58 protein-coding genes (1 of these 58 running past the window's edge) are annotated in these 56665 nt (G+C 58.5%); 20 read left to right on the forward strand and 38 right to left on the reverse strand.

Annotation, left to right across the window (positions count from 1 at the left end):
• Positions 1-50 precede the first annotated feature (50 nt).
• Genes SLIT_RS04120 through SLIT_RS04135 form a run of 4 tightly spaced genes read right to left on the reverse strand, consistent with a single transcriptional unit; the run spans position 51 to position 5030 of the window.
• Entirely contained in the window at positions 51-1232 is a 1182-nt protein-coding gene (locus SLIT_RS04120) for a pyridoxal-phosphate-dependent aminotransferase family protein (RefSeq protein ID WP_013028961.1), read from the reverse strand.
• A gap of 4 nt (positions 1233-1236) precedes the next feature.
• A complete protein-coding gene (gene glcF, locus SLIT_RS04125) occupies positions 1237-2484 on the reverse strand; it encodes a glycolate oxidase subunit GlcF (protein ID WP_013028962.1) in 1248 nt (415 codons plus the stop codon).
• The gene (gene glcE, locus SLIT_RS04130) at positions 2485-3549 is read right to left on the reverse strand and encodes a glycolate oxidase subunit GlcE (protein ID WP_013028963.1); all 1065 of its coding nucleotides are present in this window, start codon (positions 3547-3549) and stop codon (positions 2485-2487) included.
• Positions 3549-5030, reverse strand: a complete 1482-nt coding sequence (locus SLIT_RS04135; RefSeq protein WP_013028964.1) for an FAD-linked oxidase C-terminal domain-containing protein — start codon at positions 5028-5030, stop codon at positions 3549-3551. The genes glcE and SLIT_RS04135 overlap by 1 nt, the downstream gene beginning before the upstream one ends.
• Positions 5031-5174: 144 nt before the next feature.
• Here SLIT_RS04135 and SLIT_RS04140 point away from each other — a divergent pair, with 144 nt between their 5' ends.
• Positions 5175-5876: a pirin family protein gene (locus SLIT_RS04140; RefSeq protein ID WP_013028965.1), complete on the forward strand. Its 702-nt coding sequence runs from the start codon at positions 5175-5177 to the stop codon at positions 5874-5876.
• A 178-nt stretch (positions 5877-6054) separates the two neighbouring features.
• Positions 6055-6687, forward strand: coding sequence for a hypothetical protein (locus SLIT_RS04145; protein WP_013028966.1), 633 nt, complete (start codon positions 6055-6057; stop codon positions 6685-6687).
• Between the two features lie 54 nt (positions 6688-6741).
• Here the strand turns inward: SLIT_RS04145 and SLIT_RS04150 are convergent, their stop codons facing one another.
• From SLIT_RS04150 to nifB, 8 genes are all read right to left on the reverse strand, one after another.
• Positions 6742-8022, reverse strand: coding sequence for a Y-family DNA polymerase (locus tag SLIT_RS04150; RefSeq protein WP_013028967.1), 1281 nt, complete (start codon positions 8020-8022; stop codon positions 6742-6744).
• Between the two features lie 2 nt (positions 8023-8024).
• Positions 8025-8504: a LexA family protein gene (locus tag SLIT_RS04155; protein ID WP_013028968.1), complete on the reverse strand. Its 480-nt coding sequence runs from the start codon at positions 8502-8504 to the stop codon at positions 8025-8027.
• 74 nt (positions 8505-8578) lie between these two features.
• A complete protein-coding gene (gene draG, locus SLIT_RS04160) occupies positions 8579-9457 on the reverse strand; it encodes an ADP-ribosyl-[dinitrogen reductase] hydrolase (protein ID WP_013028969.1) in 879 nt (292 codons plus the stop codon).
• Positions 9458-9464: 7 nt separating this feature from the next.
• Positions 9465-10022: a nitrogen fixation protein NifQ gene (locus SLIT_RS04165; RefSeq protein ID WP_013028970.1), complete on the reverse strand. Its 558-nt coding sequence runs from the start codon at positions 10020-10022 to the stop codon at positions 9465-9467.
• Between the two features lie 205 nt (positions 10023-10227).
• The gene (locus tag SLIT_RS04170) at positions 10228-10512 is read right to left on the reverse strand and encodes a 2Fe-2S iron-sulfur cluster-binding protein (RefSeq protein ID WP_013028971.1); all 285 of its coding nucleotides are present in this window, start codon (positions 10510-10512) and stop codon (positions 10228-10230) included.
• The gene (locus SLIT_RS04175) at positions 10505-11020 is read right to left on the reverse strand and encodes an ArsC/Spx/MgsR family protein (RefSeq protein ID WP_013028972.1); all 516 of its coding nucleotides are present in this window, start codon (positions 11018-11020) and stop codon (positions 10505-10507) included. The genes SLIT_RS04170 and SLIT_RS04175 overlap by 8 nt, the downstream gene beginning before the upstream one ends.
• 11 nt (positions 11021-11031) lie before the next feature.
• Positions 11032-11286: a 4Fe-4S dicluster domain-containing protein gene (locus SLIT_RS04180; RefSeq protein WP_013028973.1), complete on the reverse strand. Its 255-nt coding sequence runs from the start codon at positions 11284-11286 to the stop codon at positions 11032-11034.
• A 159-nt stretch (positions 11287-11445) separates the two neighbouring features.
• Positions 11446-12951 carry a nitrogenase cofactor biosynthesis protein NifB gene (nifB, locus tag SLIT_RS04185; protein WP_013028974.1) on the reverse strand — a complete coding sequence of 502 codons (1506 nt, stop codon included), beginning with the start codon at positions 12949-12951 and terminating at the stop codon, positions 11446-11448.
• A 360-nt stretch (positions 12952-13311) separates the two neighbouring features.
• On the opposite strand from nifB, the gene SLIT_RS04190 reads away from it, so the two are divergent.
• The 4 genes from SLIT_RS04190 to SLIT_RS04205 are packed head-to-tail and all read left to right on the forward strand — an operon-like array spanning position 13312 to position 16009.
• Positions 13312-14043: a dinitrogenase iron-molybdenum cofactor biosynthesis protein gene (locus SLIT_RS04190; RefSeq protein ID WP_013028975.1), complete on the forward strand. Its 732-nt coding sequence runs from the start codon at positions 13312-13314 to the stop codon at positions 14041-14043.
• A 3-nt stretch (positions 14044-14046) separates the two neighbouring features.
• Entirely contained in the window at positions 14047-14310 is a 264-nt protein-coding gene (locus SLIT_RS04195; RefSeq protein WP_013028976.1) for a hypothetical protein, read from the forward strand.
• Positions 14307-15665 carry a (Fe-S)-binding protein gene (locus tag SLIT_RS04200; protein WP_013028977.1) on the forward strand — a complete coding sequence of 453 codons (1359 nt, stop codon included), beginning with the start codon at positions 14307-14309 and terminating at the stop codon, positions 15663-15665. The genes SLIT_RS04195 and SLIT_RS04200 overlap by 4 nt, the downstream gene beginning before the upstream one ends.
• Entirely contained in the window at positions 15659-16009 is a 351-nt protein-coding gene (locus SLIT_RS04205; RefSeq protein WP_013028978.1) for a HepT-like ribonuclease domain-containing protein, read from the forward strand. The genes SLIT_RS04200 and SLIT_RS04205 overlap by 7 nt, the downstream gene beginning before the upstream one ends.
• Before the next feature lie 37 nt (positions 16010-16046).
• Here SLIT_RS04205 and SLIT_RS04210 read toward each other — a convergent pair whose 3' ends face one another.
• The 7 genes from SLIT_RS04210 to SLIT_RS04240 all read right to left on the reverse strand — a co-directional run bounded on the left by SLIT_RS04210 (position 16047) and on the right by SLIT_RS04240 (position 23284).
• Entirely contained in the window at positions 16047-17819 is a 1773-nt protein-coding gene (locus SLIT_RS04210; RefSeq protein ID WP_013028979.1) for a BatD family protein, read from the reverse strand.
• On the reverse strand, positions 17816-18721 hold the full coding sequence (locus SLIT_RS04215; protein WP_041420768.1) for a tetratricopeptide repeat protein: 906 nt from the start codon (positions 18719-18721) through the stop codon (positions 17816-17818). Before SLIT_RS04215 ends, SLIT_RS04210 begins: the two co-directional genes overlap by 4 nt.
• Positions 18718-19713 (reverse strand): vWA domain-containing protein, encoded by a 996-nt coding sequence (locus SLIT_RS04220; RefSeq protein ID WP_041420769.1) that lies wholly within the window; start codon positions 19711-19713, stop codon positions 18718-18720. Before SLIT_RS04220 ends, SLIT_RS04215 begins: the two co-directional genes overlap by 4 nt.
• Entirely contained in the window at positions 19704-20669 is a 966-nt protein-coding gene (locus tag SLIT_RS04225; RefSeq protein ID WP_013028980.1) for a VWA domain-containing protein, read from the reverse strand. Before SLIT_RS04225 ends, SLIT_RS04220 begins: the two co-directional genes overlap by 10 nt.
• A complete protein-coding gene (locus SLIT_RS04230) occupies positions 20666-21118 on the reverse strand; it encodes a DUF4381 domain-containing protein (RefSeq protein WP_013028981.1) in 453 nt (150 codons plus the stop codon). Before SLIT_RS04230 ends, SLIT_RS04225 begins: the two co-directional genes overlap by 4 nt.
• Before the next feature lie 277 nt (positions 21119-21395).
• The gene (locus SLIT_RS04235) at positions 21396-22295 is read right to left on the reverse strand and encodes a DUF58 domain-containing protein (RefSeq protein ID WP_013028982.1); all 900 of its coding nucleotides are present in this window, start codon (positions 22293-22295) and stop codon (positions 21396-21398) included.
• Positions 22292-23284, reverse strand: a complete 993-nt coding sequence (locus tag SLIT_RS04240; protein ID WP_013028983.1) for an AAA family ATPase — start codon at positions 23282-23284, stop codon at positions 22292-22294. Before SLIT_RS04240 ends, SLIT_RS04235 begins: the two co-directional genes overlap by 4 nt.
• A 305-nt stretch (positions 23285-23589) precedes the next feature.
• Between SLIT_RS04240 and SLIT_RS16040 the strand changes: the two genes are divergently transcribed.
• Positions 23590-24363 carry a hypothetical protein gene (locus SLIT_RS16040; RefSeq protein ID WP_013028984.1) on the forward strand — a complete coding sequence of 258 codons (774 nt, stop codon included), beginning with the start codon at positions 23590-23592 and terminating at the stop codon, positions 24361-24363.
• Positions 24364-24414: 51 nt separating this feature from the next.
• Positions 24415-24669, forward strand: a complete 255-nt coding sequence (locus tag SLIT_RS04255) for a hypothetical protein (protein ID WP_013028985.1) — start codon at positions 24415-24417, stop codon at positions 24667-24669.
• 209 nt (positions 24670-24878) lie between these two features.
• On the opposite strand, the gene SLIT_RS04260 is transcribed toward SLIT_RS04255, so the two are convergent.
• The 8 genes from SLIT_RS04260 to nifL all read right to left on the reverse strand — a co-directional run bounded on the left by SLIT_RS04260 (position 24879) and on the right by nifL (position 33446).
• Complete coding sequence (locus tag SLIT_RS04260; protein ID WP_013028986.1) at positions 24879-25748, reverse strand: DNA adenine methylase; 870 nt, start codon at positions 25746-25748, stop codon at positions 24879-24881.
• Positions 25749-25786: 38 nt separating this feature from the next.
• The gene (locus tag SLIT_RS04265; protein ID WP_013028987.1) at positions 25787-27535 is read right to left on the reverse strand and encodes an AAA family ATPase; all 1749 of its coding nucleotides are present in this window, start codon (positions 27533-27535) and stop codon (positions 25787-25789) included.
• A 492-nt stretch (positions 27536-28027) separates the two neighbouring features.
• Positions 28028-29047: a nucleotidyltransferase family protein gene (locus tag SLIT_RS04270; protein WP_013028988.1), complete on the reverse strand. Its 1020-nt coding sequence runs from the start codon at positions 29045-29047 to the stop codon at positions 28028-28030.
• Between the two features lie 246 nt (positions 29048-29293).
• Positions 29294-29524: a hypothetical protein gene (locus tag SLIT_RS04275; RefSeq protein WP_013028989.1), complete on the reverse strand. Its 231-nt coding sequence runs from the start codon at positions 29522-29524 to the stop codon at positions 29294-29296.
• Positions 29521-29859, reverse strand: a complete 339-nt coding sequence (locus tag SLIT_RS04280; protein WP_223293821.1) for a DUF6156 family protein — start codon at positions 29857-29859, stop codon at positions 29521-29523. Before SLIT_RS04280 ends, SLIT_RS04275 begins: the two co-directional genes overlap by 4 nt.
• A 100-nt stretch (positions 29860-29959) precedes the next feature.
• Positions 29960-30178 (reverse strand): Nif11-like leader peptide family natural product precursor, encoded by a 219-nt coding sequence (locus SLIT_RS04285; RefSeq protein ID WP_013028991.1) that lies wholly within the window; start codon positions 30176-30178, stop codon positions 29960-29962.
• A gap of 156 nt (positions 30179-30334) precedes the next feature.
• Positions 30335-31888, reverse strand: a complete 1554-nt coding sequence (gene nifA / locus SLIT_RS04290; RefSeq protein ID WP_013028992.1) for a nif-specific transcriptional activator NifA — start codon at positions 31886-31888, stop codon at positions 30335-30337.
• On the reverse strand, positions 31881-33446 hold the full coding sequence (gene nifL, locus SLIT_RS04295) for a nitrogen fixation negative regulator NifL (protein WP_013028993.1): 1566 nt from the start codon (positions 33444-33446) through the stop codon (positions 31881-31883). Before nifL ends, nifA begins: the two co-directional genes overlap by 8 nt.
• A 255-nt stretch (positions 33447-33701) precedes the next feature.
• Between nifL and rsxA the strand changes: the two genes are divergently transcribed.
• The 9 genes from rsxA to SLIT_RS04340 all read left to right on the forward strand — a co-directional run bounded on the left by rsxA (position 33702) and on the right by SLIT_RS04340 (position 42410).
• Positions 33702-34277 (forward strand): electron transport complex subunit RsxA, encoded by a 576-nt coding sequence (gene rsxA / locus SLIT_RS04300; protein WP_013028994.1) that lies wholly within the window; start codon positions 33702-33704, stop codon positions 34275-34277.
• A 114-nt stretch (positions 34278-34391) separates the two neighbouring features.
• Entirely contained in the window at positions 34392-34928 is a 537-nt protein-coding gene (locus SLIT_RS04305; RefSeq protein WP_013028995.1) for an RnfABCDGE type electron transport complex subunit B, read from the forward strand.
• 163 nt (positions 34929-35091) lie between these two features.
• Complete coding sequence (rsxC, locus tag SLIT_RS04310) at positions 35092-36570, forward strand: electron transport complex subunit RsxC (protein ID WP_013028996.1); 1479 nt, start codon at positions 35092-35094, stop codon at positions 36568-36570.
• Positions 36571-36748: 178 nt separating this feature from the next.
• A complete protein-coding gene (locus tag SLIT_RS04315) occupies positions 36749-37816 on the forward strand; it encodes an RnfABCDGE type electron transport complex subunit D (RefSeq protein WP_013028997.1) in 1068 nt (355 codons plus the stop codon).
• Position 37817: 1 nt separating this feature from the next.
• Complete coding sequence (gene rsxG, locus SLIT_RS04320) at positions 37818-38447, forward strand: electron transport complex subunit RsxG (RefSeq protein ID WP_013028998.1); 630 nt, start codon at positions 37818-37820, stop codon at positions 38445-38447.
• Positions 38448-38615: 168 nt separating this feature from the next.
• Complete coding sequence (locus tag SLIT_RS04325) at positions 38616-39296, forward strand: electron transport complex subunit E (protein WP_013028999.1); 681 nt, start codon at positions 38616-38618, stop codon at positions 39294-39296.
• 8 nt (positions 39297-39304) lie between these two features.
• Positions 39305-39586 (forward strand): RnfH family protein, encoded by a 282-nt coding sequence (locus tag SLIT_RS04330; protein WP_013029000.1) that lies wholly within the window; start codon positions 39305-39307, stop codon positions 39584-39586.
• A gap of 21 nt (positions 39587-39607) precedes the next feature.
• Positions 39608-40846, forward strand: a complete 1239-nt coding sequence (locus tag SLIT_RS04335; RefSeq protein ID WP_013029001.1) for a cation:proton antiporter — start codon at positions 39608-39610, stop codon at positions 40844-40846.
• A gap of 271 nt (positions 40847-41117) precedes the next feature.
• Positions 41118-42410 carry an NAD(P)-binding domain-containing protein gene (locus SLIT_RS04340; protein WP_013029002.1) on the forward strand — a complete coding sequence of 431 codons (1293 nt, stop codon included), beginning with the start codon at positions 41118-41120 and terminating at the stop codon, positions 42408-42410.
• A gap of 40 nt (positions 42411-42450) precedes the next feature.
• Here the strand turns inward: SLIT_RS04340 and SLIT_RS04345 are convergent, their stop codons facing one another.
• From SLIT_RS04345 to SLIT_RS15800, 4 genes are all read right to left on the reverse strand, one after another.
• A complete protein-coding gene (locus tag SLIT_RS04345; protein WP_013029003.1) occupies positions 42451-44685 on the reverse strand; it encodes a hypothetical protein in 2235 nt (744 codons plus the stop codon).
• A 127-nt stretch (positions 44686-44812) separates the two neighbouring features.
• The gene (locus SLIT_RS15530; RefSeq protein WP_013029004.1) at positions 44813-46387 is read right to left on the reverse strand and encodes a cytochrome c3 family protein; all 1575 of its coding nucleotides are present in this window, start codon (positions 46385-46387) and stop codon (positions 44813-44815) included.
• Between the two features lie 42 nt (positions 46388-46429).
• On the reverse strand, positions 46430-48031 hold the full coding sequence (locus tag SLIT_RS04350; protein WP_013029005.1) for a cytochrome c: 1602 nt from the start codon (positions 48029-48031) through the stop codon (positions 46430-46432).
• Positions 48021-48557, reverse strand: coding sequence for a hypothetical protein (locus SLIT_RS15800; RefSeq protein ID WP_150102936.1), 537 nt, complete (start codon positions 48555-48557; stop codon positions 48021-48023). The genes SLIT_RS04350 and SLIT_RS15800 overlap by 11 nt, the downstream gene beginning before the upstream one ends.
• Positions 48558-48620: 63 nt before the next feature.
• On the opposite strand from SLIT_RS15800, the gene SLIT_RS15805 reads away from it, so the two are divergent.
• Both SLIT_RS15805 and SLIT_RS04360 read left to right on the forward strand, forming a co-directional pair.
• Complete coding sequence (locus SLIT_RS15805; protein ID WP_150102937.1) at positions 48621-48905, forward strand: hypothetical protein; 285 nt, start codon at positions 48621-48623, stop codon at positions 48903-48905.
• A 450-nt stretch (positions 48906-49355) separates the two neighbouring features.
• A complete protein-coding gene (locus tag SLIT_RS04360; RefSeq protein WP_013029007.1) occupies positions 49356-49976 on the forward strand; it encodes a cation efflux transmembrane domain-containing protein in 621 nt (206 codons plus the stop codon).
• A gap of 627 nt (positions 49977-50603) precedes the next feature.
• Here SLIT_RS04360 and SLIT_RS15080 read toward each other — a convergent pair.
• The 7 genes from SLIT_RS15080 to SLIT_RS04390 all read right to left on the reverse strand — a co-directional run bounded on the left by SLIT_RS15080 (position 50604) and on the right by SLIT_RS04390 (position 56243).
• Positions 50604-51392 carry a hypothetical protein gene (locus SLIT_RS15080; protein ID WP_013029008.1) on the reverse strand — a complete coding sequence of 263 codons (789 nt, stop codon included), beginning with the start codon at positions 51390-51392 and terminating at the stop codon, positions 50604-50606.
• A 156-nt stretch (positions 51393-51548) separates the two neighbouring features.
• Positions 51549-52067 carry a bacteriohemerythrin gene (locus SLIT_RS04370; protein ID WP_013029009.1) on the reverse strand — a complete coding sequence of 173 codons (519 nt, stop codon included), beginning with the start codon at positions 52065-52067 and terminating at the stop codon, positions 51549-51551.
• A 275-nt stretch (positions 52068-52342) separates the two neighbouring features.
• Positions 52343-53074 (reverse strand): J domain-containing protein, encoded by a 732-nt coding sequence (locus SLIT_RS04375; protein WP_013029010.1) that lies wholly within the window; start codon positions 53072-53074, stop codon positions 52343-52345.
• Positions 53075-53667: 593 nt separating this feature from the next.
• Entirely contained in the window at positions 53668-53835 is a 168-nt protein-coding gene (locus tag SLIT_RS16045) for a hypothetical protein (protein ID WP_013029011.1), read from the reverse strand.
• A 227-nt stretch (positions 53836-54062) separates the two neighbouring features.
• The gene (locus SLIT_RS04380) at positions 54063-54458 is read right to left on the reverse strand and encodes a bacteriohemerythrin (RefSeq protein WP_013029012.1); all 396 of its coding nucleotides are present in this window, start codon (positions 54456-54458) and stop codon (positions 54063-54065) included.
• Positions 54455-55315 (reverse strand): SIR2 family protein, encoded by an 861-nt coding sequence (locus SLIT_RS04385; RefSeq protein WP_013029013.1) that lies wholly within the window; start codon positions 55313-55315, stop codon positions 54455-54457. Before SLIT_RS04385 ends, SLIT_RS04380 begins: the two co-directional genes overlap by 4 nt.
• Before the next feature lie 163 nt (positions 55316-55478).
• Positions 55479-56243, reverse strand: a complete 765-nt coding sequence (locus SLIT_RS04390; protein ID WP_013029014.1) for a 3',5'-cyclic-nucleotide phosphodiesterase — start codon at positions 56241-56243, stop codon at positions 55479-55481.
• A 185-nt stretch (positions 56244-56428) separates the two neighbouring features.
• Between SLIT_RS04390 and SLIT_RS15085 the strand changes: the two genes are divergently transcribed.
• Positions 56429-56665, forward strand: partial view of a PAS domain S-box protein gene (locus tag SLIT_RS15085; RefSeq protein WP_013029015.1) — the start only. Its footprint extends 2547 nt past the window's final position; the window shows 237 of its 2784 coding nt (coding positions 1-237); it begins with the start codon at positions 56429-56431; its stop codon lies beyond the right edge, outside the window.

A 56665-nucleotide genomic window follows, 5' to 3' on the forward strand; every position in this document is an offset into this window, starting at 1 on the left:
GATGCGACCGCCTTGTGCAGAAGCGGTCGCTCGCACCACGCATCAATGTATCAACCAGCCAGTTTCGCGTTTGCCGCATCCACCGCGACGCCGCGTCTGATCGGTGCCTTCATGCGGCCGAGCACGTCGTCCAGCGCGCTCAGACAGAGCAACACGTTGCGCGGATTGCTGGCGTGGCCCATCAGGCCGATGCGCCACACTTTGCCGGCCATCGCGCCAAGTCCGGCACCGATCTCCAGCTGGTAGTCGGATAACAGAAGGTTGCGCACTGCAGCCTCATCCACACCTTGCGGTACGGTGATCGCATTGAGTTGCGGCAGGCGGTCCGCTTCCGGCACTACAAAGTTGAGGCCCATCGCCTCCAGTCCGGCGCGCAGTGCGAGATGGTTCTTCTGGTGACGGGCCCAGGAATCTTGCAGGCCTTCTTCCTGCAGCATCACCAGCGCCTCATGCAAACCGTATAGCGCATTGATCGGCGCGGTATGGTGGTAGGCGCGTTTGGTTGAGCCGCCCCAGTAACCCATCACCAGGTTGAGATCCATGAACCAGCTTTGCACCCTGGTCTTGCGGTTCTTGATCTTCTCCAGTGCCTTGGCGCTGAAACTGACAGGCGAGAGGCCGGGGGTGCACGACAGGCATTTCTGCGTTCCCGAATAGATCGCATCGATCTCCCACTCATCCACCTTGAGCGGCGAACCAACCAGCGAGGTGACCGCGTCCACGATGACCAGGCAGCCATGCCGGTGCGCGACCTCGACCAGTGTCTTTGCGTCGGACAATGCGCCTGTGGATGTCTCCGCATGCACGAAGGCGACGACCTTGGTGTCCGGATTGGCTTTCAGCGCATCTTCCAGCTTCTGCGGGTCGACGGCGCGGCCCCATTCATCCTGCACCATCACCGCGATGCCGCCGCAGCGTTCGACGTTCTCCTTCATGCGTCCGCCGAACACGCCGTTCTGGCATACGATGACCTTGTCGCCCGGCTCGACCAGGTTGACGAAGCAGGTCTCCATGCCGGCCGAGCCCGGTGCAGAAACAGGCATGGTCAATTCGTTCTCGGTCTGGAACGCGTATTTCAGCAGCGCCTTCATCTCGTCCATCATGGACACGAACATCGGGTCGAGGTGGCCGATGGTTGGGCGCGACATGGCTTCCAGGACACGCGGACTGACATCGGAAGGACCGGGGCCCATCAGAACACGTTGCGGCGGGTGGAATGATTTTATGGACATGCTGTTACCTTTCCTGATTAAAAGTTGACGACGATTGATCCTGGTTCTGCTCCAACAACTCTATCCAGTGCCTGACCGGCACTTCGCTTGCGCCGGCCAGGTGCATCTGGCAACCGACATTGGCGGTGGCGATGACTTCGGGTTTGCCGCTGTGCAGCGCGGCCAGCTTGTTCTCCAGCAGTTGCCGGGAAAGCCCGGCCTGCAGCAGGGTATAGGTTCCTGCCGCCCCGCAGCACAGATGGGCATCCGCGACCGGTGTGAGTTCGTAGCCGCAGCGCCGCAATATCGTCTCTACCATTCCTGCCAGCTTCTGGCCGTGCTGCAAGGTGCAGGATGACTGATAGGCAACGCGTATGCCGTGGCCGATATGTTCGAGCGCACTCAGGTCTTCGTGATGCAGTATCTCGCTCAAGTCGCGGGTCAAGGCGCTGATGCGTGCGGCCTTGTGTGCGTACGCTGCATCGTCTTGCAGTGCGGCACCGTAATCCTTGACGGTCGTTCCGCAGCCGCTGGCAGTCATGACAATGGCCTCGGCACCGCTCTCGACATGCGGCCACCAGGCATCGATGTTGCGCCGCATCATCGCCCGTGCACCTTCCTTGTCGGACAGGTGCTGGTTCAGTGCTCCGCAGCAACCGGCGCCTTGCGCGCTGATCAGCGAGATGCCAAGCCGGTCGAGCACGCGTGCTGCGGCGGCATTGGTGTTCGGCGTGCTCAGCGGCTGGATGCAGCCTTGCAGTACCAGCATGCGCCGCGGGTGTGCGGTCGCCGGGGTGATGGTCGGGATCTGTCTGGCCGGGATCTTCTGCTGCAGCTGCGATGGCAACAGCGGCCGTAACATGCGCGCCAAAGTCAGCGCAACGGAGAGGCGGGCAGTATAGGGAATCACTGCAAGCATGGCCTTGCGCAGCAGTCGTTGTGCGGGCGAACGCGGTGCATGTTCTTCGGCCAGCTCGCGGCCGATGTCGATCAGGCGACCGTAGCGTACGCCGGACGGGCAAGTGGTCTCGCAGGAGCGGCAAGTCAGGCAGCGATCCAGATGCAAACGCGTCTCGCCGCTGGCCTGTCCGGTCTCCAGCATCTCCTTGATCAGATAGATGCGTCCGCGCGGGCCATCCAGTTCCGAGCCCAGCAACTGATAGGTCGGGCAAGTCGCATTGCAGAAACCGCAATGCACACAGCTGCGCAGGATGGCATCGGCTTCGGCGATGTCGGGATTGTCCAGCGAGTCGGGAGAGATGGAGGTCTGCATTCAGAGTCGTGCGTACAAACGGCCGCGATTGAAGATGTTGTCCGGATCGAAGCTGGCCTTGAGGCGCCGGTGTATGGCCAGCAATGGCGCGGGCAGCGGCTGGCATGTCTCGTCATGGCGAGCATCGTTGCGAAACACGCTGACATGTCCGCCAGCCAGTTCCACGCTGTGGCGGATCGCTGCACCATCCTCATCGCTGTACAGCCAGCGCTGTGCGCCGCCCCAGTCCAGCAGCCATGAGCCTTCGATGGGCAATTGCGGCGTGGCAGGTTTCACCATGATGCGATACAGGGTGCTGCTGTGGCGGAAGAATGGCAGCGCATGTTCGCGCAGTGCATGCCAGAAAGCATCCGCTTCCGGCATCACGTCGCCGGGTATCTTGTTGCGCGCCTCCTTGACTGCCTGCGCGCTGCCGGAAAGGCGCACGTAACAGTGGTCGCCGTGGTAGCAGGCGCCATCAACCGGCAGCGGTTTGCTCAGCAATCCGCTCATGCTCGCTATCGCTTCGGTCGGACTGCATTCGCGTGCCACGGTGATGCTGGCTGCCGGACGTGGCAGCACTTTCAGGCTGATCTCCAGCAGTATGCCCAACGTGCCGTGGGCTCCCGCCATCAGCCGCGAAACATCGTAGCCTGCGACGTTCTTCATCACCTGTCCGCCGAACCCGAGTATCTCGCCGCGGCCGTTCAGCAGTTTGCAGCCCAGCACGAAATCGCGCGCCGAACCGCTGTATGGCCTGCGCGGGCCGGACAGCGCGCAGGCGATGGTGCCGCCCAGGGTGGCGCCAGTGCCGAAATGTGGCGGCTCGAACGCCAGCATCTGCCCGGCTTCGGTCAGCGCAGTTTCGATCTCCTGCAACGTGGTGCCGCTGCGCGCCGTCAGCACCAGTTCGCGCGGATCGTATTCGACGATGCCGCGATGAGGGCTGACGTCGATCCGCAGCGCGTCGCTGTTTCTTCCAAGAAAGGATTTGCTGCCGCCGCCGGAAATGGTGAGCGGCGTTGCGTGGTGCGACGCATCCATCACCTGTTGCTGCAGCGCTGTGCTGATGTCCTGTCCGCTCATCAGAAGCGCTCCAGTTCGGGATGGGAGAGTTTTCCGTGATGGACATGCATGGCACCGAACTCGGCGCAGCGTTGCAGCGTCGGAACGGCTTTGCCGGGATTGAGCAGTCCGGATGGATCGAATGCGGCTTTGACGGCATGGAACTGCGCCAGCTCCGCGCTGCGGAACTGGATGCACATCTGGTCGATCTTCTCCATGCCGACACCATGTTCGCCGGTGATGGTGCCGCCGACTTCCACGCATAGCTGCAGGATGCCCTGGCCGAGCTCTTCGGCGCGATGCAGTTCGCCCTCCTTGTTGGCATCGAACAATATCAGCGGGTGCAGGTTGCCGTCGCCGGCGTGGAATACGTTGGCGACCGCCAATCCATATTCTTCCGACATCTCGCTGATGCGGCGCAGCACATGCGGTAACTGGCGGCGCGGAATGGTGCCGTCCATGCAGTAATAATCCGGCGAGATGCGTCCCACAGCGGGAAAGGCCGACTTGCGTCCCTTCCAGAACAATTGCCGTTCGGCCTCGTCCACCGCGGTGCGCACTTCGGTCGCGCCGCTATCGGTCAAGATCCTGCGCATCGTCATGATGTACTCGGATACTTCGGCATTGGTGCCGTCCAGTTCGCATAGCAGGATCGCTTCGGCATCGCGCGGATAACCGGCATGCACGAAATCCTCGGCCGCCTGGATGGCGAGCCTGTCCATCATTTCCAGTCCGGCCGGGATGATGCCTGCCGCGATGATCGCGCCGACCGCCTCGCCCGCTTTCACCACATCGTCGAATGCCGCGAGCACGACCTGGGCGCGTTCCGGTCTGGCCAGCAATTTGACGGTGACCTCGACGATGATGCCGAGCATGCCTTCGGAACCGGTCATCAGTGCCAGCAGGTCATATCCGGGTGCATCCAGCGTCTCCGCGCCTATGGTGAGCAGTTCGCCTTCCGCCGTGACCACTTTCAACATCAGGATGTTGTGTACCGTCAGCCCGTATTTAAGGCAATGCACGCCGCCGGAATTCTCCGCGACATTGCCGCCTATGGTGCAGGCGATCTGCGAGGAGGGGTCCGGCGCGTAATACAGTCCGTATGCGGCTGCCGCTTCGGATATTGCCAGGTTGCGCACACCCGGTTGCACGGTGGCCATCGCGTTATGCGGATCGATGTGCAGGATGTTCCTGAATTTCGCCAGGCTCAGCAGTACCCCATTCGCCAAAGGCAGTGCGCCGCCGGAAAGTCCGGTGCCCGCGCCGCGCGCCACTACCGGTATGTCTTGCGCATGGCACAGGCGCATGATGCCTTGCACCTGCGCTATGGTCTCCGGCAGCACCACGACCATCGGCAGTTGCCGATAGACCGACAGCCCGTCGCATTCGAACGGGCGTAGCTGCTCCCTCTGGTCCAGTACCGATTCGGGCGGCAAGAAGTCGCGCAACGCCTTGATCAGCCCAGCATTCCGGGCAACTGTTTTTTCGGGTTGATGCGGCAATCGAACTCCCGCGACAGATGTTTGTAATAATATTTATGTAAGCATAGTAAATTAGTCGGGTATAAAATTCCAGTGACTAATTGCATAGGCCGGAGCGGCCATTTGGCCAGCCCGATCAGACCATCATCAACAAGGAGTGCGGATATGCCTGCGCTGCGAAAATCTCAAGACCGTGGATACGTCGATCACGGCTGGCTCAAGAGCTACCACTCGTTCTCGTTTGCCGACTATTACGATGCGGCCTATATGGGCTGGGGCAATCTGCGCGTCATCAACGAAGACCGCATCGATCCGGGTACCGGTTTCGGCAAGCATGGTCACCGCGATATGGAGATCATCAGTTATGTGCTGTCGGGCGAACTGGCGCATGAGGACAGCATGGGCAACGTCCAGAGCATCCCGCCGGGCGACGTGCAGCGCATGAGCGCGGGCACAGGCGTGGTGCACAGCGAATTCAACCACGCCAAAGGCCAGGTCACCCACTTCCTGCAGATATGGATCATGCCGAACGTGACCGGCATCGCGCCGAGCTACGAGCAGAAGACCATTCCGGAACAAAACAAGCGCGGTACCCTGTGCCTCGTGGCTTCGCCCGATGGGGCGCAGGGCTCGGTCAGCATCCACGCCGATGCCAGGCTCTATGCGGGTCTTTTCGACGACGGCGAGCGGGCGCAACTGGCGCTGGATCCTGCACGCAAAGGCTATGTGCATCTGGTGCGTGGCACGCTGCAGGTCAATGGCCGGAGAATCGGGGCAGGGGATGCGGTTCTGCTGGAACATGAGAACCTGGTCGAGCTGACCAATGGCATCGATGCCGAAGTGCTGGTGTTCGACCTGCAAGCGTGAGTCCTGTCGGCTGCAGACAGGCCAGATGCGCAGCCGGCTGCGTCAACATGTCCCGATCCAGGACCATGGCCGGAAGGGCGCGCAGTTGACGGACATGGTGATAGACTTGGACTGCGACTGAATATTGACGGCGGCTGCAACGCATGTTGCAAACGCCAACTTGCCCAAGGAAACGATCATGGAAAGAGACAGAGAACACGAAGCCGAAGAAGACGATGGCTCCCCGTCGAAAGCCGACCTGCTGCGTGCCAAACTGAAGGTCGTCGCCCACTATGCGATGATCGGTTTTGCGCCCTTCGTGTCTGTCGTTGCCCTGGTTGTCGGCGTGATCGCGTTGACCAGTAACCAGTCCCAGGCGGACCGGGCAAAGCTCCAGGAATTGACTGCCAGGGTGGATGGTTTGAACGCAAGCCTGTCGGCCATCAGGAACGATCTGGAAACGCTCAAGCTGAATTCTGCGCGCGAAAAGAACCTGCATGCCGAAGAGCGCAAGAAGCTGGATGAGCAGGATGCGAAGATCATTCAGAGTGTCACGCACTTGCAGGTGAAGCTGAAGGTCTCTCCCACGTTGGAAACGCAGTTGCGTGAAGCAGCCAGCGCCCCTGTGGCCGCATCTTCCGTTGCCGGTGCAGTCTCTGCGCCAGTTGCTGCACCCGCATTGCCGGCCGCCGGAAAAGACCAGACAGCGACTGCCACGAAACCGGCCGCACCTGCATCCAATGCAAAATCCAAACCGGAAGCTGCCGGCAAGAAGGAATCTCCACAGGTAAAAGCCATGCGGGATGCGATCGAGAAGTTCAACAAGCAATGACCATCTGATACTTCTCCGCAGCAACGGCATCGGCTGTGGCGCCGGGCAAGCAACTCAACTGGACCGGCACACAGCCAGCTCGCTCCATTCCGTCGTGTATCGTTGCGACCTGTTCCCTTTACGCATCGCCCATGACTGATGCGTCCCTTCGCCCAGGAGCTTCAGCGTCCCGCTGCCCATCCTGCGGTTGACGCGATCCAGCGCCGTCATCAGTGCATGCGATCTTTGCCGTGTCGCCACGTCGTCGAACAGGGTGTTGGGCCGGTTGGCAGCGGGGATGATATGGGTGAGCGTGACGCCGACCTTCTGGTAAGCGTGACCGCTGCGATAGATCTGGCGCAGTCCGTGCAGCGCTGCGCGACAGAACGAGCGGGTGTCGTCGGTAGGTTCGACCAGCGGTGTCAGGATATTCTGCTGGTATTGCGGCTCGTCTTCCTTGTGCGGGTTGGTGCGGATATACACGTGGATGCCGCCGGCCATGGAATGCTGCTGGCGCAATTTTTCGGCGGCGCGGGTGGTGTAGGCGACCAGCGCCTGTTCCAGGTCGGGCAGGCTGGAGGTGAGTGTGCCGAACGAGCGGGAGCAGGTGATCTGCTGTTTTGCGGGTGCGACATCGTCCAGTTCCAGGCAGGCGCCGCCGTTCAGCTCTTCGACGATGCGCTCGAATACGACACTGAACCTGGCGCCGAGCCGTTTGGCCGGAGTGCGTTTCAGGTCGAGCACGGAGCGGATGCCGATCTCCTGCAGTCTGGGGGCAGTGTGCCTGCCGATGCCCCACACTTCACCCACTTCGATCGAGGCGAGCAGCGTATCCAGTTCGACCGCGTTCATGCCGTTGAAGTCACATACGCCGCTAAAGCGGGAATTCTTCTTGGCGACATGGTTGGCGAGTTTGGCCAGCGTCTTGCTGGGGGCTATGCCCACGCATACCGGAATGCCGACGCATCGCCTGATGGTCTCCCGCATCTGTTGGGCGTAGGCCGTGTGGTCGACTGGGATGCCGGTCAGATCGAGGAAAGACTCGTCTATCGAGTAGACCTCCTGGTTCGGGCTGAAGCGGGAAAGCAAAGACATCACGCGGTTGGAGAAGTCGGCATACAGGCTGTAGTTGGATGAGAAGGCGACGATGCCGTGCCGCCTGGCGAGGCCTTTCATCTGGTACCACGGCGCGGCCATCTTCAGCCCGAGATCTTTGGCTTCCTGCGAACGCGACACCACGCAACCGTCGTTGTTGGAGAGCACGACCACGGGCTTGCCTTCCAGACCGGGCTGGAACACGCGTTCGCAGGAGACGTAGAAGTTATTGCAATCGACCAGTGCGATGGCGCGCTGCATGGCTACACTTTATGCACGTTCCACTGCACCACGCCCCAGATGGAAAAGTCATGCTCGGCGGTGATGGCGATGTCCGGGTAATCCGGATGTGCGGCGCGCAGCACCTTGCCTTGCGCGGTGTAGAGCAATTGCTTGACCGTGAATTCGCCGTCGATCACGGCGACCACCACGCAGCCGTGGGTGGCCGGTACGGAGCGGTCCACGACCAGCAGGTCGCCGTCGAAGATGCCGAGGTCGCGCATGGAGTGTCCGGCCACGCGCATGAAGAAGGTGGATTCGCGGTGCTGGATCAGGTGTTCGTCCAGGCTGAGACGGCGCTCGACGTAATCGTCGGCGGGCGACGGGAAGCCTGCCGGCACCGCCTTGCGCAACAGGGCCCGCTGTCTTTCGAACATGCTCTTGTTGGGATGCGTCAGCGACAGCAGCGCGGAGTGGTTGGCGCGCCGCGCCGGGTTGGGGAAATTGCTATTCAAGTTGGCCATGGCATGATAGTTACAGAACGAACGTTCTTTGCATGGTAAAGAACGTTCGTTCTGTTGTCAACCGGAGGTATGGATCACTTGCCGCGCAGCAATGCCAGCGCCTGGGTCTCGCATGCGCGCCGGGTGTCCGCATCCAGCGTCTTCAGCCAGGCTTCGGGCATTTCTGCCGGGCCATACAGTGCGCCTGCCAGCATCCCGGCGATCGCTCCGGTGGTGTCGGCATCGCCGCCGCGGTTGACCACGTCGACCAGGCAGTCGCGGAAATTATCGGTATCGAAGAAACCCTGGAACACTGCCGGGATCGTGTCAGCGACATAGCCGCTGGGATTGCTGCCGGACTTTACCGCACGGAACCTGAATGCCGGGAATCGTGCCGCGAGCGGGTGGGCATGGTCGTGCAGCAGGTCGTTCTTGCTTGCGCCGCGCAAGGCATCCTGCAGCATGAACACCAGGCATTCGCAGGCGGCATCGGAGAGCGCGCAGTGGTGGGTGACATGCGCCTGGGCGCGACAGGCAGCGCGCACGGCGGCCTCTGCCTGGCCCAAGGTGGCGAGCGCCACGGGCAGCACGCGCATCGCGGCGCCGTTGCCTGCATCGTGGTCGGAATAGGGCGCCTCCGGATCGCCGGTCCTGCGGAACTGCAGCAGGTTGCGCCGCACGGTGTTGCCGATGTCCACCGGCTTGGCGCGCATCCAGTTGTCGAATGCCAGCGCCGCAGCGAACGCGTCCACTTTCCCCTGCGCAAGTATGGAATCGCCGAGTGCGAGCGACATGGTGGTGTCGTCGGTGACCTGTCCCGGTTTCAGGTGCAGCCAGCCGCCGCCGCGCAGCGTGTCGTGGACGCCGTATTGCGCCGCGATCTCGCGCGGCGTCATGAACTCCACCGTCGCACCCAGCGCATCGCCGATGGCGAGGCCAAGGTAGGCGGCGATGGCGCGATCGGTGGTGATCATGAGCGTGCTAGTCTTCGGGGCCGAAACAGTTCAGATAGTCGGTACAGTATTCGCAGCTCGGTGCGCGACAGGCGTTGATGCCTTCCTGTTCGCATAATTGCTTGTAGAGGAATTTCTTCCATTTCATGTCGTGCACGTTCTTCGCCGCGAGCGAGGGAAAGTTCTGCTTCATCAGGCGGCTGAGATAGTCGCGCGACCACAGGCCCAGGTCCTGCCACAGATGGTCGCTGGCCATGCATGCGGCAGTGACGATCTCGGCCATCCAGTGTTCCGACTGGTTCCTGTGGGCGCGGTGCTCGAGCAGCAGGCCGAGCACGTCGTCGCGTTCCAGCGCGCGCGGATCGGCGGTGCATTCGATGTTGCGGATCACCAGTTCGACGCCGGGAAAGTGGCACGCCAGCAGTTCGGAGAAATCCTTTTCGTTCAAACCCAGAGCGGGCGGCAGTGCGCCTCTGCCATCGATCTGGCTGGCGATCATCTGCGCGAACAGCTCATCGTTGGGCAAACCGGCGGCATGCGCCATCAGTTCGCCATGCAGGCCCGGGATTTGAAGATCGCCTTTCACGTTCGTCCTTTCTCCCGCTTGCGGGAGATAACCAGCGACTCGCCCGCTTGCGGGCTTATAACCAACCACTTGGCAACCGTCTTTTGGTTGCTTAGTGGGATGGCTAGTTGTTTCATCAGTCGAATGGCTAGTAGTCCCACCAGAGTTAGAGAGAGGGGCTTCTTGCTGCCTGTGCATGACGTTGGTTCGCATGATGCCTTCCGCCTTAGCCGCGCACCACGATGTTGCCGCCCAGCACCTGTGCCTGGCAGGCGAGGCGGTGGTCGCGACCGGCCATGTTTTCTTGCAGCACCTTGTCTTCCAGCACCGAGCGCTCGCTCATGTTCTCCATGCCGCTGACAATGCGCACGGTACACGTGCCGCACTCGCCTTCGCGGCAGCCGTAGGTGATGCCCGCTCCAATCTTCTCGGAAATCTCTATGAGGCGGGTACCGGCAGGCACCAATATGGTGATGCCGAGTTTTTCAAAGGTGACGCTGGCCTTAGGCATGATGAGATTCCTTGGGAGCAGGGCAAGGTTCTGAGCGATGGCAAGGATTGGAAATTGCGCGGAGCGCGGCGCTTGTTCCCTCGCCCTCCGGGAGAGGGTTTGGGTGAGGGAAGCGGGCTTGCCCGCTGGGGCAGGGTTCGTCTTTGGGTTGGCTATCGTTCAGCCCGATCCAGGCATCCACTGCTTTTGCATCGAAGCCGGCGCGGAATTCGCCGTCCACTTCCATCAGCGGGCGGCGGATCAGCAACGGTTCGGCGATCATCATCTCGAGCGCGGTATGTGCATCCACTGCGGCCGGATCCACTTCGCCGGATTTGACGCGCGGCGCGCTCGGGTTGAACCACTGCGCCACCGGCAGTGTGCCGAAGAACGGGCGCAGCCGCACCGCACTCCATTTTTCGGTGAGCAGGTTCTTTGCCAGCACGGTGTGGCCCGATGCGGCCAGCCACACCTTCTGCTTGGTGTTGTTGCCGCAACCGGGCTTCTCGTAGAAGACGACAGTGGCCATGATCGAATTTCTCAGGCGGCCAGTTTTTGCAGCGGGATGCCGGTGAGCGAACCCGGCGGATTCATCGCGTCGCCATCCTCGTTGAGGATCGCACCTTCGATCGGACAGATGGTGGCGCACTGCGGATCCTCGAAGTCGCCCGCACATTCGGTGCACTTGTTCGGGTCGATCAGAAAGTGCGGCTTCGCTTCGTAGATCGCCTTGCTCGGGCACAGCGGTTCGCATGCCCAGCAATTGACGCAGGATTCGATGATTTCGAGTGCCATGTTGTTTCCTTTCAACTAACCTGTCTTAGTCCCTCGCCCGCAAGCGGGAGAGGGGTTGGGGTGAGGGGAGGGATTCGAAGTGGAACGCCGTCAGTTGTTCGTAGCCCCTCATCCTCAATCCTTCTCCCGCCCGCGGGAGAAGGAAGCCAGAACAGCTTGTTAAGCCACCTTTTGTTGCTCGTCCGCCTTCGTTTCCAGCTTGCCCGCCACGCGCATCTCTTCGTATACCTTGAGGATCGCTTCCTCGATCGTTTCCATCGCGTGTTCGCCGTTCGGCTGGATGCCTGCGGCCTCCAGCGGCCCCCAGGGTTCGTAGCCGACCTTGCTGCACAGCACGACTTCACAACCGGCCAGTTCGCGGATGGTCACATCGAGTGCGCTTTCGCCGTCGCCGCAGGTGTCGCCGCCTTCACAGTACGGAATGGTCTTGCGGTGGCTGATGAAACGCACGCCCTCGGACGAAGCTTCGTAGATCAGGAACTCGCTGGCATGACCGAAGTGTTCGTTGATCACGCCGCCGCCCTTGGTGGCGACCGCCATCAGCACCGGACGTGTCACTTCTTTCTTCTGGATGCCCTGGATGCTGACCAGCTGCACCTTGGCTTCTTTCGCCAGACGTTTGCTTTCCAGTTCCTCGTTGATGGCCGCATGTACCTCGGCGCGCATCTTCATTGCCTCGGGATAATTGATGTCCATCTGCTCGATCTTGTCCATGGTGAACTCGGCACCGCGATCCTCGCCCAGCAGCCCCACCGCATCGGCACGGCACTGGCGGCAGTGGCGCATCATGTTCATGTCGCCCGCACACGCATCCTGCAAGGCCTGCAGCTCGTCGTGGGTCGGGCCGCGCTGACCGGTGAGACCGTAGTAGGTGCCGTGTTCGGCTTCGGAGATCAGCGGCATCACGTTGTGCAGGAACGCACCTTTGGATTTGACGATCTTCGAGACTTCTTCCAGATGCTTGTCGTTCACGCCGGGGATCATCACCGAGTTCACCTTCACCAGGATGCCCTTGGCGACCAGCATCTCCAGGCCCTTCTGTTGCTGCTCGATGAGGATGGCCGCACCTTCGCGTCCCTTGATACGCTTGTTCTTCCAGAAGATCCAAGGATAGATCTGCGCCCCCACGTCGGGATCGACGCAGTTGATGGTGATGGTCACGTGGTCGATGTTGTGCTTGGACAACTCCTCCACATGCTCCGGCAGCGACAGGCCGTTGGTGGACACGCACAGCTTGATGTCCGGCGCCTGCTCGGCCAACTGGCTGAACGTGGAGAACGTGCGCTCCGGGTTGGCCAAAGGATCGCCGGGGCCGGCGATGCCCAGCACCGTCATCTGCGGGATGGTCGCCGCGACGGCCAATACTTTCTTCACGGCCTGATCCGGATGGTGCAATTCGGACACCACGCCCGGACGGGACTCGTTGGCGCAGTCGTATTTGCGGTTGCAGTAATTGCACTGGATGTTGCATGCAGGGGCCACCGCCACATGCATGCGTGCGAAGTAGTGGTGCGCTTCCTCGGAATAACACGGGTGGTTGAACACCTTCTGGCGGATATGCTCCGGCAGATGGTTCATCTGGTCGTCGGTCGAGCCGCACGACCCGGCGGAACAGCCTCCTTTGGGAGCTTCGCTTGCTGCGTTGTTGATGACGGGTAGTTGCACGATGTGTCCTCCGGTAAGGTCTGGCTGAGTATGAGCAAACAGCGTGCCCGACAGATTTTGTCGCCTAACTCATTGTTTTATATATGGCGCGTTTGAATGCCATGCACCACTGTTGTAAATGGCACATGACACTCGCCCTGGCTTGTGGCGAAGGCTACAAAAACGCGGATCGGGATAGTCTAGGCAGGCAGGTTGGGCGAGTTTGACGTCAGCGATCGAGTCGCCATGTCCGAGTGCGCAAGTCGAGATTCCTTTGCGATCAGCATGTTGAATGTCGCAGCAGTTTTCTGTGTGCAAGTGTTGGCACTGTAATTGCACTCTGTGCATGCAACGCCATAGGCGCTTCATGGAGACGATGCGATGCAACAGCCAGAACTGATCACCCGGGAAGCCGCGCTGCGCGTGGCATTGGCGGCACGCACGCTGCCCAATACCACGCTGCCGCAATTGATCGATGTACTGCAGGAAAGACTGGGCGAGAGACTGGACGCGGATATCCTGCGCACCTTCACCGTCACCGACCTGAAGACAGGACTGGGCAGCCTGGACGGAGAAGAGGACGGCGAAGATATCGGCATCGGCCTGGAGGCGATGAAGCTGGCGGTGCGCATCCTGTGGGGCGATGCGGAGTCGGACGAGAAACTATCCGAGGTGCAGGCCTATAAAGACGGCGACATGCCCGGCTCCGTGCGGGTGGCGATCGCTTCCGATATCGGCATGACTCTGAGCGGACATTTCGGTTCATGCCTGCGCTTCCTGGTCTATCAGGTGTCGGCGACCGACAGCCGCCTGATCGGCATCCGTTCCGCGCTGGAGGCCGATTTCGCCGAAGACAAGAATGCCTTCCGCGCGCAGATCATCGGCGATTGCCATGTCGTCTATATCGTTTCCGTCGGCGGCCCTGCCGCCGCCAAGATCATTCGCGCCAACATCTACCCGATCAAGCGCCCGCAAGGCGGCAGCGCGGAAGAGGTGATCGCGGAGTTTCAGCAGGCGATGACGAATTCACCGCCGCCGTGGATGCTCAAGATACTGGGCGTCAGCGCCGAGCAGCGGCTGAAGAACTATACGGCTGCCGAAGTGCAGGAGTGACGCATGGCCAAGCTCAAGTCGAACCCTTACCAGACGACCAGCGACCTCATCGCCAACGCGATCGGCACCGCCAGGGTGTTCGGCGAGAACCGGCGCATCACCAACCTGGTCGCCAGCAGCATCGGGCGAATGATCATCGAAATGGATGGCAGCAATGAAGGAGACGAGTTGCTGGCTCATGCGCTGAGTTGCATCAGTGCGCAAGATGCCGAACATGTCCCGACGCTCCATTCGGCGCTGCATGCGCTGTCAGTCCTGGTCGAATGAAGCACCATCTCGACTGGTCTTCTTACGAGACAGCGGGGCAGGGCGATGCCTACGCCGGCATCCCCGCGACGGGCGGCGACTTCGCCAAGGCGGTCGCCGTGTGCATCAGCGACAAACTCTGCCAGCGCACGCCCAAGGGCGTGATGTGCCCCAGCTTCCGCGCCACCGACGATGCCGCGCATTCTCCGGGTGGCAGGGTGGTGGTGCTCAAGGCGGCGTTGAATGGAGAGTTCGGCGACGATGCCTTCGCCGATCCGCGGCTGGCTGCCGCGATGGAACTCTGCGTCGGCTGCAAGGGCTGCAAGCGCGAGTGCGCCAACCAGGTCGACATGGCCGCGATCAAGATCGAATACCAGGCGCAGGTCAATGCACTCAAGGGTGTGCCGCATCGCGATCGGCTGATAGCCGGTTTGCCGGGCTTACTGCGCTACCGTCGCGTCATGGGAGGCCTGATCCGCTGGCGCAATCGTGCATCGTGGTTGGCGAGAGCGGGCGAATTCATCTTTGGCATAGCTGCAAAACGAATACTGCCTGAACCGGCAGTCGCACCTTATGCGGCACCACGCAGCTGCGTAGAGAGCGCTGCTGGCGACAGGGATGTCATCCTGTTCATCGATACCTTCGCCATGCATTTCGAACCGGAGATCGCACGGGCTGCGCACCAGGTGCTCACTGCTGCGGGTTATCGCGTCATCACCTTGCGGGCCGCCGCAGACGACGAACCGGGCCGCGCCCTGTGTTGCGGTCGCACCTGGCTTTCGCTGGGGCAGGTCGATGCGGCAAGGCGCGAAGCTCGCCGCCTGCATGCCGCACTGCGCCCGGCGTTGGCCTCCGGCATCCCCATCGTCGGGCTGGAACCCTCGTGCATCCTGTCCTTGCGCGATGATCACCTGAAGCTCGGCCTGGGCGAAGAAGCGGTGGCGTTATCGAAGCAGGTCTACCTGTTCGAGGAATTCATCGCACGCGAGCATGACCGCAAACGCTTCGATCTCGAATTCAAACCGCTGCCGCGCGGCAAGACCCTGGTGCACGGGCACTGCCACCAGAAGGCTGTCGGCGCGATGAAGTCGCTGCGCAAGGTGTTGCGGCTGATCCCGGAGTTCGAGTTCGAATTCATCGAGGCGAGCTGTTGCGGCATGGCGGGCAGTTTCGGTCTGGAGGCCGAGCACGCCGACATCTCCATGCGCATGGCGGAGCTCGACCTGTTGCCCGCATTGCGAGCTGCGCCCGATGCGGCCATCCTCGCCAACGGTTTTTCCTGTCGCCACCAGATACGCGAAGGTGTGGCGCGCGATCCCATCCATGTCGCGCTGCTGTTGCGCGACGCGATCGACACCAGGGGGCAAACATGCTGACCGGAGCCATGCTCGGACTGATGCAGAAGCTTGCGCTGGACATCATGATCCTGACCGACGAGATCGGCGAAGAGGAGTTCTTCGCCAGTCGCATGACGCGCGCACAGACGCTGCAACTTTTGCGCAGCCTGGTGCAGACCGCCGCCAACCTGCCTGCCGGAACGCGCGAACGCATGCCGCAGATCGACTGGGCGGCATGGGCGGCCTTGCAGATCGCCCTCGCCAGGCCGTCGCAGCATCCGCTGCAGATCTGGGTGGCGATCAAGGAACTTACCCCGCTGACCGTGCAACAACTGAACGGCTACAAGAAAGTCCAGCCGCAGTTGTTCTCGATGGTGCCGTGAATCTGCGTCGGCAGATTGCGCTCTGGTGACTGTCGCATCACGGATACAACCCGGCCAGCTCCATTCCCGCCGCTACGGTTTGTTCTTCCTTGCTGTGCAAAGTTTTCAAATTTAGCAGCGCGTCTCCCTGCCATATGCCATTCGCGTAACAGGCGCGGTCGAGTTGCTTCAGCAATGGCTTGAGTGCGGCATCGTCGAGGCGGTCAGCCAATGCCTTGAGTCCTCTGGGCGGATCTTGCGGCCAGCTCGCGTGCGCCCATGCCAGCAAGTGGCGGCGTGCAGCCTGCGCATCGTTGTCCCGGCATGCCTGTCGGAACGCCTTGCGCGCCTCGCCCAGATCGGACGCTGATGCGGATGGCGTCGTTGCCTGCGTGTTCAAATGCGCCGGCTGTCTGGCTTTGCGCCGGCTGCTCAGCCACCAGGCGCCGAGTGTGCCCAGCCAGAGCAGCGCAAAGACGAGGCTGATCCAGGCCCAGCGATAGTCCGTACCTGCGATTCCCATCGGTTGCGCTACAGATGGAGCAGCGGGTGGCCCGGCCGAGATCGAGTCCTGCCCTGGTGGTGTCGTGCCGACGGCGATACCGCCTGCGCTGGGCAACACGTCCAGTGTGCGCGCAGGCAGTTCGATCTCCTGCTGCACGTTCTTGCCGGTATCCCACCAGAACAGGTGCAGGGCAGGGATCTCGTAGCGACCGGCGGTGTTGGCGATGATGGCGATGTCCTGGTCGCGCGTGCCGATGATGCTGATGCCGTGCGCGTCATTGTTCAACTTGGGCTGATCCGGATAGGCGCGCAGGCCGTTCGGCAGTTTCAATATCCGGCTCAGGTCGGGCAACTGTGCGGCGATCAGCCCATCGGCGGCGAGGTGCAGATGCAGCGTGACGGGGTCGCCCGCGCGGATGCTGCCGTTGTCGGGTTGCCAGCTTTCTTCCAGCGTCACATGTTGTGCCGGCAGCCAGTCGTGGCCGCCGGCGCCGGCTGGACGCGGGCGCACGTTCAGCACCACCGGCTCGCTCTGGATGCGTATCGGCCTGGTGGTGTTCATCATGCCGGCGAAAGGATTGCGACCGAATATGTTGCCGAACGGGTCGTTGTCGTTGCCGCTGTTGTCCTGCACCTGCGCGTTCAGTACGGCGCCATCCAGCCGCACACTGCCGCTGCGCTGCGGGAACAGCAGGTATCTGCGCTCGATCACCTGATAGCTGCGACCGTTGCGCGTCTCACTGGTCTGCTTGTCCTGACCCAGTTGCTGGACCAGCACGTCGTTGCCGGACTGCAGGTCGAGGCTGGCCTGGTACAGCGGCTGGTCGGTGTAGATGCGAACCGTCATCGGCACGGCAGCCTGCACATAAGGTTGCTTCTGCTCCGCTGCCGCGGTGAGGAACACATGCGCAGCGTTTCCGGTCGGCGCATTGCCGGCCGCAGCGTTCCCGGATCGTCCGCTTGCTGCGCTGCTGCTTACCTCCAGCGGCAGGAACGGCGATGAGTCCCCGTCCCATTGCAACGCGGGTATATGCAGCTTGCCCTGGTGTTTCGGCAACAGCACCAGGTTCAATTGAGTCTGCGCATTCATCTTGCCGTTGACGATCTGGATGCTGGAACCAGAGCTGCGTCCGACGATCTCGAAGTCCTGCTTGAGCGGGCTCAGGTCGGGCTGGCTGTCGGTCTGACCGTTGTGTTGCAGGGTGAGTTGTACCGTCTCGCCCGGGCCGACCTGGTTGCGGTCAAGGCTGGCGCCGATCTCTGCAGAGGCAGGCAGGCTCAGGCCCAGCGTCGTCAAAGTCATCAGAGTGAGGATAGTGTTTTTCATTGCTGTCCACCTTGTTGTCGGATCATGTGCTCGATCATGAACTTGCGCCGCAACAGGCCACCGGGGTCGTCCGGGATGCGCCGCAGCCATTGTTCCTGCGCAAGCTGTTGTTCGCTGACGGGCGCATCCGATACGGCGTTGGCACCGGATGTCGGCGATTTGCCCAGCGCGGCTTCCGCATCGCGCCGTGCCTGTGCCGCGTCGTCGGCTTGGGATCGGTTGCCGGTTTGGCCGGATGCGCCGGGTTGCTCGTTCGCGTTGGCCTGCGCAGACTGTTGCTGTCCTTGTCCTGCATTCTTTTTGTTGTTGCTGCCTGGCTGTTGGCCTTGCCCGGTCTTGCCCTGTTGTGCTTTTCCGGACTGGTTCTGGCCGGATGGATCTTGCTTGCCTGAATTCTTTTGGCTATCGCCCTGCTTGCCGGAGTTGCTGCCGGATTGGCCAGCCTGTTTGTTGCCGCCGTTCTTGTCATCCTTCGACGAGGATTGGTTGTTCGCAGCAGACTGCGGCTGCGGCGGTTGCTGCTGCAGCGCCTTGGCCACCAGCTCGCGGTTGTGGCGCGCATCGCGATTGTCCGGATCGCGGGCCAGCGCTGCATCGTAGGCCTGCAGCGCTTCCTGCAACTGCCCGGACTGAGCCAGTGCGTTGCCGCGGTTGTAGTTGCCGTCGCTGTCGTCGAAGGCCGAGAGATGCTTTGCCGCATTTGCATAATCGCCCGCCTGCAGTTCCGCAAAGGCCTTGCGCCGCGGGTCCCGGTAGGTTTGCGCCGCCGCAGCCGCCTTGCCCTCATGCATCAGCCGTTCGCCTTGCTGGTCGGCGTTGTGCCACAAGTCGTCCCAGAAACCGTTCGCCTGCGCATTTGCGGCACAGAGCGCGAGCAGCGAAAGCAGGAGTGCGCGCTTCATAACCACCCCCGCCGTGCCAGCAATGCCGTCGCCAACAGCAGCAGCGGCAGCAGCCAGACGCCGCCATCCAGCCTGTGCGCCACGCGGATGTCCTTGTTCTCGGTGGCGCGGCTGGTGCGGTCGGCCTGTGCCTGCAGGTAACCGATCAGGCTCGGCAGTTGCGCCAGGTCTGCATATCTGCCGCCGCCGCTGCTGGCCAGTTGTTGCAGCCGTTCCACATCCAGCCGGGCGAGATCCAGATGCCCTTGCTTGTTCTGCGCAAAGCCGCCACCCGTCCGGCTCAGCGGTGCGCCGGTGCGCGTGCCGATGCCGACTACACTCACCGTGATGTTTTGCGCCTGCAGTTTTTTCGCGGCAGTGAAAGCGGCCGCCGGGTCGCTGAACCCGTCGGTCAGCACCACCACTTGCGCGTTCTTGCCGCCGCCCTGTCTGACCAGTTTGCCTGCCTGCTCCAGCGCCGGAGCAAGATTGTCGCCGGCACTGGGCATGATGTCAGGGTTCAGCGGCGGCAGCAGCGCGCGTATCGTGGCGACGTCGTCGGTCATCGGCGTGACCGTGTAGGGCTCGTCGCTGAATGCCACCAGCCCGACGCGCGCATCCTGCGCGCCATTGAGCAGATCGTCGAGCGCATAGCGTGCGCGGGTGACGCGGTTCGGCGTGACATCGGCTGCCAGCATCGAGGGCGACAGGTCCAGCACCAGCATCCATGCGCTGCTGCCGCGGTAGGCGAGGGAAGGTGCCTGCTGCCAGCTGGGACCGGACAGTGCCAGCGCTGCCAGTGTCCACGCCAGCGCCAGCCACGGCCAGGGCGACTGGCCGCGCTTGCCCCCGGCATCGAGCCGCAGGCTGGACAACAGCTCCGGGTCGATCAGCTGCGCCCAGCCACCCTCGTGGTTGCGGCGCCGCGCCAGCCAGATGCTCAGGCCCCACAGCAAGGGGATGGTCAACAGCCAGGCGGGGCGCAGGAACTGGAAATGCTGTATCACGTCCATCTTCTTCTCCACATCACGACCGGCAGGCTGAGCAGCAGTGCCAGTCCCAGCGGCCACGGGAACCACTCGTCGCGCGGGCGGTACCATTGCTGTCGCGCGTCGCTGGGTTCCAGCCGGTCGATACGTGTGTAGACCTGCTGCAGGTTTTCGACATCCGTCGCGCGGAAATATTCGCCGCCCGTGGTCTTGGCGATGAGCTTGAGCGTGTCCTCGTCCAGGTCGTTGGCGCCACCCATGCCGAAGGGATCGGTCTGATCCGAACCCACGCCGATGGTGTAGATGCGCAGGCCTGCGGCAGCGGCCATCTTTGCAGCCTCATCCGGCGGCATCGCCCCGGCGTCGTTGCTGCCGTCGGTGAGCAGGATCAGCACCGTTTCACCCTTGCGGCCGGATACGTTCGTGGCGTCGCGCAAGCGCTTGATGGCGAGACCGATGGCATCGCCGATGGCCGTCTGCGTGCCGGCCACGCCTATCATCGCCTCGTCCAGGAACTGACCCACCGTGTTCAGATCGGTGGTGAGCGGTGCCTGCAGGTAGGGCTGGGTGCCGAACAGGATGAGTCCAACCTGGTCGCCGTGGCGGCGGCGGATGAAATCGCCCGCGACCTTCTGCACCACCTGCAAACGATTGGCATTGCCGGCCATGTCCTGCGTGGACATGGAGCCGGAGACATCCACCGCCAGCAGCAGGCGCCGTCCGGTGGTGGACACCGCCTCGGGATCGCCCAGCCATTGCGGGCGGATCGCCGCCAGCACCAGCAGCAACCAGATCAGCGCGAACAGCAGCTTGCGCGGACGCGACATGTGATGCGTATCGGGTGTCGAGCCGGCCGCGACCGTGTCGGCAAAAGGCAGGAACAGTGCAACACCATGCGGCTGTGCGGGCGGCAGCCAGCGACCCAGCAGCCAGGGCAACGGCAGGAACAGCAGCATCCAGGGCCATTCGATGTGGATCATCGCCGCCCCCGTAGAAAATCGCGCGCGCCTTGCAGCCATGGGGCGCGGTCGTTCAGCATGCGGCTGCCATAGGCTGCGCGCAGCAGGCTTTCTCCTGCCTCGCCGGCCAATGTGTTTCCGCCATGTGCGATGAGGAAATCCAGCCAGTCGTTGCCGCTCAAGTGCGCCACTTGCTCGCGGCCATAGGCGGCGATGGCATAACGGCGCAGCAGATCCTGCAGTGCGCTGGCCAGATGCGCGTCATCATGTGCATGCATTTGCAGTTGCCGGAGTTCGCGCAACGCAGCCCGGCGCAAACGGTTGGGCTTGCGCCGATACCAGTAGATCGCCGCGGCAGCGATCATCAGCACCAGTGCTGCGAGTGCCCACCACCCTGGCGCCAGCGGCCACCAACCGGGCGGCGGCGGTGCGTGGGGCGGGGCGAGTTGTTTTAGAAATTCGTCGTTCATTTTTTAAAACCTGAACGTCATTCCGGCGCAGGCCGGAATCCAGTCAAAAAAACAAACTCCCGCAACGCGGGACAAAAGCCCAAAGCATGTTGAATAAACTCGCTGGATTCCGGCCTGCGCCGGAATGACGAGGTAAAAGGTTTCATGTGTTATCGCCAATTATGGAAATCTCAATAATCCGCAACATTTCGCGGCCTTGCTTCACAGTCTGATTCCTCTAGTGATGGTTCTACGCCGTACCTCTCTGTGTCCTCTGTGGCTGATGTTTTTTTATGCTTTACGCAGTCCATAACGGTTCCCGCAACAAAGGCGGCAGCGACTCGGTCACCGGCTGCGGCGTGTCCAGCCGGATCAGCGGCAGGTTGAGGCGGTGCGTCAACTCATCCAGGCGGTGTTGGCGTGCAGCCCATTTCTCCTGCCACGCGCTACGGCTGCTTGCGCCATCCAGCCACCACAGGCGACCGGGCAATCCGGCGCGGTAACTGCCGTCCGGCAAGCCCGTGTTTTCCAGCGGATCGACCAGCCACAGCAGACGGCAGTCGCAACGCAACGAGATGCTCGCCAACAGATTCTCGGTGTCGTCGTCCAGCCCGCTGAAGTCGCTCAGCACCAGCACCAGACTGCCGGGTTGCAGCAGCGGTTTCAGCGCGATGAGCGATGCATTCAAACTGTCCGGGCTGGGCATGCCGGGGCGGGTGGGTTGCGCTGCCACCAGCGCTTCGAGCACCGGCAGCACGCCGGCTTCGCGTGCGCGCGGACGGAAGATGCGCAGATGCTCGTTGCCGCCGATCAGCGCACCCAGCCGGTCGCCGTCCATCGCGGCGACCCATGCCAGCAGCGCTGCCGAACGCAACAGCAGCGAGGACTTGAGCTGATGACGGCTGCCGAAATACAGGCCTGGATGCAAGTCGGCGACCAGCCACACCGGGCGCTCGCGCTCTTCGCGGAACAGCTTGGTATGCGGCTGGCCGCGCCGCGCCGTGACGCGCCAGTCGATGTTGCGCGCGTCATCGCCGGGCGTGTACAGGCGCACCTCTTCGAACTCCAGGCCGCGGCCGCGCTGCGCGCTGCGGTGCGATCCTTGCAGTCGCGCCAGTACGGGGCGGCGCGCATGCAGGTTGAGATCGTGTGCGGTACCGCGCAAGGCAACCAGTTCTGCCAGGTCGGGCAGGATCATGGGGCCGGCACCTGTCGCAACAGTTCCTCGACGCAATCCTGCGCCGAGACGCCATGCGCCTGCGCGGTGTAGTCCAGCAGCAGGCGGTGGCGCAACGCATCCGGTGCGATGGCCTGCACATCCTCGGGGCTGACATAGTCGCGCCCATCCAGCCAGGCCAGTGCACGCGCGCCGCGTTCCATGGCAAGGGCCGCACGCGGACTGGCGCCCCAGCGCAGCCACTCTTTCAGTTTGCTGCTGTACTTGTCGGGGATGCGCGTGGCCTCGACCAGTGCGGCGATATATTCGGCGACCGAATCGGCCAGCGTGAGCTCGAGCACTTCGCGCCGCGCAGCGAACACCTGTTCCTGCGTCAGCGCAAAGCGCGGCGGCGACAGTTCGCATGCTTCCCGCGCTTCGCGCCGCGACAGTTCCATGATGCGCAGCGTGGTGGCGCGATCGGGATAGTCCACCAGCGTGTGCAGCATGAAACGGTCGAGTTGTGCTTCCGGCAGCGGGTAGGTGCCTTCATGCTCGATCGGGTTCTGCGTGGCCATCACCAGGAACAGGCGCGGCAACGGATAGGTGGCAGAGCCGACGCTGACCTGACGCTCGGCCATCGCTTCGAGCAATGCAGACTGCACCTTGGCCGGGGCGCGGTTGATCTCGTCGGCGAGGATCAGGTTGTGGAACAAGGGGCCGCGCTGAAAATGAAAGCCGCCTTCCTCGGGCCGGTAGATATCGGAACCGGTGAGGTCCGCCGGCAGCATGTCAGGCGTGAACTGCAGGCGCTGGAAATTCCCTTCGATGCCGTGTGCCAGCGCCTTGATGGCACGCGTCTTGGCCAGGCCAGGCGGCCCTTCCACCAGCAAGTGGCCGTCGGCCAGCAGTGCCAGTAGCAGGCGTTCCACCAGGTTGTCCTGGCCCAGTATCTGTTCGTTGAGGTAAGCGCGAAGTCCGTTGAATGCTGAGATTGCCGTGGTGGCATGTGGAGCGACACTGACATCCATCGTGGATCCTTTCCATATGTTTTTCTTGTGGCATACAGAAAGGAAATTTTTTGCAAAGTTCCCGAAGAGTGTGTCGGCGCGCATTTGAATGCGAAAACGCACTTCGGTTTTGGATTAAAAATCCTCGTGTTATTGAAGAAAGATTGAGTGAGCGATGTGCCACATCAAATCGGGAATGAAACACGACCTGCAGCGGTGAATGTCAAATATAGGTTATGCAGATTCGACTTGAGACTGTTGCCTGGCATCGAGTGGTGCAATAAACCCACACAGGATATGAGGGAGTATACTTTTGCCAAACTCCGATGTTGATCAAGGCCTTTTCGATGATACCTGCCAAGAGCGATGCCGACAGCCAGACCATCCATTCACTGCGCCGATGGCGCGTGATGGAGATCCTGACGGAAAAGGGAACGCCAAGCCGTCACGTTTATGGGCATGACATAACGAATGACACGGCTCGCGCATCCACCAGCATCAAGGAGTTCGACCGGGAAGCGATGACCATCACCACCCACAGTGGCAGGCTTTACAAGCTACTGGGCGCGCCAGGTCACTCTCGTGCCGGAGCGATCGTCTGGAAGGAATGGTGCCACAAACATCATGTCATTTCAGAGACGGATGTGACCGACGAATACTTCAGCGTCGATAAATTATTCTCCAACGTCAACGAAGAGATCTATACCGGACTGCGAGAATTGGTCGATTCGGTTTTTCCTTTGCGCTGTGGAAATTGCGGTCGGGAATATCGAAACTCCGCCGAATTCCTTGCGGCTACTCAACCTGTGCATGCGAACTCCAGTGGCTTGCAACAAAGCAGGGACAATGAAGGCCACATGGTCGTGGATCTGTTTCGGAATTGTGTCTGTGGTTCGACCTTGCTCGAAAGTTTCGGAAATCGGCGCGACCTTGGCGAAGATGGCGTCAAGCGCCGGATGCGATTCCAGGATATGGTCGACAAGCTGGTTGCGATGGGCTACACGGAAGAAATCATACGAGGCGAACTGCTTAAACTCATGCGCGGACAGCCGAATGATGTGATCAATCTGGCAAGGCTCGCGAACTCCGAGCATCGTTAGCAAATCGAGGGCGATCCTGGAGAGTCGATAACAAGAAAGGTCGAAAATCAGATGAAGCTGATCGAACAGGACGAGAAGGATGATTTCCTGGCGGTGTTGAAACGATTCCAGCTTTCCCCGGAAGATTTTGACCTGGCGGAGACCGACACCACAGACTCCAAAACCGATGAGATATTCGCGCTCACCGGGTTTGTCGTGATCACGCAAAAATCTACCAACCTGAAAGCCCAATACCCAATTGGGGACGGGTCCAGATGGGTTGAGGAATTCGAGAGGGATGTTGAAAAAAACCTGTTTGGTAGATGACGGCTAGATGCTGTCGGTTGGCCCGTTAATACTAAACGTCTCAAACTCGGCCATTGCTGCCTTTCAGGCCCTACTGACTGAGCGGCCGGTTTTGAACCCTAAACAGACTCCACAGTGACTACGAAATCCGGAGCGATTCAATCAATCGGTTAGCCTAAACAACAACCGCACAGCCAAAATGAAAACTCACGGGAAGGTAGCGCTTAAGGCTAGGCAGCTTGTGGCGCTTCCGATTGCGGTGGTGCAACAAGTCTCTGACTAAAAAACATAACTTCAGATCCTGTGTACCTGCGCTGGGCAGTGTAATGCAGGCCATAGCTCATGGAACGAGCATATGCGTACATGTCCTTAATTTCCTCAACGGCGTCATAAGACACAACCCACGGTCTACGGAAGCGGGGGCTACCGAGAAGACGGGCAATCTTCAAATGGTCTTGATGCTGATAGAAATTACGATATAAACCTTCGCCTTTAACGTAGTAAGGCGGGTCTAGATAGATCAACGATTTCTGCGGCAAAAACTGATGACAGCGAAGCAGCAGCTCGTGTGCATCCTCTTCGTAGACATCGATAGATTTTGAGTATTGCCCAATACGTTCTAGACGTAGGCATAACTCATCTCTCATAAATCTCTCATCTACCTTATAGGTTCCTGCCTGAGATTTTCCGCCAATAACTCCGCCCTTTAGAATTCCGGACCGATTAGTACGGTTCATAAATAGCGTAGCAAATCCCCGTTCCAGCTCGCTCCCTTTCTTATCCCCTAACATCACAGATCGCCAATGATGCCAAGCGTCCATAGTGACGGGCTCATTAGCAACTAGATCAATCAATTTTCTGGTGCAGCGTGTGGCCACTTTCCAGAATACCGCTACAGCTGGGTCAGCATCATTTATATGAATATGATCGACTATCCCGTCAACAAGCAGCACAAGAGCTACGCCAGCCCCTCCCGCATACGGCTCCAAATAATGACCGCCCTCCAGCCCGTTGCGCTGGATGATCTCGGCTATCAACGGGGCGAATCGAGCCTTCCCCCCTGGATAACGCAATGGCGTATATAGTTTGTTTGAGTACATTGTTCCTACTTTAAGTCATGTAAATTTAGTTGGTCAGTCTAATTTTTTAGCCGCAGGGCCACTACCTCTACAGCTGCCTCAAATTCAGTAAGAAACTTGGTGACTTCTGTGGGTCTGTCGGCGACCCAAGACTCCAACAATTTCCAGTCCTTGATGTGCGCGAGGTTACTCGTCCACCACTTCTTTGTTTTGTCTCGATCAGCCAAGACAGTTATGTCGGTCTCCAAGAGGTGTTCTGAAATGTATGTCGTTGTAATCGGAAGGCGATCGAGTGCAGCCTCATGGCTATCTGGATCACTCACTATATTTTTTAGATACTGAATTAATGTACGCTCAGGGGCTAGCGGCCGCTTTATTAGATCCTTGTTTTCGGCTCCCGTTTTCTTTCCCGTATACATATCGCCTGGAAGGCGGGCAGTATGTTTGTATTTTTCATTCGCCTGGCTCGCCGAGGCATCTGCATCCAAGACCATAACTACTTTTCTAAAGTACGGATCATGGTCCCCTAACGCAGCCAAATTTTCACAGCCGACCCCAAGAGGCATACAGTCCAACTTCACACCGTGCTTAGATCCAAGCGTCCTTAGGTATGTCGTTCCTGCAATTGCCTTAAATACTGCTGCGGCCTCATCGTCTTCAAAATAGACTTTTAGCTTCGGTAGCTTCGCCTTCGCTGCCTTTTTTGGAGGCAGCAATTCCATATCCTCAAAGATAGTCTGGAGTGAGGGACTATCCAGAGCCTTCGGCCGGCCTGGGTCGCGCAAATAGACGACACCATCTAAGCGTTTAGCACTTAATGGTTCTGATTCAGGATGCACTGCCTCAATCAACCGCAGGGAGTGAGTAGTCGCAATAATTTGTAGGCCAAGTTTTTTAGCGTGGGATTTCAGCGCCTTGACCAACTTGCCTATCGCATGTGGATGAAACCCCGCGTCTAGCTCATCGATGATAAGCAAGCCCCCTGGATAATCTGCCCACTCTCGTTTCAGCTTTTGGAATGACGCGAGAGCTAAGGCAATGCTGCCCAGGCTATCTTGTCCAAGTGAGACGCACTTTGGATCAAACTCATAGGCAGGCTGTCCTGAAAGCTTTCCTGTATTTTTGATGCGATGAGCGGTAATTTTTGAAGAAGTTGCTTCGCTACCAGAGATAACACTATTAAAAAAACTAGCTATCAAAGCCGCATCGGATGGATCCATTGTCTTGGTACTACTAGCGACAGTCCCTTGCTCAGCCTCTCCTAGGGGCAATACTCGAGTCATTCCAAGATATATCGTTGGCAGAGGGACCTTCCCCGCCGGGCCAACCACAACTTTTCTACTCTCGCTAACAAACGTGCTTGTAGAGGGTTCTACTGTGCGGGAAACAACTCTAACCTCACTGGAACTGGAGTCGTCGCTACGGGGTTCCACTCGACATGCTTTCCCTACGACCTCTTTCTCATCGATCAGAAAGTGAATTAGGGGCTCCCCTAAAGTGGGGGGCGGCCCCAGCTTTGACTCGTAATCGCCAACATAATCAAGATGAATAATTTCCCCGAAATTCGCTTGGTATGTTTTATCGAAATAGGAAGTATTTTGCGCGCGGGTATATCCCAGCTTGTGCCCCCTAAGAACGCGGCTTGTCAGCCCAGACTGATGCGCGATTAAGCCGAGGATTGTCGACTTTCCAATCCCGTTGTGGCCTGCAATGACCGTAATCCGCTCTGCTATTGGAATTTTCAGACTCTTGAGGCGGCGAAACTTACATCCATCAAAGGTCAGTGAGGTAACCCTAATGCGCGGCATTTGCGTCCTAATTTTGAGAATCTAAAGGTCGCAAATATAAACCATTATTTGCAATAGTCATATCGCTAGTTTTCGAGGGAAATAGGGCTCCCATCTTTGGTCAAAAGCCAAATAAATTCCCATGGACGAAGTGACCTCGCAGGCCGAGAAACACGACCGTCGGGTTTCAAGCTGGTGGAGGCTTAGCTCAATCAAAATACAGCCCTTGAGGCTGCCTAAGATGTGGACGTCTTGTTTGCCTGTTTGCGAGACTCAATTGCCGTCTTAATTCGAAACACCTAGTCCACCGGGTTTAGTGGACGACCACTCCACTGCATTGCAACCGTCACCGGCCGAAATCCGAAGACTGCAATCAGGCTGAAGCAGCCGGATTGCCTTGATAACTTGAATGGCAACTCTGGCCGACTAACTGCCATGCATTGCACGTGGCGCGCCATCTCGCATAGGTTAGCTTCTACCAAAGTACCCGAGCTGATGTGTTATGCGCGGCAACTAGCTTTTGCCGTCAAGCAAGGCAAAGGTGTTGTCGTCGCGCAAACTTTCCGGAAATACATGAATTTTGTCGAAGCTCAATTGCGGTAGTCGCTCCTGGAGCAGCTGGTAAACAGCGCGGGCTTGCGCCAAGTCGCGCGGTTTTTTCATGGGGTTTCGATCCTCTTTTTGGCTCAACCATGTTTTGTAGAAGACGAAGGCGCGCGGATCGACCGTTACCATTTCGGCCATGCTGCCGTTTGTGCCGACTACAACTTGGCGGAATTTCGGGGAACTCAGTAGCCAATCCATGTTCTTGATTTTGGTTGCCCAAAAATCATCCGGGTTGGCGATTAATTGCGGATGCTCCTTGTCGTCAAAGAACGATGCGGGGCGGCGTTTGATCAGGTCGATCATATAGCCTTGTGAATTGGCTGCGCTGTATTCCTGATCTTTCAGCAGCTCAAAGGTCGGATCAATCTTTTTTAGCACGCCGATCAATCCGTACTTGTTGAAATGCTCGTCGCCATCTGCGGCAAGGGTGATTCGTTTGCGCGAATCCCACAGTAGATCCATATCTGTGGTTGCCGTCACGTCACCGTTGAATCGAACGCCCGCCTGCGTTTCATAGGCGTAGAGCGCATTAGTTCCGATCACCATGAAATGGTCCTGCAATCCCGTACGCCTGATTTCTTCCAGCAAGCCGACCACAACATTCGGCGTGCGTCCTACCCGTAAAGCGGCATTAAGTCGGGTATGCGTGGCGATGGCGGCACTGAGTTGTTTCAGGGTTTGCTCGGAAGAGGCTTTGCCTTTCTTGAATTCCTCCAGAATTCTTTCGGTCTCCGGCGTCCTCACTCCAAGGCTCTTAGCTTGCCTTGCAGCGTATTCGCGATATAGATAGTCGCGACCTTTGACGGTTTTCCAGTACATGCTGCCACGATAATTCTGCGCACGACGTTCCGCTGCAAGCCAGGATTTTCTGGCCTGTTCGGCATCGATGTATTGCCGGATCTGGTTTTCGTCGAGAGCGGTGAACATAGCGGTTAGAGGAAATATTGTGTTTTGGCAACTTTATCCTCTAATTCCATATAAGTCAAAGTATTATATTATGTGATCGTGGTTGCACTTTTGTGTATGTCGCCAGTTTTTGTGGGGAGAGTGCAGAAATTGGGCGTATCTAAAACGTCCGGTAGCCGCACATGGCAGATATGCCCACAGCCACTGAAACCGGCCGATATGGTCAAATAGCAGCTACGCTTAGCTCGCAGCGCGGCTATCCAGTCATCATGCAGTGTTTTCTTCGCGCCGATGCCGGACTTTTTTCTCCACCTTATCTGCGACATAAGCTGCGAACACATCCACGTTGTCATAGCCCTGTGCCAGAGCGAATTCCGACAGCGCGTCGATCAGGTTTCTGGTCTGTTCGATCTCGGCGAAGCTGCGGCCGCAGGTCAGGCATCTTTCGCCATCGTCGCGGCAGGCGGTCTTGCCTTTGCAGGGATTGAAGGTGCTCAAGCGGGGCTGCCTTCCGTATCGAAGATCAGCATCGTCGTTTCGCCGTCGATGTCGGTGATTTCGGCCGCGCTCAACTTGCCGTTGCCGTGGTAGGTGTAACGGTGTGCGAGTTCGATCTCGCCGTAAGCGAGTTTGTCGAAACCGGTGAGGCGGTCGTTCTCGTCGAAGTAGCCCTGGAAGTAGGTGTTGCGGTTCTCCACTTCGCTGGCCTGCAGTTCGTTCACCAGCTTGAACGGCAGCTTCACTCCGGTGTAGGTCACAAAGAACCGGAGCTTCCCCCGGTTCTCATTCCGATCCCACTTCTTCAGTGACACTGCGTTGGCTTCTTCGCTCACTCCTTGCCGTGCTTCTTGCACTGTCTTTGTTGTTTGCTCGTCGCCGCATTGTTTCACTTTTGAATTGGAATCGGAATATTTACTTTTGGTACCCATCTACTCAGGCGCGCAGCAGCGCTTTGGCAAGACGCTCGGAGAGCTGGTCGGCGGTGAACTGCGGCTCGTTGGGCGGATACATCTCGTCCTCGATGAAGTTGAAGCCATGCTCCTGTGCCAGTGCGAGCAGTTCGCGCACTTTCTGGCAGGCGACCAGTTTTGCTTTCAGTTCCTGATCTGCTTTTGCCTTGTCGGAAAAACCCTTGATGTCTTTGATTGCCATGTTTGTCCCATGAATTTTGGAGTAAATGAAACAACGGGACACGTTCGATCCCGTTTTGTCGGTTGGATTGTCGTTTTTTTCAACCTTGAGCATCAGGCAGCAAAATGCATGCCTGCCCGATAAGGCGAGTGCCGCAGATCAAAGGCGATGTTCTTCCTAGATCTGCCGCACCTTGATGTTCAGCGTCTGGATGCGATAGGCGATCTGGCGCGGTGTCATGTCGAGCAGTCGCGCAGCCTTGGCCTGCACCCAGCCTGCCTGTTCCAGCGCGGCGATGACTTTCTCGCGTTCGTCGAGGTTGGGGTCGTCGAGATCCAGTTCCTGGATCGCGCCGCGGCTGGCCGAGATCTTTTCGTCGATGCCGGTGAGCAGGATGGCGTCGCGGTCGATGGTGTCGCCCTCGGTCATCACCGAAGCGCGCTCCAGGCAGTTCTCCAGTTCGCGTACGTTGCCGGGCCAGTCGTGATGCATGAGCACGCGCAGCGCGGCGTCGGTCAGGTTGAGTTGCCGGCCCTGTTGTGTGCTGATCTTTTCCACCAGGAAGCGCGCGATCTCGGGGATGTCTTCCATGCGGTCGCGCAGCGGCGGCAGGTACAGCGGCATGACGTTGAGACGGTAATACAGGTCTTCGCGGAAGCGGCCCTTTTCCACTTCGGCTTCCAGGTCGCGGTGTGTCGCAGCGACCACGCGCACATCCACCTTGATGGTCTTGGTGCCGCCGACGCGTTCCAGCTCGCCTTCCTGCAGCACGCGCAGAAGCTTGGCCTGAAACGACGGGGATATCTCGCCGATCTCGTCGAGGAACACGGTGCCGCCTTCGGCCTGTTCGAAGCGTCCCTTGCGTTGCGCCACCGCGCCGGTGAAGGCGCCTTTCTCGTGGCCGAACAATTCGCTCTCCAGCAGGGTCTCGGGCAACGCTGCGCAGTTGAGCTTGACGAAGCTGCCGCGTGCCCTCGGCGAGTTGTAATGGATGGCATTGGCGATGAGCTCCTTGCCGGTGCCGGTCTCGCCGCGGATCAGCACGGTGGTGTTCCATTTCGCCACCAGCCGCACTTGCTCGAAGATGCGCCGCATCGGCTGGGTGTGGCCGATGATGTTGTCGAAGCCGTACTGGCCGCGCACGGTGCGGCGCAACACGTCGCGCTCCTCGGCGATCTCGTTCTTTTCCTGCGCCACTTCCTGCGACAGGCGCACGCTCTGGCCGATCAGGTTGGCGACCATCTCGAGGAAGCGCTGGTATTCGCTGAGCTGTTTGGTGATGCTGGGCGCGGGTTGTGCCGCCAGCACGCCGACCACTTTCTGGCCGATGCGGATCGGCACGCCGACGAAAGCCCCCTGCGGGTTGTAGATGCCCATGCGGCTGAGGAAGCGCGGTTCGTCCATGATGCATGCGACCACGATGCTGTTGCCGGTCTTGAGGATGGTGCCGACCACGCCTTCGCCGGGCTGATAGCTGACCTCTTCGGTGACGGCATCCGATACGCCGTACACCAGCGATACCTGCAACTCGCCGCTTGCGGCGTCGATCAGGCTGACCATGCCGCGTTCCAGCGCGACGCCTTCATGCAGTGCATGCAGCACGCCGTCCAGCGTTTCCTTGAAGTTGAGCGAACGCGACAACACCTTGCTCACCTGGTACAGCGTCTCCAGTTCAGAGCGGAGCAGGTCGAGCTCGTGCCCAGACCTTCTTTCGATGCGTTCTTCAACCATGATTGGCTCCCGTGAGCAGCGGCAGTTGCACACGTACGCGGCAGCCGGCGTGATAACCGGGATCGATGTCGATGGTGCCGCCGTGCCGGATCACCACTTCCTGTGCCATCGCCAGGCCGAGGCCGAGATGCTGCCGCGCCGCACCCTTGGTGGTGAAGAACGGCTGGAACACTTTGTAACGCAGATCGTCGGCGATGCCGGGGCCGCTGTCTTCGACGAACACTTCGAGATGGTCGCCGCGCGATGTGCAGGCGATGCGCAGCTCGCGCTGGCCGCCGCGGCGTTCGTTCACCGCTTCGACGGCGTTCGAGATGAGCTGTTTGAACAGGTTGGTCAATTGGCCAGGATGTCCGGATACCACCGGGGGCTCGTTCGAAGGAGACCACTCCACCACGATGCCCGCGCCGAGCAGGCTGGCGGTGGTGAGCTTGAGCACATCGGCCAAGACTTCGTTGAGATTGACCGGCTGCAGCGCTTCATTGCCCTGCTCGGGGATGCAGCCGCGCAGCGTCTCCAGCACTTCGCGGCTCTTTTGCATGGCTTCTTCCAGCGCGCTGGCTGCGGGCAGGTCGGCGCCCGCTTCGCGGCGGCGCTCCATCATGTTGGCAGCGGCGCTCAGCATGTTGAGCGGGCCTTCCAGTTGATACACCGCTCCCGCCAGCGTCTCGCGCAGGCCCTGGATGCGTTCCTGTTCGGCCAGCAGCGCGCGCAGGCTGTTGATGCGCAGCGCTTCCTGCTGGCGCTTGATCTCGCTGATGTCCTGGATGGTGAGCAGCAGATAGTGGCGGCGCAGCGGTTCGTAGAACGCGTCTGCACCGACGTCGTGTTCCTCGAACCACGATATCGCGCAGGAGAACCAGCGCGTCGGGCGTTTGGGCGATTCGATGCACACTTCGCGCGCGGCGATGTTGCGATGTTTCTCATAGGCCTTGGTATATGCATCGCCCATCTGTAAACGCAGTGCTTCGAGCAGCCTTACCGCCGGCTCCTTGCCGAGGTCGCCGATGAGTTTCTTGTATTCCTGGTTGTCCAGCAGCACGTGCTCGTTTTCGTCCAGCAGCACGATGGCGACCTGCGCCGCATCCACCACCGATTCGATCAGCGTCTTCTGGTTCTGCACCTGCCGTTCCAACCGGTGCACCTCGGTCACGTCGCGGTGCATGCCGAGATAGTGCGTGGTCAGGCCTGCTTCGCCCACCACCGGCGTGATGGTGACATCGGCCAGATAGCGGTTGCCGTCCTTGCGCTTGTTCACCAGCAGGCCGTTCCACGGGCGCTGGCGCTGGATCTGTGCCCACAATGTCTCGTACACCAGCTTGGGCGTGACGCGGTACGAGAGGATGGATTCGTTGTGCCCGACGATCTCGTCCTGCCCGTATCCGGTGATGCGCTGGAATGCGGCGTTGGCATACAGGATATTGGCGCGTGCATCGGTGATGGAGATCGCCAGTGCGGCCTGTTCCACTGCCTGGCGGAACAGATGCGAAGGCACATTGCTGTCGCTGTCCATGCTGGATGCTTGCAGATTCGGTTCGTTCGGTGCTTGCGGCTTGGACATGATGGTTCCATTTCATGTGGATACAGTCTGTTCAGCAATATCTGTGCCGATGATTTTCCTTTCCGGCTCAACGGCGGCAATGACAGGCGGTTTGTCGCGTTTGCTACATCAGGGCGCGCCCCGACCTGACAACGACAAAGGTTTTTTGCACCTGTATGGTGCGCCCCGGTATCAAACGCCTGATTCTGTGCGGCTCGATCCTGCATGCATTCCTTGGCACGCCGCTTGCACTAAGGAGCACAGGAGATTATCGATATGCGCGAATATTTGATGTTGTTGCTCAGCACGGTGCTGGTGAACAACGTGGTGCTGGTGAAGTTCCTGGGACTGTGCCCGTTCATGGGCATCTCCAAGAAGACCGATACCGCCATCAGCATGGGACTGGCCACGACCTTTGTGATGACCATGGCCTCTGCAGCCTGCTGGATGCTGGAGCACTGGCTGCTGGTTCCGCTGGGCATGGTCTATCTGCGCATCCTTGTCTATATCCTGGTCATCGCCGTCGTCGTGCAATTCACCGAGATGGTGGTGCGCAAGACCAACCCGGGGCTGTACCAGGTGCTGGGTATCTATCTGCCGCTCATCACCACCAACTGCGCAGTGCTGGGCATCCCGTTGCTGACCACGCAAGAGAAACTGCCTTTCGTCAACAGCCTGTTATATGGCTTCGGCTCGGCTGCCGGTTTCACCCTGGTGTTGCTGCTGTTCGCCGGATTGCGCGAACGGCTGGCGTTGGCGCAAGTGCCGTCCGCTTTCGTCGGTGCGCCGATCGGCTTCATCACGGCAAGTCTGCTGGCGCTGGCCTTCATGGGTTTTGCGGGGCTGGTTTAAATATGAAAAATCTTTTTAGCCACAGAGAACACAGAGATCACAGAGAAAGATATGCAGGGTTTTCTCTGTGTGCTCTGTGTTCTCTGTGGCTAAGTGGGTTTTAAGGAGATTGAAATGTTCACGGCTATTGTCAGTCTGACTATCCTCGGTTCGGCTATGGGACTGTTCCTCGGCTACTCCGCGCGCAAGCTTGAGGTGGAAGGCAATCCGCTGGTCGCCGAGATACAGGCCATCCTGCCGGGATCGCAATGCGGCCAATGCGGCTTCCCCGGCTGTGCCGGTGCCGCGCAGGCGCTGGCCGACCGCAATGCGCCGGTCACGCTGTGCCCGCCGGGTGGGCGCGCGGTGGTGCAGGCGCTGGCGCTGAAGCTCGGCATCGAAGCGAACCTTTCCGATGTCGCCGACAATGTGCCGATGGTCGCCGAAGTGAAAGAGGAGATCTGCATCGGCTGCACGCGCTGCTTCAAGGTGTGCCCGACCGACGCCATCATGGGCGCGGCGCAGCAGATCCATGTGGTGTTCCGCGAAGCGTGCACCGCCTGCGGCAAATGCGAGGAAGTCTGTCCGACCGAATCGGTGAAGCTGCAGCCGATCCCGGTGACGCTGCAATCCTGGCACTGGCACAAGCCGATGGTGGGGGTGGCAGCATGAGCAGAGAGCAGGGGCCCCACGTGTGGGGATGTGAACGTCCGCGAGTGCGGGAGGGTCGTTGCGCAGCAACGGGGTACCCACCGGCCTCCTCCTTGCGAGGGGTGCTGCCGAGCCTCCGACACGCTGCATGTTGCGTTCCATCTCTCTCTAATGAGGAGGCAGCATGAAACTATTCGATCTGCGCGGCGGCGTGCATCCGGAAGGTCGCAAGGACTTGTCGGCCGAGCGCCATATTCGCGCATTGCCGTTGCCGAAAAAACTGTTCGTGCCGTTGCAGCAACATATCGGTGCACCTGCCACGCCGGTGGTGAAAGTGGGTGACCATGTATTGAAAGGACAGCTGCTTGCGGCAGCGCAAGGCACCGTGTCGTCATCGGTGCATGCACCGACCTCCGGCGTGATCGTCGCGATGGGCGATTTCCCTGCACCGCATCCATCCGGCTTGCCGGTGCCGACCATCACGCTGGAAAGCGACGGTGAAGACAAATGGATCGCGACCGAGTCGGTGGACGATCCGTTCGCGCTCTCGCCCGAGAACATCGCCGCGCGTGTCGCGGTGGCCGGCATCGTCGGCCTGGGCGGCGCGACTTTCCCTGCGGCACTCAAACTGAACCTGAGCCGCAGCAGCGGCGTGCAGACGCTGATCATGAACGGCGGCGAATGCGAACCCTACCTGACCTGCGACGACCGCATCATGCGCGAGCGGGCAGGGCAGATCGTCGAAGGCATACGCCTGATCGCGATTGCGGTTGCCGCCAAGGAAGTGCTGGTCGGCATCGAGGACAACAAGCCGGAAGCCATCGCTGCCATGCAAGCTGCGGCGGAAGGCAGTGCGGTCAAAGTCGTGACGATGCCGAGCATGTATCCGATGGGTTCGGAGAAGCAGATCATCCAGGTGCTGACCGGCAAGGAGATCCCCGCGGGTGGACGTCCCGCCGACATCGGTGTGCTGGTGCACAACGTCGCCACCGCGTTCGCCGTGCAGCAGGCGATCCGGTACGGGCGGCCATTGATCTCGCGCATCGTCACCGTCAGCGGCGGGGCGATCAAGACAGCGTGCAATGTGGAAGCCTTGGTCGGCACGCCGGTACAGGAATTGATCGATTTTGCAGATGGCTATGTGCAACCCGCTGCTCGTCTGGTGCTGGGCGGGCCGATGATGGGGCAGCAATTCACCAATACCGAGGTGCCCGTGGTCAAAGGCACCAGCGGTGTGCTGGCGCTGACGGCGAAAGAGATCGGGCAGGCGGAGGCATCGCCGTGCATCCGTTGTTCGACCTGCGTGCGTGCGTGTCCGGTCGGTCTGTTGCCGCTGGAGATGGCTTCGCGCATCCGCGTTTCCGATCTTGCCGGTGCAGTCGCATTCGGGCTGAAGGATTGCATCGCCTGCGGCTCCTGCTCGTATGTCTGCCCGGCGCATATCCCGCTGGTGCACTACTTCAACTACGCCAAGGGCGACCTGGCCGGACAGGAGCGTGCCAAGCTGAAACAGGAAGCCACCAAAAAACTGGCCGATGCACGCAACGAACGCATCGCCCGTATCGAACGCGAACGGGCCGAGGCCGCGGCAAAACGCAAGGCCGCACGCGAGGCGAAAGAACGGGCCGCGAAAGAGGCGGCGGCGAAGGTGGAGGTCGTATGAGTAACGTTGCTATGCGCCTATGTATTCAACGAGCCCAGCCAGTCCCCTCTCCCGCTCGCGGGAGAGGGTTAGGGAGAGGGAAGATATTTGAAATATTCATGTCATTTTCGAAATACGCTCTCTCCCCCCGCCCCTCTCCCACAAGTGGGCGAGGGGAGCTAATCGCAAGGAGGTCTTCATGAACCCCATCGCACACTCCCCGCACGCACATGCTCCAGTCTCCATCGGCAAGGTGATGGGCACGGTATTGATCGCGCTCACTCCGGCCACACTGTTCGGATTCTGGCTGTATGGCTGGCCTGCGATCAACCTGTGGGCAGTATCGCTGATCGCCGCCATCGTCGGCGAAGCTGTGGTCGTGAATCTGCAGGGACGCGCCGTGCGACCGGTGCTGATGGATGGTTCCGGCGTGCTGACCGCATGGTTGCTGGCAGTCTCGTTGCCGCCGTTCGCACCGTGGTGGATCGCCGCGCTGGGCAGCCTGTTCGCGGTCGTCATCGGCAAACAGGTGTTTGGCGGTCTGGGGCAGAACGTGTTCAACCCGGCGATGGCGGCGCGCGTGATGCTGCTGATCTCGTTCCCGCTGGAGATGACTTCCTGGGTCGCGCCTGCGCCGCTGGGTTCGGCACATGCACCCGGTTGGCTGGACAGTTTGCGCATCACATTCATGAGCCAGCCGCTGGACGGCATGGCCAGCGCTTCGCTGCTCGGCCATGTGAAGACCGAATTCACGCGCGGTGTCGGACTGGATCAGGCGCTGGCCGGTTACTACGCGCCGCTCGATGCGCTGTGGGGCAGCCGAGCCGGCAGCATGGGTGAGACGGCGGCGCTGTTGTTGCTGCTTGGTGGGCTGTATCTCATTGCCCGCCGCATCATCACCTGGCATGCGCCTGTCGCCATGCTGCTCGGTGTGGCCGTGCCCGCTTTGATCTTCAATGCGATCAATGCCAACCATTACGCCGGGCCGATGTACCACTTGCTGAGCGGCGGCCTGATCTTGGGGGCGTTCTTCATCGTCACCGATCCGGTGACCTCGCCGAATACCGCCTTGGGGCAGTTCATCTTCGGCTTCGGCTGCGGCGTGATGACCTGGATCATCCGCACTTGGGGCGGCTATCCGGAGGGTGTGGCGTTCGCCGTGATGCTGATGAACACGTTGACGCCGCTGATCGACCAGTACGTCAAGCCGCGCATCTATGGGCGCGACCGTAAGGGTGTGGCGTTGTCCGTGAACAAGGGGTCGTGAGATGAAGCTCGAAGAGTTGCGCGGCAAATTGAGTTACCAGGGGATATTGCTCGGCGGGGTGGCGTTGCTCACCAGCGGGGCGCTCGCGATCGCGGCCCACCTCACCGCTGCCGACATCAAGGCGGCGGAGACTGCGGACCTCAAGCAATCGCTGACGCAGGTGCTGCCGGGTGAATACGACAACGATCTGCTCAAGGACACCGTCACTTTGCCGGGCAAGGATGGTGATGTGCTGGTCTATCGCGCGCGCCGCCAGGGCAAAGTGGAAGCGGTGGTGTATCGCATGATCGGACACGGCTATGCCGGGGCGCTGGTGTGCGTGATGGGGGTGTCGCGCGAGGGCAGGATACTGGGGGTGCGCGTGATCAAGCATGCAGAGACGCCGGGGCTGGGTGACAAGATCGATCCGGCCAAGAGCAACTGGATCCATTCCTTCGAGGGCAAGTGGCTGGGCGATCCCGTGCCGGACAAATGGGCGGTGAAAAAAGATGGCGGTGTGTTCGACCAGTTCGCCGGTGCGACCATCACCCCGCGCGGCGTGGTCAAGGCAGTGAAGGAAGGGCTGGAGTTCTTTGATGCGAATCGGACTGCATTGCTCGATGGGGCTACAGTGGAAGGAATCAAGCCATGAGCCCTTTGTTCACCCGTCATTCCGGCGCAGGCCGGAAGCCAGCAAGAAATATATTCCGCGAAGCGGACAAAAACGAAATTTCATCCCGCTTCGCGGGTAATCATTGGACTGTCTGGATTCCGGCCTGCGCCGGAATGACGAAGTTTGCAATCGCGGGGGGTATTTGATATGAGCGGGAGTTACGCACGCATCACCAGGGATGGACTTTGGGACAACAACATCGTTTTCGCGCAGATACTCGGCATGTGCCCGACCATGGCGGTGACCAGCAGTGCCACCAACGGTCTCGGCATGGGATTGGCAACCACGGCGGTGTTGCTGGCATCGAACGCGATCATCTCGGCGGCGCGCGACCTGATCAGTCCGGATGTGCGCATCCCGGTGTATATCGTGCTGATCGCCACGCTGGTCACGTTGGTGGATGTGAGCCTGAACGCATGGGCGCATGACCTCTACAAGGTGCTCGGCTTGTACATCGCGCTGATCGTGGCGAACTGCGCGGTGCTGGGACGTGCCGAAGCGTTCGCCGCCAAGGTCGGCGTGGGCGAGGCGGCGATGGATGGCTTGATGATGGGGCTCGGGTTCACTTTGGCGCTGACCACCATCGGCGGTATCCGCGAAGTGCTGGGGGCGGGAACGTTGTTCGCCAATGCACATCTGCTGCTGGGACCTGCCTTCGCATTCCTGGAGACGACGGTGATACCCGATTACAAAGGCTACCTGTTGATGATCCTTCCTCCGGGCGGTTTCATGGTGCTTGGTTTCCTGCTGGCAGCCCGCCGCGTCATCGAGCGTCGCCGTGCCGAGCGTGCTGCAGTTGCAGCGGTGCCTGAAGCGGTCGCGGGTTAGGAGGGCATATGCAAATCGGAGTCGCCTATTCTGAACCTGCGCAGCAGCTCTGGCTGCGTATCGAAGTCCCTGACGAAGCCACCGTGCAGGCCGCCATCGAACAATCCGGGATACTGAAAAAATTCCCGGATATCGATTTGAGTACATGTGCAGTCGGTATCTTCGGTAAAATGGCGCAGCTGGATGCGCAGCTCAAGCCCGGCGACCGCGTGGAGATATATCGCGCCATCACCGCGGATCCAGCCACAGTGCCGCGCCGCCGCATCGAGGGCGAAGACGACGAAGACTAACGTTACCGATTAAGGAACAGGATGGAATCCTCCGCATCTTTGGAACTCGCGAAACACACGTTACTGGTTTTTGGCATCATCCTCGGCATCGGAACTTTCTCCGGATTCCTGGCACGCATACTGCGCGTACCCGATGTGGTCGTCTTCCTGCTGGTCGGCATGCTGATCGGCCCAGGCATGCTGGGCTTTGTGGACATCAAGGCGGACTCTACCGTCAACCAGCTGATCCTGATCTTCGGTTCGAGCTACATCCTGTTCGACGGCGGCGCTTCGATCCGGCTCAAGGTGCTGAAAGAGGTATGGGTCACCATCGTGGTGCTCGCCACCATCGGTGTGCTGATCTCTGCCGCCATCACCGGTGTGGCGGCTTATTACCTGTTGAATGTCCCCGTCATCGTGGCGCTGCTGCTTGGCGCGACGATAGCTTCCACCGATCCGGCCACGCTGGTGCCGGTGTTCAAACAGATCAGGATCAAGGATCGCGTTGCCCAGACGGTGATGAGCGAGTCGGCATTCAACGATGCGATGGGTGCCATCATCACATTCACGGTGCTTCATGTTGCGATGGGTGCCGGCGAATTTTCCGTGACCGATTCACTCATCGACCTGGTCAAACAATCGCTGTTCGGTATCGTGATAGGCGGTGTGCTGGGGTATCTGGCTGCCTTCATGATCTCGCACGAGAAGTTCGGCTTCCTTGCCGAATACGCGCCGGTGGTCACCCTGATGGCCGTGATCGGCGCCTACATGAGCGCAGACGGATTGCATTCCAGCGGTTTCATGGCGGTGTTCGTGTTCGGCATCATGCTCGGCAATCAGGAGTCGCTCGGCTTCCAGCGCGGCCATCACGATGAGGCTATCCTTGAGGATTTCATCCTGACCACCGCGCTGATCATGCGCATGTTCATCTTCATTCTGCTAGGCGCACAGGTCGATTTCGGCCTGATGAACAAGTACTTGTATGCGGGTGTGGCAGTGGTGACGATCTTCATGCTGGTGGGGCGCCCGGCCACCGTGTTCCTGTGCGCATTGCCGGATCGCCGCGCCAAGTGGACTCTTAAAGAGATGCTGTTCATGTGCTGGACGCGCGAGACCGGCGTCATCCCCGGTGCACTGGCCGGCATGCTGGTTGGCATGAAAGCGCCCGGCGCACAGATCATCGCTTCGGTCACTTTCATCGCCATCCTGATGACCATCCTGATCCAGGCTACGACCACCAAATGGCTGGCGAAGAAACTCGATCTGCTGGTCGAGAAATAGATCTGCATATGCTTTGAACGGGCAAGTGTCGCTTGCCCCATGGTCCGTTCCCGCGCTGTTGTTCTGAAAACCATGCAGTCGGTACAGCTGCCGCAACGCGGACTGGACGAGACGGATTCAGCGCCCGATCGATTGAACAAACCTCAGCCAGGAGGTGTCTGACTGCTGGGAATCAAAACGGATTTCACCATAAATCGGGGTTGCGCCCGGCCGGTCGTCGCAAACGCATACCAACAAGACGCCGGTTCGCCCCACCTTGGTAAGGCCGCCTATGGACACTTCTTACGCAATCTATCTGCTGTTCTTTGCCTTCGTGCTGCTCTTCTACCTGCGCAGCCGACTCAAGGGCGAGAGTTCGTCCGTCGAAGTGCTCAATGAATGCCTCGAAGCTGGATTGACGGAACCCTCGACCCTGCATCCCGAGATCGACCCCAGGCTTTGTCTGGGGGCAGGCAGCTGTGTCGCAGCCTGCCCGGAAGGTGCGCTCGGCATGATCAATGGCAAAGGAACGCTGATCAACCCGACCGTCTGCATCGGGCATGGTGCGTGCGAGGCGGCCTGTCCGCACGATGCGATCAAGCTGGTCTTCGGCACTGAACGACGCGGCATGGATATTCCGCAAGTCGATCCGCATTTCGAGACCAATGTGCCCGGCATCTTCATTGCGGGCGAACTCGGCGGCATGGGGTTGCTGCACAAGGCGGCAGGGCAAGGCAGCCGGGCAATTGAATATATCGCCGGACTCAAGGGCAACAAGAATCCCTACGATGTGGTCATCATCGGCGCGGGACCGGCCGGCCTGGCGGCGACGCTGGGAGCGATCGAACGCAAGTTACGTTATGTCACCATCGAGCAGGAAACTTCACTCGGCGGAGCCATGTTTAAGTACCCGCGCCACAAGATCGTCATGACTTCTCCTGCGGAATTGCCAATCGTCGGAAAAATGCAATTCAAGGAAGTGAGCAAGGAAGCACTGCTGGAGTTCTGGCACGGCGTCATTGCGCAGACCGGCATGCAGCTGAATTACGAAGAGCGCATGGAGGACATCACCAAAACCGACAATGGCTTTGTCGTCAAAACCACCAAAGGCTCATATGAAACCCGTGCCGTGTTGCTTGCCATAGGACGTCGCGGTACACCGCGCAAACTGGGCGTGCCCGGCGAAGAGCTGCCGAAAGTTGTGTACCATCTGGTCGATCCAGAACAATATTGCAACCAGCATGTCATGGTTGTGGGCGGTGGTGACAGCGCGCTCGAGGCCGCGATCGCCATTGCCGAACAACCGGGAACAACCGTCACGCTCTCCTATCGGAGCGAGGCATTCGGGCGCGGCAAAACGAAGAATCGCGAACGCTTGAAGGAGATGACGGACAAGGGGCGGATCACGGTACTGCTGAAATCGAACGTGAAACAGGTCAGCAAAGGCAAGATCCTGCTGGAACAGGAAAGCAGGATGATCGAGATGCCCAACGATGCGGTCATCGTGTGCGCAGGCGGCATCCTGCCCACACCGTTCCTCAAGCAGATCGGCGTGATGGTCGAAACGAAATTCGGCACCGCATAGAAAAACCTGCAGCTTGCGATACAGCCAGCCTCGCCATCGCTCAGAAATCCCAGCGCAGGCCAAGTGAATAGAAGACTCGGCTGGTATCGCTGTTGCTGATCGGGCCGCTGAATTTCAGCTTCTGGTAGCCCAAACTGGTGTCGACAGTGAATTGCTGTTTGAAGCGATATGAACCGCGCAGCAACGGCATGATCTGTTTGGTCGCACCACCGAATTGGTCTTTGAAGCTTGACCACTGCAAGGTCGTATCCACCAGCCAGTTGCTGCCGACCGGCGTGTGATTGTAGAGAAAGATGGAGTTGCCATTTACGTAGCTGCTGCTGCTGAAGGTGAAGCTGCCAGACCAGACATCTCCCGGGTTGTGCAGGCCGCTGCCGATAAGTTGTGCAGTCATGCTCCTTTCCAGCCCCCGCGGCGGCTGGGCGACAATACAACCTTGAGGTGTTGTCGTGCCGGAACATTGAATTGGCAACTGGGTAACTGGATCTATGGCTGGATTCAGGGTTTGGCCACTGCTTCCCAAACCGGTTGTATTCGTAAGACGGAAATCGCCGCCGATCTGCCACTTTTCGTGCAGCGTGTGCGTGATGCCGAACTGCCCTATATTGGAAATTGCGGTGCGTGCCAATGCCAGATCGCGCAAGCTGTCGACCGACATGGTTTGCAGCAAAGTGCCGATCGATGAAGTCGTGGCGCCATTCAGTGCATTGCGGATACTCAAGGACGGGGTCTTGATGTGATCCAGCAAGATGCTTAGCGTGGTGTTGGGCAACAGGGAAATTCCTCTGGCCGTTCCCGTGAATTCGGCTGCATTCACTGCTTTGAAATACGTATCGTAATCAAGCAGGCCATATGCGTTCCGCTTGTCGTCAAAATACCGGAACTCCGAACCCACTGCCCGCCGGTCGAGCGTACCTTCCACCGTTTGGTTGATCCCGTAAAACGAGAATGCCCCTTTGTCCATGCTCGCACCAAAGAATCTCGGCTTACTACCCTGCATGGATTCCGACAGCGCTCCCGCAACACCGTTTACGCGCAACTCCTGCGGCGCGCCATACGATGCCGCCACGCCGTCGAAACGCCCCAGCACTCCGGCGCCCGTGGCTGACTGCCGCCCCACCCGCATCAGGTAATTGCTGGTACGCCCCTTGATCTCGCCGTAGGCGGTATATACCTTGTTCTGGCCGGGCTGGCCGGAAAGAAAGTTGCGGGTGTCCACGTCGCTGAATACCAGACGCTTGTCGTTGTTTTCGCTGCGGTAACGTTCGGAGGCGTCCACAGTGCTGATCAGCATGGATTGGTCGACCTGCGACAGTGAGCTGGTTGTTGTCTGTCCATTGAACGTGTTGGTGGTCGAGATGCTGCTATTGCCGTGATAGTAGGTTGACGAGATGCTGCCGAAAGTCGTAATGACGGTCTTCTGGCTTTGCACGGCGCCGGCAACAGTCAGTTGCGGGCTCGTGCCAGGCTTCCCGGAAAGTTCGAGCAGGCGCTGCGCCACGCGTTCCGCGCCGGCATCTTTCGGATAAAGTTTCAGGTACAGGTCATACTCGACTTTTGCCCTGTCGATCTGGCCGGCGCGTTGGCGTGCCACCCCGACCCATTCCTGGCCGATTTGCGTGTACTCGTTTGGCGGCAGCAGCAGTAGCTTGTTCAGCAGGCCCACTGCGTCATCGTTCTTCCCGGCTGCCAACGCATCGCGTCCCTGCACCAGCAGGGCGCGCGCTTCCTTGTTTATCCTGACCTCGGCGGCGACTTCTTCAGGAGTCAAATTGGCGCGGGTTGCGGGCTTTCTTTCCGGTTCGATCATGGGCAAGGAAGGTAGTTGTTCCCGGGCTGCCGGCCGTTTTTCCGGACGGATAGTGATCAGGAAACTCCGGTTGTCGCTGCCCGCGGCGATGCTGAATTCCGCTGCGTGTTCGAACTCGATGACCAGCCGCGGCCTGGTTGCCTGATCGCGCGTAGTCACGGTAAAGCCCGGAATAAGCGGGGAAGGTGGGGACCTGCGCACTTCATTGTCCTGCCAAGTCTCGGTGAAGGTCGCGTCTTGTACTCGGTCGTAATAGATTTGCAGTGTTTTGCCGCGGTGGGCGGGAAAATGGCGCAGGTAATGCACGGGCCCAGACAGGTTGATCGTGGCGACGATGCCCTCCTTTTCATAATCGAGACTGATGTCTTCCAGCGGCGGCTGGGCAAGCGCGCTGAATGAAATTGCAGATAGCAACAGGAGTCCTGGCAATTCCCGATACAGTCTGAAAGTAAGCTTGGGAGTCATTGCATTCTCCAGCCGGGTTACGGTTGCATATGTGCCAGTTGAGTGAAGCGACAGCTTCAGCAAATTGCGTAACAGCCAAAGGAATGCCGCACGAATATTTCATTTGTGCGGCCATCCTTCCTGAGGATCAGTTATCCCAGGACGTGTAGTTCAGCCTGTGGCAAGCAGTGCAGTCCTGGCTTGTGGTAGAGCGTTGGTGATTTCCCAGCGTCACCCTCTGTATATTTCCGAGATAGGCCGGCGCACTCGTGTCGTGGCAGGACTTGCAGATCGGCGAGACCTGGGCATGCAAGGTGGCTCCCGTTGCGACAGTGCCGGTGGCAAGATGGCACATTGCGCACGGCACTCCCGCGTTGAAGGGGATATGGTTAGCCGGCTCCGCTCCCAGTGCAGTTGTCCAGCTGGTGTAGTTGGGGGGCGTGTGGCAGGCAGTGCAGTCCTGGTTGGTAGTCGATCCCTGATGGCTACCCAGGGTTACCTTCGTTATGTTGCCCAGATAAGCCGGCGCACTCGTATCGTGGCAAGTCTTGCAGATCGGCGAGACCTGGGCATGCAAGGTGGCTCCCGTTGCGACAGTGCCAGATGCGAGATGGCACGTGGTGCACGGAGCTCCCGCATTGACGGGGATATGGTTGGCCGGCATTGTTCCCAGAGCTGTTGTCCAGCTCGTGTAATTGGGCGGTGTGTGGCAGGCAGTGCAGTCCTGAATGGCAGTCGAGCCCTGATGGTTGCCCAGTGTCACTTTCGTCATGTTTCCCAGATAGGCGGGCGAGTTCGTATCGTGACAAGTCTTGCAAGTTGGCGTGACCTGCGCATGCAGGGCGGCTCCGGTGATCCAGGTGGTTGGCGTCGGGTGGCAAGTGGCGCATGTCACTCCCGGATTAAACGGAATGTGATTGGCCGGCATGGCACCCATCGCACCCAGCCAGCTGACGGTGGTCGTGTGGCAGGTGATGCAGTCGTTGGTTGTCGCGACATGCCCGGCATTCTTTCCGGGCGCGTTGGAACCGTCGTGACAGCCCATGCAGACCCCTGCTGGAGACGGCCTGTCGTGAATGAATGGAGCCGGGGTCCAGGTGTAAACGGTGTGGCACTCGTCGCAATTGAAGACATTCCTGTCCAGATAGGGCGTTGTTTGATGGTTCGCCGGTTTATAAAACTGGTTGGAGCCCTGCACGTGGCAGCCGGCGCTGGCGCAGGTATGGGGCGCCACACCGACATGGTTGAAACCGGCCGGATGCCAGACATATGACCGGTGGCAGTTATCGCAGGAACCGGTCAGCTTCAATCCTGAATTATGGTCTGCCGGACGGCCAGTCGTTATTCGCCCGTTATGGCAGGTCGCGCATTGTCCCGGCTTCGCTTCCCCATGGTTATACCGTGCTCCGAGGAACGTATATGTGTTGAAGTGGCAGGAATCGCAGGGTGCGTCGGTCACGATGTGCGTGGTGGGCTTAGGTGTCGCTACAACCCGCTTTCCCAGCGCATGACACGCGGAACAGTCCTTCGGCGTACCCTTGAACACGCCGCCGATGTGGCAACTTTCGCAGGCTGTCGTGGCGTGGGCGCCTTTTAGCTGGAATCCGGTGGCATCGTGGTTGAACTTTCGGCTGACCGACGGCTTGGCTGCCATCGCGTGCAATGAAAACACCATCAACATCAAGGCAAACGCAGAGCACAGTGCTTGTCCAGGTCGTTGCATGATCCACCTCCATCAATTTCGGTTATTTCAAAAACCTCCCGATCATTCATCGCGCGTGTTTAACACGCCGACTCTTATCTCTTTCCAATCGTTGCCTATGTGGCAACGCTCACAATGTTCGCCGAAGCTGCCGTTATGCACGTCGTCCTTGTCGTGACAGCTGTCGCAAGCAGTGGGTGCAACCACTTTCTTTTCCATCGGTGCGGAGTGGCAGACGTAACATTTGCCTGCAATTTCCTTGTGCGGTCCATCGAGCTTGAAACTGGTCTTGTCGTGGTCGAAATCCCAGGCCTTCCAGTCGCGCGCGTTGTGGCAGGTCTCGCATTCCGTCCCCAGCTTGCGCTTGTGCACATCGTCCTTGGTGTGGCACGACCGGCAATCCGTCTTGACCCCCTTGAACATTGGCGTGGCATGGCATTTCTTGCACGCCACCAGCAAGTGACGCCCGAGCAGCGGGAAAGTCGACATCAAGCTGTGGTCGAAAGTGGTCTTCGTCCACGCAATCTCGCTATGACAAGATTCGCATTTATCTCCCTCCTGGCCTTTGTGCTTGTCGTCCTTTTTGTGGCATGCGTCGCATTTGGCGGGCAATTTCTGCTTGTACAGGTCGCCCGTATGGCAACTCACGCATTTCGTCTGTCTGTGTTTTCCCAGTAGCGGGTATTTGGTTTCCTTGTCGTGATCGAAAATAATTTCCTTCCAGTTGCGTACGGTGTGACAGGATTCGCACTTCGTTCCGAATTTGCCCTTGTGCGCCTTGATTCCCTCTTTTCTGTGGCACGCGTTGCACAGCGTCGGTGTTTTCTTGAACTTGTCGTTGCTGTGGCATTTTTCGCACTTCACGTCCCGGTGTTTGCCCAGTAGCGGGAATTTGGTCTTGTCGTGATCGAAGCGGATTTCCTTCCAGCTCTTTTCGATGTGACACGATTCGCATTTCGGCCCCAATTTTCCCTTGTGCTTGTCGTTCTTCTTGTGACATGAGTTGCATGATGTCGGCGTCTCCTTGAACTTGTCGTTGTTGTGGCATTTTTCGCACTTCACGTCCCGGTGTTTGCCCAGTAGCGGAAACCTGGTCTTGTCGTGGTCGAACTGGATGTCTTTCCAGCTCTTGTCGATGTGACATGATTCGCATTTGGATCCCAATTTTCCTTTGTGTTTGTCATCCTTCTTGTGGCACGCGTCGCAACTGGTGGGCGCATCCCGGTATTTCTTTCCCGCCTTGTGGCAGCCGGTACATTTCACTTTCGGGTTGAGGTGGGCCCCCTTCAGCGGATAGTCGGTTTGGTCGTGATCGAACTTGCCACGGTCAAACTCGGCAATCTTTGCATCGCGACCCTTATGATCCGTATGGCATTCCCTGCACTGTTTCGAGGGGTCCAACCGTCCGTGATAACCGCGTTTTTCGTCCAGATCCTTGTGTATCTCCTTGTGGCAATCGGCACACAGTGCCGACTGGGCTGCCTTGTCGAATTTCTTGTGGCACTTCTCGCAATCATCTTCCAGCTTCGCATGGCCTTCGATGACGTTGCCCGGCATCACCATAATGTCCGCTTGTGTTTTCATGGGCAGCGCCATCAGGGCGCTGCCCAGGACGATCGAGCGCAGGATCGCCGTTATCTGGTACATCCCGACTTCAATAGGCATGTACCGCGTAAACATGGTAGAGCGCACTGAATACCATCATGTAAACCAGCGGAATGTGGAAGATGTGCCACCACGAAAACATGCGCTCGTAGGTTCCGAATTGCGCCACATTCCGCATTGCCTTGAGATAGGACTCGATTGATTCTCGATAATCGTGCACTTTTTTTTCCATGTCCGCGCGTTGCGCCTCGCTGTAGTGTTGGGTCTTGGCCTGAGTCCGCAGAATGTGGCGCACTTCCCTGGATAAAGACCAGGACAGCTTCCTTGCCTGGAAACCGATGGCGACGAAGTTGGCAATCCTGATTTTCGGCTGCTTGGCGTAATTTTCCGCGCGCGCACGAAAGTCCTCCAGCGCCATCTCTACCTCCGGCGCAAATACGAACAGGTATTTCACGTTTTCGGACTGGTCCAGTTCGGCACGTATTTCGTTCACGGTGGCCAGGTGTCCATACAGTCCGTGGTGAATCTTGGTGTAGAAGAAACGGCCGAACGTTCCGCTGGCGGATACGATCAGCATGCTGAGCATGGCTACTGCTGCATTCGGCGAGCCGTTGGGATGAAAGTACGGGATATAGACGTGGTACGTGGAATGAAAAATGATGGTCAAGGGACCAAGGATCCCCAATACCATATGCCACCGGAACCAGATTGGGAGTGGGCCCCAATTGTGGAAATACCTGACGCGCTTGCGCAACGGATAGAGCAACAATACCAGCATCATGATGCCTCCAGCCAAACCCAGGTTATAACCCGTATCGAACATACGCTCGCCTGGTTTGAAAAGCGTTTGCGGGTACAACACAAAATAGCCTGCAAACGTGATCAGACCCACAATGGCGATGAACACCAGCCACGGATCAACCCTGTGCTTTGAATATGTATTTTCCATTTTTCAGAAGCTCGAGGCTCGCACCTGTTATTGATGCCCGTGCCTGCTATCGGCGTATTGCCCCTGTGGTATACGATCGCGCGCAATGGTTCCCTGAAAATATTTTCCAGCCTGTCGGCGACAAGTACTCGCCAAGGGTGCAGTTGTTGATATTGCCGTGATGCTGCGACAAAGGTGGAGTCAAGACAATAAGTGATCTACCTGATTGACAGTGATAAACAGGAAAATCAACATCATGGACTATATGGGTTGTTGCAGGAGTCTTCGTTGCGAAATGCGGGATTTCACGTATGTTTTTCAATGCGGTTCTTCAGGGAGATTTTGCTCTGAGTCAATTGGGCCAATTGCCAACTGGAACGGCGACATGCAATCGTTTCAGGCGCATCGTTACGTTCGTGAAAAGGCCGAGAACTATTTGATATATCGGGAATGGCAATGGCCGATTGTTGCAACGATAAATCATGCGAGATCGACGCACTCCGTGGCCGTCAAAGCGCAACGCTGAAGATCGTGCTCGCTATCAATGCCGTCATGTTCATCGTCGAACTCACGGCAGGACTGCTCGGACACTCTGTCTCGCTGGTGGCGGATTCGCTGGACATGCTGGGTGACGCCCTGGTGTACGGGTTCAGCCTGTATGTTGTGGCGCGCGGCGCTGCCATGAAAGCCAGGTCAGCCTTGTTCAAGGGAATCATCATGGCGGGCTTCGGGTTGTTTGTTCTGGGACAGGCAGCCTACCGGATCGCCATTCCGCAAGTTCCTGTGTTTGAAACTATCGGCGTGATCGGTTTGCTGGCACTTGCTGCGAATGGAGTGTGTTTCTATCTGCTCTGGCGGCATCGTGCGGATGACATCAACATGAGTTCTGTCTGGCTGTGCTCGCGCAACGACATCATTGCAAACATCTCGGTATTGTTTGCCGCCGCTGGCGTGTGGCTCGCCCATGCCGGATGGCCGGATATTTTGGTCGGACTGGCGCTGGCAGTACTCTTTTTGCGCTCGGCAATGCATGTGCTGGAACAGGCCATCAAGGAACTTCGAACCGCTAATGGCTAGCTTGAACCAAATCGCCAGGCTCGGATAGTCGGCAGGGTCTCGCTCGAACTCCAGCCGAAGTTTTGTTATCGCGCAGGTGTACGTGACCGTCCCGAATCGAACCGATTTCAGCCTGGCTATATTCTCGACCGGCAAATTTTCCTGAATCGGTTGCAAGCAAATAACAATTTGACAGTCATGGCTTTATAAGCCTAAAGTGATCATGGTTTTTTAACCCGGCACGTATCTACTATCGCCTGCGTGCTGTTTCAACTTCATTCAACTTGTTTTGGAGGCTTCCATGATTGCTTTGCCACTCGTATTTGTTATGTCGCCATTTATCTTGTTGGTATTCATGATTCTTTTCGCTGGAAAAGCAAATTAATTGATCTTCGGCTTACTTTAACCCGACAAACATATCTGGGCAGCTTGGCCACGGCCAAGCTTTTTTTTGGGGGGGCCAGAATATCCTGTTGCGTGGCTGTTATTCCTGTTCGATGCATGCCAGTTGATATTTGCTGATGCTGGCGTCCGGAATGCACTCAACTTCAGGCCTTCGATCCGCATTGCAATATTCTGTTCTGATCAAACTTGAGTGCCCTTCTCGATTCAAAGCAGGCAATCGTTGTTTGGCAACTATCCGATTTGTCAGATCGGGCCGGTTAGGTAGAGACCGACCAGCCAGTCTGGGCTGGATGTCGACAGGCCCTTTGAGAGTTTTGCTGAAATCGATCTGGCTTCGTTGAACCCGTGCATGACATCAATGGCCACGTCGCGACGTCCTTCGATCCCCGGCCCCATGCTTTGTGCCACGTTCAAGGTCAATCCGGCTCTGGACCTCTCGTCGATCGTCTGTGCCATGCCAACAGAGCCGTAAGCTATGTTGTTGAAGGTATATCCGACGGGCACCCCGACCACTTTATAACCGATCGATGTATACAAGGTGCTGGTGGCATACGCATAGAACATATCGATCTGCGCGGCATAATCGTTCTTGCCGGTACCCAATGACTTATTCTCGTTCGCGGTACCGAATTTCACACTGCCGACGAGATTCAGCGTCAGTTGTTCTTGCCCGTAGAGGTTGTATCCGGCTGTCGCAATCACGTCGCCCAGCCCGGATTGAGTCATGGTCGGGCTGCTGGTCGCAGTATTTGTCATCCTCCCGCTACCGCGACTGGCACCGCCAACCCCGGGTATCACCCCGCCGCCGCTGGTGACGCTGATGTATGGAACCGTGAGGCTGACGGCATATCGGGTGGTGGCATACCTGAGCATGAAGGGCAGATACAGGATGTCGGTTGAGGTCGCACCGCCGTATTTTCCGCTGCTGTATTCGGCGCCCCCGCTGATGGTCCATCCATCTTGCGCAGGGTATTGGTCTGCAGCGGCAGAAGGGAGAGAGACAAATGCCAACAGTAGCAACAATCGTTTCATAGCTTATCGACCTCGGGATTGGACAAGTCAGACGCGACCTGAATACGGCAGGTACGAGCCTGTTCGCTAATTAGATCGCAGATATCAACAATATTCCACTTTCATAGCTCAGGCCGTCGTCTGGGTCGATGTCTGGTGAGCGCTAACTTGGCATACTTACCAGAGTTTCATTCGCCACCAGCGGCCAGTTTTCTCGACCATTTCCTTGAATGCCGCAGTCGCTTCCTGTTCCCAGGCTACCATCGAAAACCCTGTTTTTCGCAACGATGAACTATATTTCTTGTCGCTGCCTTTTATGTGTTCCTTGAGCCATAACTTGAGGAAGTTCAGTAATTCAAAATGGATCGGCTTTTCTTCGACCAAGTATTTCCTGGTCAATTGATCCAGCCGTTCCAGCAACTTTTTGTGCTCCAGTTTGTGCGCTTCGAAATCCTCATAGCCTGCTTGCTGCATCAGTCTTTCTTCAAGCGAAAAATGTGTCTTTGTATAGCCAATCAAATCATCCAGGATGATGGCGATCTCTCTGTCGGCCTGTCGTTTGGATACGGCGATGAACAAGTGGTTGAGGATGCTGACCAATTCCTGATGCTGATTGTCGATGGTTTTTATATCGACGCTGTAGTCGGGCGACCATTTGAAAAACACTTCTTCATTTGATATGGCTAGTTCGGACATCGCAACCTCCCTAAGTTATTGTTCAACAACGTATTGACTCACTTGTCATGCGACTTCTCATATTTCCTTGCAAATGATATGTGTTAAATATATGTTAAATCTAGCCGATGCCACACATATTAACAATATGCCAAATGGCCTATATCTCAAGTGATAACCTGGCCGAATTCATTCGGCAATCCCATGAAACAAGGAGATGGGGGTATATGTGGTTTGTCTGGTTATTTCTGAGTAGATTGCTGGGGAACTTGGTGGAGGGAGTGGTCAGACAGTCTCTATTTTTTCCAGACCACTTCATCATTGACTACGTACGGTTCGCAACCGCCGGGTCGACTTTGCAATTGCTGCGTCACGAATTGATTCGAGCCGAATATCGTGGAAAAAGAGCCATTCTGGCAAATCACAAAAGCGCGTGGACTGCTATGCGCAAGAAACTCCCTGTAGTGTTGACGTCCAACTCCGTCTATAAACGGAACGGCATCTACGTCGTCGATTTCCACATCGCCACCAGCAGCCCTGTTTTCAATATTGCCCGACACAAGCGGTTGTTGCGGGGCGGATTCGCTGGTTTGAATAACGACAGCTGGTTCAACATAGGTGGCTGGTGTCGCAGCAGTTGCGGTTGGAGTATTGCTGTCATGAGGAACAAGTGAATATGGGGTGCCGGCATTTGACTTGTTGACGTGCTGGAACGCAAAAAAGACAGCAGCGGCGATGGCGATCAGGAACAGGAATCTTGTGGGCCAGGATCTGTCGGTATAAGCGTCCGAATAATATATGAGGGAATTGTCACGGGCTATTTGCCGTTTCAGGCTCTGGTCATACTTGTCGCGTTGTCCCCGATCCGAAAGAACCAGGTATGCGTGCTGCACCAGCTTGAGGTCGTTTTGAGATTCCTGGTCTGCGGCATTCTGAAGTATTTTTTTTTGCGTCAGATAGGCCGCATCAATTCGTTCCGACGAAGCATTGTTATCCACGCGCAGAATGTCATATAGAGTCTTTTTCATTTTTCAACCAGTGATAGCCAGCAATTGGAGGAGAGGGTGCAAATTTGTTGTTGTACAGTAAATCAATTTTGCTGTTCGACTTCCGAATCGGAAGTGAAGACATAAACTCGATGTGGGCAATCATGCTCCAGTAATTCGCCGTCTTCAATCTGTAAAAGTATCTAGACCGGTATCTATATCTTTCGGATCTTTTGTATCTATATCTTTTTCATTTCAGTTGTGAAATGAACGGAAACGCTGAATGATCCTGGTTCGTGGATCGAGGCAGACACAGGGTTTGGCATGAATTCGATATGAGTTTCCTGAAGAGCCAGAGCGAGCTCAGCGATCGCCGTTTTTCAGAAAATGCGACTCGCATGGCAAGGTGTTGCAGGCGGGAATGCTCTTCAAATACAAGAGACACACGACGATCTCATCCCTTCTTTCCTTGATCATGTGCATGCAGTTCGCACAGCTTGGCGCAGGTGGCGTTTTGTGTTCATTCAACAATCGATTTTTCATATTGGTATCAATACTCCTCGAGTTGTGAATCAAATGCGTGCCCGGGTTCCTGCAGTGCATGCCGCACAAAAGAATCAACTACAGTTGCGTGGCTATGAAAATGTAAGGTTGTCCAGCTGGATGCTCTTCTGCCAGCCCATGTCGCGAAGCAGCGAGCGCACTCGCTTGCGGTAATCATCCATTGCGATCTCGGAACTGATCAGCTGGAAATTCAACGACAGGATTTGTTCCCGGAAAAAGGCTAACTTGTTGCCCATCATGATCGCTCCTTAACTGAAGTCGTGTGGATTGCGCGAAATTGTCGAATGGCACGATAGCGAGGTTGGCTTAACTGACGCTTAAGGCATCACGGGGGCAGGTTTCGATGTGCATCGGAATGGGCTGAGTGTACAGTCCAGGGCCGCATGCCTGCGCAACCTGGCGGGCAGTTTGGGTGCGGATCGGCTGTCTTTGTTGTTGCCGCTGCTATCCGTTGCGGGCAAGCAGGCTAGGGTTTCTTCAGATGCATCCCCAGTGCAGTGTCCATCATCGCCAGATGTGTGTCGAACCACTCCGGCAACCCTTCCTTCACATAGGCGCGCACCAGCGGCAATCGCCCACGCTTGAGGCTGCGGTTGAGTTGTTGCAGTTCGCCCAGCACGCGGTGGTGTTCGCTTTCATGCACACCCAGTCCCTGATATCTGGATTCACGCATCAGCTTGCCTTCAGCGATGAAGTGCTCGCGGGTGTGGGCGACCAGCGTCTGGAACAATGCCGGGAACTCTGCATCGCTGGCAGAGATGAGTGCGGCCACCTGGGTGATGAAGTCGCGATGTACGCCGTCGATCTCAGCCATGCCCAGTGTGTGGCGCGCATCATCCCATTTTGCCTGATGCTTGCTCATGCCGCCGCGAGGCTGCCGTTCCAGTTTTGCGCGGCGGTGAGGAATTCGGCGATATCGGCATTGACGATTTCGATGCCCATCTTGCCAAGGTAGCGCTTCTCCTTGTCGGTCGGGTGCGGGATCAGCGCCCAGCCCGCGGGTTTGTCCGCGCCGAAGATGATATCGGAGAACACCATGCGGTCGGTGTCGCGGTTCAGGCGCATGCCGAGCAGCAAGTAGCGTTTGTTCTGGCGCAGACGTTTGACGAAGGAAGGGATGGCGAAGCCGCCCATCAGTTCGGTGATGTAATCGACGAAATCGGCATCCGAGGCGATGTAGTTCGATTCCGGCAACGGTGTGCCCAGCGGCTTGAACAGGATGGGCAGGCTGGTATCCACGGCTTCCTGTTCGATGGCGGAATAACTCGTGCCGTCGTATTTGAATATCTTGAAGCGATACTCCTTGCCGGCCAGGCGCGCGATGCCGACGATCAAGGTGTGTGGCGTGGATGCATACTGTTTCTGCAGTTGCGTATCGCGATTGGCGTCGATGAGGTAGGGCAGCTTCTGCTGTGCCAGCCAGGCGTGCAACGCGGAAGTGCTCCACTGCGTATCGCGATAGGTGGCGTCGAGGAATTTGTTGACCGCGCTGCGGCCGCGCTTCAGTTCCACGTTCATCGCCGCACGCGGAAATTCGAACATCAGCTTGGGGGCCATCGGTTGACCGTTGTTCATGGCGATGATCAGGCTGTCGCTGTCTGCCGGGATGGCCTTGCCGGTGGCCGGATCGATCACGCCGTCAAGTGCGCCCGCGCCTAGATAAGGGACGACGCTGCCGTCGGACAGGCCGCTAAAGATGTTTTCAAATGTTGTGCTCATGCGATGACTCCTCTTGGTGATTGTTGAGCAGATCATTCGCAATAAACGGGCCAGCGTGCTTTTCCAGCAATGGCGCGGGTTACCGCGGTAAGGGTGTTGGAGCAAATGCGACAAAATGGAAATTCATGTCGCACAAGGGTATGGGGGTAGGGCGTTTATGCGCTTAAAGTTCGAACACGTGCCCGCGCTGCAGCATCTGCGGCTTGAATTCGCCAGCTGCCTGCAGCACTTCGCGCATGGTCGCTTGCTCGTGTCCGACTTCCATGTGCACGATGAACAGCTCCACTGGCCGCTGCAGCAGACGCCGTCCCTGTGCCAGCAGCTCCGCCGTATTGTGGCCCGAGCGCTGCGCACCGGCGGCATTGTCGTTGCGGAAGGTGTTTTCGATCAGCAGATATCTCAGGTTGTCGATGCGGTTCAGCTCCTGCCAGAAATCCGCGCAGAAGGTGGTGTCGGCGCTATATACCCAGCTTGCCGTGCCGTTGTCGACCCGGTAGGCGATACAGGGGACAGAATGGCTGGCGGGCAGTGCCGTGATGCGCCGTCCGTCCAGTTCCGCAGTCTCGCCCAGCCGGATCGGGTGAAAACGGATATAGGGGAGTTCCGGCGCTGGCAGCATGGTGTAATCCGGCCATAACTGGTTGTTGAACATGTGTTGCCTGAGCGTGGCTATGGTCTCCGGCAGGGCGTATACGGACAGCGGCGTCTTGCGGAAACTTCCCGCCGCATCGGCCAGCATCGGCAGGAAAGCGCAGTGGTCCAGATGCGAGTGGGTGAGGAACACGGCATCGATGGCGATGGCCTGTTCCAGGCGCAGGTCGCCTGCGCCTGAACCCGCGTCGATCAGGATGTCTTCATCCACCATATAGCAGGTGGTGCGCAGGTCGCCCGTGATGCTGCCGTTGCAACCCAGGGTAGTGATTCGCATGGCGCCCTCCCATTCGGTTCGGATATTAGGCGATACGCTATACAGCCTACAAGCCCTGCGATTGAAGCAATGCGGCGGCCATAAATTTTGCTTGTGGCAAATAACCATGTTTGCCACAATGCAAAAGAACGACCGCATCCCTCAATTAGAGTCGACACTACAAGAACAGATTTCACCTGGCCAAAATGGACAGCCAACTCAACAAGCAAGTTCAGGATATCGTTGACTCGATTCCGGCAGCCACTTTCATCAAGGATGCAGGTGGGCGGATCGTTTATATGAACCATGCCTGCGAAGAGCAATGGGGCATAACGTTTGATGTGCTTGGTGGTACCGATGGCAGCCAGTTCTTTCCTCCCGAGCAAATCGAAAGGTTCCGGGAAAAAGATCGCGAAGTGATCGCGGGCGGCAAGCAGATCGAG

Source organism: Sideroxydans lithotrophicus ES-1 (assembly GCF_000025705.1).
In the GTDB taxonomy this organism is placed as follows: Bacteria; Pseudomonadota; Gammaproteobacteria; order Burkholderiales; family Gallionellaceae; genus Sideroxyarcus; species Sideroxyarcus lithotrophicus.

Coding starts and splice junctions, on each gene's coding strand:
- SLIT_RS04145 (WP_013028966.1), top strand. CDS start 6,055: ATGGAAAGAGACAGAGAACACGAAGCCGAAGAAGACGATGGCTCCCCG.
- glcF (WP_013028962.1), bottom strand. CDS start 2,484: ATGCAGACCTCCATCTCTCCCGACTCGCTGGACAATCCCGACATCGCC.
- rsxC (WP_013028996.1), top strand. CDS start 35,092: ATGAAACTATTCGATCTGCGCGGCGGCGTGCATCCGGAAGGTCGCAAG.
- SLIT_RS04270 (WP_013028988.1), bottom strand. CDS start 29,047: ATGTTCACCGCTCTCGACGAAAACCAGATCCGGCAATACATCGATGCC.
- SLIT_RS04360 (WP_013029007.1), top strand. CDS start 49,356: ATGGCCGATTGTTGCAACGATAAATCATGCGAGATCGACGCACTCCGT.
- nifL (WP_013028993.1), bottom strand. CDS start 33,446: ATGTCCAAGCCGCAAGCACCGAACGAACCGAATCTGCAAGCATCCAGC.
- SLIT_RS15800 (WP_150102936.1), bottom strand. CDS start 48,557: ATGCTCAGCATGCTGATCGTATCCGCCAGCGGAACGTTCGGCCGTTTC.
- SLIT_RS04340 (WP_013029002.1), top strand. CDS start 41,118: ATGGACACTTCTTACGCAATCTATCTGCTGTTCTTTGCCTTCGTGCTG.
- SLIT_RS04230 (WP_013028981.1), bottom strand. CDS start 21,118: ATGAACGACGAATTTCTAAAACAACTCGCCCCGCCCCACGCACCGCCG.
- draG (WP_013028969.1), bottom strand. CDS start 9,457: ATGATCACCACCGATCGCGCCATCGCCGCCTACCTTGGCCTCGCCATC.
- SLIT_RS04285 (WP_013028991.1), bottom strand. CDS start 30,178: ATGGCAATCAAAGACATCAAGGGTTTTTCCGACAAGGCAAAAGCAGAT.
- SLIT_RS04190 (WP_013028975.1), top strand. CDS start 13,312: ATGCAACAGCCAGAACTGATCACCCGGGAAGCCGCGCTGCGCGTGGCA.
- SLIT_RS04345 (WP_013029003.1), bottom strand. CDS start 44,685: ATGACTCCCAAGCTTACTTTCAGACTGTATCGGGAATTGCCAGGACTC.
- SLIT_RS04200 (WP_013028977.1), top strand. CDS start 14,307: ATGAAGCACCATCTCGACTGGTCTTCTTACGAGACAGCGGGGCAGGGC.
- SLIT_RS04210 (WP_013028979.1), bottom strand. CDS start 17,819: ATGAAAAACACTATCCTCACTCTGATGACTTTGACGACGCTGGGCCTG.
- SLIT_RS04325 (WP_013028999.1), top strand. CDS start 38,616: ATGAGCGGGAGTTACGCACGCATCACCAGGGATGGACTTTGGGACAAC.
- SLIT_RS04380 (WP_013029012.1), bottom strand. CDS start 54,458: ATGAGCAAGCATCAGGCAAAATGGGATGATGCGCGCCACACACTGGGC.
- SLIT_RS04170 (WP_013028971.1), bottom strand. CDS start 10,512: ATGCCTAAGGCCAGCGTCACCTTTGAAAAACTCGGCATCACCATATTG.
- rsxG (WP_013028998.1), top strand. CDS start 37,818: ATGAAGCTCGAAGAGTTGCGCGGCAAATTGAGTTACCAGGGGATATTG.
- SLIT_RS04375 (WP_013029010.1), bottom strand. CDS start 53,074: ATGAAAAAGACTCTATATGACATTCTGCGCGTGGATAACAATGCTTCG.
- SLIT_RS04225 (WP_013028980.1), bottom strand. CDS start 20,669: ATGATCCACATCGAATGGCCCTGGATGCTGCTGTTCCTGCCGTTGCCC.
- SLIT_RS16040 (WP_013028984.1), top strand. CDS start 23,590: ATGTTGATCAAGGCCTTTTCGATGATACCTGCCAAGAGCGATGCCGAC.
- SLIT_RS04195 (WP_013028976.1), top strand. CDS start 14,047: ATGGCCAAGCTCAAGTCGAACCCTTACCAGACGACCAGCGACCTCATC.
- SLIT_RS04205 (WP_013028978.1), top strand. CDS start 15,659: ATGCTGACCGGAGCCATGCTCGGACTGATGCAGAAGCTTGCGCTGGAC.
- SLIT_RS04370 (WP_013029009.1), bottom strand. CDS start 52,067: ATGTCCGAACTAGCCATATCAAATGAAGAAGTGTTTTTCAAATGGTCG.
- SLIT_RS15530 (WP_013029004.1), bottom strand. CDS start 46,387: ATGCAACGACCTGGACAAGCACTGTGCTCTGCGTTTGCCTTGATGTTG.
- SLIT_RS15805 (WP_150102937.1), top strand. CDS start 48,621: ATGAAAAATGATGGTCAAGGGACCAAGGATCCCCAATACCATATGCCA.
- SLIT_RS04155 (WP_013028968.1), bottom strand. CDS start 8,504: ATGGCCAACTTGAATAGCAATTTCCCCAACCCGGCGCGGCGCGCCAAC.
- SLIT_RS16045 (WP_013029011.1), bottom strand. CDS start 53,835: ATGATGGGCAACAAGTTAGCCTTTTTCCGGGAACAAATCCTGTCGTTG.
- SLIT_RS04265 (WP_013028987.1), bottom strand. CDS start 27,535: ATGCCGCGCATTAGGGTTACCTCACTGACCTTTGATGGATGTAAGTTT.
- rsxA (WP_013028994.1), top strand. CDS start 33,702: ATGCGCGAATATTTGATGTTGTTGCTCAGCACGGTGCTGGTGAACAAC.
- SLIT_RS04235 (WP_013028982.1), bottom strand. CDS start 22,295: ATGATCCTGCCCGACCTGGCAGAACTGGTTGCCTTGCGCGGTACCGCA.
- glcE (WP_013028963.1), bottom strand. CDS start 3,549: ATGAGCGGACAGGACATCAGCACAGCGCTGCAGCAACAGGTGATGGAT.
- SLIT_RS04350 (WP_013029005.1), bottom strand. CDS start 48,031: ATGCCTATTGAAGTCGGGATGTACCAGATAACGGCGATCCTGCGCTCG.
- SLIT_RS04240 (WP_013028983.1), bottom strand. CDS start 23,284: ATGGATGTCAGTGTCGCTCCACATGCCACCACGGCAATCTCAGCATTC.
- SLIT_RS04330 (WP_013029000.1), top strand. CDS start 39,305: ATGCAAATCGGAGTCGCCTATTCTGAACCTGCGCAGCAGCTCTGGCTG.
- SLIT_RS04150 (WP_013028967.1), bottom strand. CDS start 8,022: ATGCAGCGCGCCATCGCACTGGTCGATTGCAATAACTTCTACGTCTCC.
- nifA (WP_013028992.1), bottom strand. CDS start 31,888: ATGGTTGAAGAACGCATCGAAAGAAGGTCTGGGCACGAGCTCGACCTG.
- SLIT_RS04215 (WP_041420768.1), bottom strand. CDS start 18,721: ATGAAGCGCGCACTCCTGCTTTCGCTGCTCGCGCTCTGTGCCGCAAAT.
- SLIT_RS04390 (WP_013029014.1), bottom strand. CDS start 56,243: ATGCGAATCACTACCCTGGGTTGCAACGGCAGCATCACGGGCGACCTG.
- SLIT_RS04175 (WP_013028972.1), bottom strand. CDS start 11,020: ATGGCCACTGTCGTCTTCTACGAGAAGCCCGGTTGCGGCAACAACACC.
- SLIT_RS04315 (WP_013028997.1), top strand. CDS start 36,749: ATGAACCCCATCGCACACTCCCCGCACGCACATGCTCCAGTCTCCATC.
- SLIT_RS04335 (WP_013029001.1), top strand. CDS start 39,608: ATGGAATCCTCCGCATCTTTGGAACTCGCGAAACACACGTTACTGGTT.
- SLIT_RS04180 (WP_013028973.1), bottom strand. CDS start 11,286: ATGGCACTCGAAATCATCGAATCCTGCGTCAATTGCTGGGCATGCGAA.
- SLIT_RS15080 (WP_013029008.1), bottom strand. CDS start 51,392: ATGAAACGATTGTTGCTACTGTTGGCATTTGTCTCTCTCCCTTCTGCC.
- SLIT_RS04220 (WP_041420769.1), bottom strand. CDS start 19,713: ATGGACGTGATACAGCATTTCCAGTTCCTGCGCCCCGCCTGGCTGTTG.
- SLIT_RS04120 (WP_013028961.1), bottom strand. CDS start 1,232: ATGTCCATAAAATCATTCCACCCGCCGCAACGTGTTCTGATGGGCCCC.
- SLIT_RS04255 (WP_013028985.1), top strand. CDS start 24,415: ATGAAGCTGATCGAACAGGACGAGAAGGATGATTTCCTGGCGGTGTTG.
- SLIT_RS04260 (WP_013028986.1), bottom strand. CDS start 25,748: ATGTACTCAAACAAACTATATACGCCATTGCGTTATCCAGGGGGGAAG.
- SLIT_RS04140 (WP_013028965.1), top strand. CDS start 5,175: ATGCCTGCGCTGCGAAAATCTCAAGACCGTGGATACGTCGATCACGGC.
- SLIT_RS04385 (WP_013029013.1), bottom strand. CDS start 55,315: ATGAGCACAACATTTGAAAACATCTTTAGCGGCCTGTCCGACGGCAGC.
- SLIT_RS04305 (WP_013028995.1), top strand. CDS start 34,392: ATGTTCACGGCTATTGTCAGTCTGACTATCCTCGGTTCGGCTATGGGA.